This is a genomic window from Intestinibacillus sp. Marseille-P6563 (assembly GCF_900604335.1).
GTDB lineage: Bacteria > Bacillota > Clostridia > Oscillospirales > Butyricicoccaceae > Butyricicoccus_B.
In genome coordinates this window covers 1498310-1551628 of the sequence record NZ_UWOD01000001.1, presented here as the reverse complement: position 1 = coordinate 1551628, position 53319 = coordinate 1498310, and the positions used below count along the sequence as shown (strand labels likewise).

Below are 53319 nucleotides of genomic sequence, written 5' to 3'. Positions count from 1 at the left end.
AAAATACGAAATTTTACAGTTGGCTAAAAAGTTATGAAAATATTAAAAAATGATCGAAAAATACAAAAAAGACCTGCAATCCGTTTGAATCACAGGTCTTTTTCTGGCGGAGAAAGAGGGATTTGAACCCTCGCGACGCTTTCGCGCCCTACTCCCTTAGCAGGGGAGCCCCTTCACCACTTGGGTATTTCTCCGTACCAATGAAGTTTCTTGTTTCCGCCAATGAAAAATTGGCGGAGAGGGTGGGATTCGAACCCACGCGCCCTTTCGGACAAACGGTTTTCAAGACCGCCTCGTTATGACCGCTTCGATACCTCTCCGTATCTCGGCCCGATAAGCAAATATAATTTTAGCAGATGGTTTTTTGTTTGTCAACTGTTTTTTTCGCTCGAAAGAGCATTTGCCGGCAAACCGCAAACCGATTTGCCGGCAGATGCACAAAGCGGCGTTATACTTTGGTCAGCAAATTTTCCATCGGTTCGCGCGCGGCTTCGATGGTGCGGAACATTTCGGGGGACAAAATCGTGCCTGCCTCGCTGGACAGCGCGCGCAGCGCACGGTCATAGCAATCCGGATTGTCCGCATATTTGCATAAATACAGATCGCAACGGAATGCGGCATGGACCAGCTGGGCCCAGAGCGGGACCTCGACCGGTTCGGGGGTCGCCGGATAGCCGGTACCATCAAAATTTTTGTGATGCCAGTATGCAACGTCGGCACAGATCGAAAGGAATGGATGCGGCTTGTTGCTCTGCCATAAGGCGCGTCCGAATTCGGTGTGTCGCATATAGGCGGTGCGGCCGGGTTCGGGCTGCTCGGCTCCGGCGGACGCCGTGCTATCGGGCAGACCAAGCTTGCCCAAATCGCACAAACGCGCCGCCTGCTGGGTGTATGCGGCCTGCAATTCGGTCAGGCTGTTGTCATCGTGCAGGGAGCGCCAGGCATCGGCCAGCAGGCCGGTCAGGCGCGGGATGCGCCGGGAAGGAATGGCGTGCACATCCGGGCGCAGTTGACACAGAACCGAGAATTTTTGCTGCCAGTCATCGGCAAGCTGTGCGGCCTGCTCGGCCGAAAGGGACTCGGGCAGGCGGTCGAGCAGGCAGAAATCGTCCGTGTTTGTCGTTTGAGATGTCGATGTAAGAGCACTGCGGTCCTGCTGGTGGTCCAGAATGGTTTCGCCCTGCGGCCATGCGCCGCGGATGATATCGCATACCCGCTTTTGTACGGTGTGCGGGTCGACCGGCTTGACCAGAAAGTCAGCCGCACCCTGTTCCAGACCATGCAGGACATAATCCCGGTTGGCATCCGACGTGATGAGGATGATCGGCAGTTTGGTGGTCAGCGGATTGGTTTGCAGGCGGTGCAGCAGGGTAAAGCCTGCCCCGCGGCGTCCCAGGCAGATATCGACCAGGGCCGCACAGATCCGATCGGACTCCTTGTGGATGAAGGAGAGCGCTTGTGTGGCTTCCTGGAAACACTCGACGTGGAACAGCCCCTTAAAAATTTCATTTAAAATCGCCAGATCCAGCTCTGAATCGTCAATGATCAGCAGCGTATCTCGTGTCATATGGCTTCCTCCTGTATGCGCGGATCAATGTTCCGCGTCCCATTCGCGCAGCGTCTGGGATAATTTTTCACTTTCGGTTTCGGCTTGCTGAAGCAGGCCTTCCAGCTTCTTTTGGTGCTTGAACCCCGAAGCGCGGTATTCGACCAAAATCGCCTGGGTGCATTCGGCCAGATTTTCGGCCGACAGGTTGGCTGCCGTGCCTTTTAAGGTGTGCACCAACATATAAAATGTTTCATCGTCCTGGGCTTCCAGCGCCCGGCGGATGTCTTCAAACCGCAGCGCCTGGGGCAAACGGCGGACAAATTGCAAAAAGAGCGAAGTGTTGCCCATAAACCGGCCGATGGCCTGGTCGGTATTGATGCCAGCCTTCTGAAGTTTTTGCAGAAAAACGTGTTGCTCCATGATGTTCCTCCCATAAGCCAAAGGTTATTTTTATTATACCGCAGAAAACGACAAGCGGCAACAGGCAAAGCCGGGTGCAAAAGATTGACAAATGGGCGCAGATGTTCCATACTGGCAGTGAGGATTCCGGCCCTTGACAGGCCGGATCAAAGGGGGAAAACCATGAAACGATACGCCAAAGTCCGCAATGCAACGCTGCGGAATCTGTGTTTTCATATTTTGTTTCTGCTGGTGTTTGCTGTACTGACGGTATTCAGTCTTTATGTGATGCGGGAGCAGCTTTTGCAAAACGCCCAGCAGCTGGGCTCATCGCTGACCAAGAACTATGCAGCCGCCGAACAAAGCCAAATCGATACATACAGCACCATGATGGAACTGGGCACCGAATATCTGGACCAGCTGACGGTCGACCAGGTGGATGAGCAGGAGATTCAGTCCTGGAGCCAGGATTTTTTCACCAAAATGGCGCAGGTGCTGCAAGATGAGTCGGTGGACCTGTATGCGATCGTCGAAGGGCACATCGTGGCCGCCAACCCTTGGGAAGGGGATGAGACCTACGATTTCACCGCGACTGAATGGTATCGCATGGCCATGCAGGCTGGCGGCGAAGTGATTTTTACCCCAGCGTACCAGGACGCGATCACCGGTGAGCCGGTGTTTACCATCGCGCAAAAGGCCACGCATTCGGACAATATGCTCATGTTCGATGTCTTTCCGGATGATTTTCATGCGGCCGAGCTGCAATCCCTGCCCGAAGGCAGCTCTTATTTTCTGTGCGACCAGAATGGCACCGTGTTGCAGTCCCATATGGAGGGCTCCAACCACAAGCAGACCCCGCAGGAATACGTCGATGGCCTGCTGGACGGCATCGAAGACGGCTCCCTGGCGCCCTATGATGCGAGCGTGACCGGTCCGGATGGATGGCTGTGCGGCGTGTATTATTATCAGATGAGCAACGGCTGGACCACCGTGCTGACCATCCCGTTCCAGACCGTTTTGCGCGAACTGACCACCATTTATCATCTGTTTTTGGTGCTGTCCGGCCTGTTTTTACTGGCTGCGGTACTGTTGTCCGTGCGCGATTTCCGGCTGAACCGGCGCATGTGGCGCACCCATGATACCGTGCAGGCGCTGGGCAATCTGTATTATGCGCTGTATCGCGTCAACTACAAGACCGGAACCTATGAAACCATCAAATGCGCCCCAGATACCAGAAAACAACTGGGCGCCATGGGGCGGTACGACGATCTTTTGCATACCATTCAGGCAGTGGTCGCCAGCAGCACCTATCAGGAGTTTGCCAGCAGCTTTTCGCTGGACAATATCCAGCAGCTGGTGCACGATCAGGTATCGGAATTCGGCGGGGATTATCTGCGCCGGTTTGAGGGTGGCGAGCGCTGGGTGCATGTCAGCATCCTGTTTGACAAAGCATTTGCCCAGGATGAAGTCGTGCTGGCCTTCCGGGAAGTCAATGAGGAAAAGACCCGCCAGCTCGAGCAGCTCGAGCTGCTGCAAAATGCGCTTGAACTGTCTCGCCGCAGCGAAGCGGATAAAAATGCGTTTTTCAGCAACATGTCGCACGATATGCGCACCCCGCTGCATGCCATCATCGGCCTGTCCGAACTGGCGCAGCACAGTCTGGATGAGCCGGACAAGATGCGCGAAACGCTGGACAAAATCCAGCGCTCCGGCCGGCAGATGCTCGACCTCATCAACGATGTGCTCGAGATCTCCCGCATGGAGCAGGGCAAAATCTCGCTCGATTACCACCCCATGGATTTGCAGAAATGCGTGGAGGACTGCATCGACCTCTTCCGCTATCAGGCCCAGCAGGAGCAAAAGGAGCTGATTTTGGTCAGCGACCTGCACAGCCGCATGGTGCTGGGCGATGCGGCACGCCTGACCCAAATCCTCAACAATCTGCTGTCCAATGCCCTCAAATACAGCGAATCGGGCGCGTCGGTCACCGTGCATCTGACCGAAAAGACGGCGCACAAATACGGCAAATACCAGATCGCGGTCGAGGACACTGGCGTCGGCATGTCGCAGGAATTTTTGGAGCATGTCTTTGAGCCATATGCGCGGGAAACGCGCTTTCACGCGCGGTCGGTGACCGGTACAGGCCTGGGCATGGCCATTGTCCACAGCCTGGTCAAGCGCATGGACGGCGAAATCAGCGTCACAAGCGAACTGGGCAAGGGCAGTGTATTCACTGTCACGCTGCCGCTGCAAGCGGCACAGGAGCCCGAACCGGCCCCGGCTGAGAAGGAGCAAGCCCCGTTTGAACTGACCGGAAAAACGCTGCTGCTCGCCGAGGACAATGAGATCAACATGGAGATCGCCACCGAGATTTTGTCCATGCAGGGGGTCCAGATGGTGCAGGCGTGGGACGGCCAGCAGGCCGTGGATGCGTTCGCCGCGTCCAAGCCGGGCGAGCTGGACGCCATCCTGATGGATATGCAGATGCCGAACCTAAACGGCTGCCAGGCTGCGCGGGCCATCCGCGCCATGGAACGCGCGGATGCGCGCACCATTCCCATCATTGCGGTCACGGCCAATGCCTTCCCCGAGGATATTGCCGAGACTCAGGCGGCCGGGATGAATGCCCACATCGTAAAGCCCATCGATTTTGCTGCGCTGTGCAAACTGTTGCAATCGCTCACATAAAAAAAGCCGTCCGGACTTTGGGGTCCGGACGGCTGCTTGTTTTTATAGGGCATCGGCCGCTGCGGCAAACAGATCGTCTGCCGAAAGGGTGGTATCCTTGGTAAGCAGCTCATAGACAACATCGCCCACCTGCCAGGAAACGTACTGATAGGTATCTTCCTCGCGCTCGGCTACGCCGTAGGAGATGTACAGTTCGTTGTTGTCTGCAAGGGCCTGTTCTTCGGCGGTCGGCTGCATATCTTCGGGCAGGAAGAGATAGCGGTCCGCATGATAGGTGACCGTCACGCCGTCAATCTCCCGGGTCTCGTTCGGCTGGCCCTCATACGACTGGGCCGGGGGGGCGTCCGCGCCGTCCAAATCGTTGTCATAGGCCCGCGCGGTGTAGGTCAAGACCGTGCCGTCGCCGTTGATGCTGGTGCCGTAGTCGGCCTCCAGACTCGGATAGGAGTCCAGCCGGTTGCCGTCGTCATCCAGTTTGTCGGTGTATTGTACACAGCCCTTCTGGAAATCATAGCCCGCCAGCTGTTCGGGAATGGTGATACCATCCGCGATCTGGGCCGTGTCCTTCTGCAAGTCCTCCACCGAAAACTGCATATCCTCGGGGTTCAGGCTGGTTTGCAGAGAGGCAAACTGCCCGCTGGCCAGGGCGCCTGCCATGGTCAGGCACAGTGCTGCCGCCAAGCCGACTGTGACCTTTTTCCATACGCTGCGTGTGTGTTTTTTCTGTACCATAAGATCGATCCTCGCTTTCAGATTGTCGTCCGCCTGGAGATTTTCCACGCTTTCGTGTAACGTTTGACGAAGCTGCGCATCCAGTTCCAAATCTTTCATATCCTCACGCCCTCCCATTCATCGTTTTTTTGTCCCATGGCCTTTTGCAGATTGCGCCGGGCGGAAAACAGACGGGATTTGACCGTCCCTTCCCGGCAGCCGAGCACATGGGCAATGTCGCGCACCGACATGTCGTTGTAATAATACAGCACAACGACCGTACGCTGCTTGTCATCGAGCGCCTGCACGGCGGCGAAAAGTTCCCGGCTCTGTTCGGTGCGTAGCACGGCGCCCAGCGCCGATTCGCCGGCCTTTTCGGCATCGTCGAAAAATTCACTGACCGGCTCTTCCCGGCCGCGTTTGCGGCAGTATTTCCAGGCCGCCCGCGTCAGTAGGGTAAACAACCAGGCCTTGAATTTGCTTCGGTCGCGCAGCTGTCCGATGCGCTGGTAACACTGTACGAAGGCTTCTTGTACCACATCCTCACCGTCGGCGCGGCTGCCCGTGATCAGGCTGGCGGTGCGCAGCGCTTCATCCCGGTACCGGGTGTAGAGCTCATCAAACGCGGTCCGGTCGCCCTGCTGCAATCGCTCGACCCATATTTCATCTTGCATACCGCTTCTCCTTTCTGTCAGGCGACGGGTTGGTCCCAGCCGCCTTTCTTCGATGCATCTGTATATAAGAGCCTTCGGGCGGGGGATCGGTTCACGATCTTTGGAAAAAATCAAGGGCCGCCCAAAGGGCCCGGCCGCATAAGGGTATCATTTAAAACCGTCTAGGGTTCAGTAAGTTGGGACACATGCTACACACCGTGTGGCATGTGTCCTGCTTTTAATTATACTTCAATTACATATCCTTGTTGAAATTAGAATACACTTGCGTTATCATTTTCTTTAGTCAATCACGATTTCCAAGAAAGGGCAAATAAGTATGGCTGATGTTGTTGATATTCCGGAATTCAGAGCATTTTATTATACAGATGATACGCCCCGCCAGTTTTATACCCTCCGGCGATACGAGTATGAGAGCGGGTCTGGGGAAATGCACTGTTATAATATTGCGCCAGGTATTCAACTGTCTTTTAATGATCTAAATCTAAGTTCTTGCTATCAGCCACTAAATGTCCAAAAAGATTTTTTAGAAATAAATTATTGCCTTGAGGGCGGACACGAAGTTGAAATGGTCGGAGGCGGAATTACCTTCTTGGGTGAAAAGGATTTAAGTATATCTGGCCTATACCATGATAAACGGGTTATTGTCAATTCAAGAATCCCTTTCAATAAATATAAAGGTATAACCATTCTCTTGGAGCTAGAAACAGCCCAGACGACTCTCGACAATGAATTCTCTAAGTGGCATATAGACTTGCAAAAAATCCGCACAACTCTATGTCCGGAAGGACGTGTTCTTTTAATAAAATCCAAACAAAAAATCGACCATATTTTTGCAGAGATCTTGAGCGTTGAGAACCAGATAAGATTGCCGTATTACTGGCTGAAAATCCTGGAAATCTTACTTTTATTAAGCCAACTGGATAACAGTTATGTGGAGCCGCCCCAACAGTTTACGGAGAAAGTATCCCGGCGGACTCAACAGGTCTATCAGTATATTATTGAAAATCCTTTTACACAAAAAAATATTTCTGAGATAGCAGAGATTTATGGGGTTTCGGAATCAAGTATGAAACGCTGCTTTAAGTCAATTTCCGGTGCTTCTCTAGGCACGTTTATGAAAAGGAAACGGATGGAGGCTGCTGCGGAATTACTTAGGTCAGAGCCGACATTGAGTGTGGGTGAAATTGCCAGTCTTGCAGGGTATGAAAATCAAGGAAAGTTTTCTGGGGCATTCAAATCAGTATACGAAATGACTCCTATCGCATATCGTTTGAAATACTCGTGACCTAAATGGATTAAGACTTGACCTAAACAGTTATAGACGAATATATGATCTTGTGCTATCATAATTGACGTTAATTAGAGAATGGTGAAAAGAGCCGCGTTCAGCGGTTCTTTTTAAGGGTGTCAGTTAGCGATGTCTAACCGCGAGCGAATGGGGGGCAAATCAGTTGTTCAGTATGGGGATCAGTGCGCGAATTGTAAAACGTATTATAACCTTGCTAATTGTGATTTTGGGAGTCGTTACTCTCAGTTTTTGCTTGCAGATATTTACCGGTACAGATCCGGCAGAAATGCTTGTAAGAAAGACTACATTGTTCGCAACAGAAGAACAAATCCAAGCAATGAGAGTTGAACTTGGCCTGGATGGTACACTCTCTGAGCAATATGCAGATTATTTTATTGGCAAGGAGGACCAGATCAGTGTTTCTTGACGTCAGAGATCTCACTATTACTCTCAAAACGGGTGAAGAAATTGCAAAGGATATTTCTTTTTCAATAGATGGAGGAGAAATGTTGTCCATTGTGGGCAGCTCTGGGGCAGGAAAAACGACGGTATGCAAGGCCGTTATGGGCTTACTTAGTTCTAATTATTCCATTTCAGGTGAGGTGCTTTATAGGGGGGAAAACTTGCTGCACTGTTCAAAGAAACGATTGCAGGCAATCTACGGTAAAGAAATATGCTATATTATGCAAAACCCCATGACAGCATTCCCAAGGAAAAAATTTATATTGAAATGAAATGCCCTCAGTGTCACAACATTGTAAGAATATGGTGTGACAAAGCATCAGTAAAAACCATAAGTTTATAAATTATTGTCTATTCATACCGAGCAACGGAGTCGATTGCGAACTACCAAATGGCCGGATGATTTTGAAACGTAAGGTTTCATAGTCATCTGGCCATTTACGTTTCAAAATCGGCTCTTTGCGTTTGTTCCTGACTCCTCTCGGTCACGCCGAAGGCGAGAAAGGAACAAAAATGTCGAGAAACAACGATTCAAAGAAACGCAAGAGCAACTACAACCGCAACCGTACCTGCTACCTGTCCTCGGACGGAAAATATTACTGTTACGAGGCTTGGGATCCAGACGCTAAACGCATGGTTACGCAAAAACTGGAGGTCGGCAAAGACCTGTCACTGGAACTGACGCTTATCCTCGATTCCTCTGACCATGACATGGATTTGAATGACCGTTACCAGGACGAACTGTGCGATCCCTTGTTTGAGGCAAAGGCCAACAGCTACATATCGGATCCAAATAACGAGGATGCCGTAGATCCCTGGGATGCGATTGCCGACAAGAGCGGCAGCCCGGAAGACGCACTGTTCGCCGGGCCGGAGCCGGAGAATCCTCAGGCAGAACAAGTGCGCCGCATCATTGATGAGAACTGTACCGAAGCACAGCAGGATTTCTTTTTTGAGCATTTCGGCAAGGGTACGCAGCTTGAGGAGATGCGCCAGGCTGAAGCCGAGCAGACGGGCAAGCTGCCGTCCTCTGCGGCAATGACCAACCGCAAAAACAAAATTATTGATAAGGTCGCCAAATCCTTCGGTGTTGAGCGTGTGAAACGCCATGCTTACCCGAAAAAGGACTGAGCCGTGAACGGCGGCAGATACGGCGGTCGGAGTCCTCCCCGGCCGCTCCCCTCTTGGGGGATTGAATTTCTCGGCAGTGAGTGAGGAAGGAAATACATTCATCCTCCTCAGCAAGGCCAATCAGGGACAGGAGGACCAATACATGAAAATGCAAACTATTCTTGACAAGGGCATAATGCCAAGTGAAAAGGTTTTAGATTTTCCAGTGGATTGTAACACTCTCACTGGTAGCGTCAATCTGTGATATGAGTATATCAACCACCTTACGCTTATCGTCAAAGCTCACGGACTCCCAATCATCAAGATAGCCCGTAATGCTATCAATCTGTGAAGCGGAAACAGAATTAGCGGTGAGGTCTGCGACCAGCCGGAGCTGTTTCTGCCGTTCCGCATCCAGTTCCTCAATGCGGGTGTTTGCGTATTGCAGGAGAAGCGGATTAGCGCCGGACAAAGTGTCCAGAAGTTTCTCGATCTCACTTTCCGTCTTTGCAAGGGCGACACGGGCGGCGGTCAGCTTCGGATTATAGCTTTGTTCCTTTCCGCCTTTCAGCGTGTGGAATTTCCGCATCTTCTTAACCATCTCGCCGTAAACAAACGCCTCCATGCTTTGCGCGGTCAGCGTACCGGCTCCCTTGCAGCTCTTATTGTCTGCCCGTTGTTTGCACCGCAGGTAGGTGACACCATTTCTGGCGTTCAGACTTGCCAGGGCATAGCCGCAACGTCCACACTTGATTTTCCCGGCCAGCCATGTGTTATGGCATTTCCGGCCATTCTGGAATGTGGTGTTTTGTGAGAGCTTGCGCTGAACGGTCAGCCAGAGCTGGGAGGGGATGCGCCCCTGGTGGGGAGCAATCACAAGGATCGGCTCCTCGCCCTCGCGCCCTTGATAGAGATAACAGCTATTGTCCCCTGTGAACATTTCCGGGGAACTTTCAATTTTTACGCCCTGGGCCTTGAAGTATTCGTAGATGTCCATATCGGCCTGGACGTAGACGGGGTTTCTCAGCAGTTGAGCAATAAACCCGCGCTTTAGGGACTTGTCATAAACCTTAATGTCGTTCTCGGCAAAGTACCGGGATATGTCGCCGTAGGAGTTGCCCGGCTCCGCATACATTTGATACATCAGCTCGGCAAAATCCATTTCCGCATTTTCCACCAGCTTCTTTGTCTTGATCCCGTCCATGACGATGGGCTCGGTATCAAAACCGTATGGCGTCCGGCCCCGCATATAGTAGCCTTTGGTACACCGGGAATAGAAAGCGTCCTGCACACGCATCTGGATGCTTTCGCGTTCAAGCTGGGCAAAGACAATGCAGATATTGAGCATCGCGCGGCCCATCGGCGTGGAAGTGTCAAACTTTTCTGTGCAGGACACAAACTCCACATCGTACTGCTTGAACAGTTCCATGAGCTTTGCAAAGTCCACGATGGAACGGCTAATCCGATCCAGCTTGTAGACGATCACCCGCTTAATCAGGCCCAGCCGGATGTCCTGCAGAAGCCGCTGGAAGTCGGGGCGCTCAATGTTCTTGCCAGAGTAGCCCTTGTCTTTGTATTCCTTACCCTCACCGCCTTTAAGCTCATAGCGGCAAAATTCAAACTGACTTTCAATGCTGATACTGTCTTTTTTGTCAATCGACTGCCGCCCATAAATTGCATCTATTCTACTATCCATAATTAGCTCCCTTCCGTTAAACGGGAGCCAACCTACAATTATATTGTACCTCTGCCGCCCCCTTACTACAAGGATGACTCTGGCCTACCCCCGCCCGGCATATTTGCGGAACACGTCAAACAGCCGCCGCTCAATCTCGCGGTTGCGCTTGTCCTGTTCCTGCGGGGAAAAAACGGGGGTGAGATTTTTGACGGTGATCGTGCGATCTCCGAGTACAGCAGTTTTGATTTCACTTTCATATTTGACCTGTGCCTGCATAAAATCCCTCCCATGCAATCAAAGAATGTCTTGAAACATGGCAAAGGCCAGCACCGGGAAAGTGCTGGCCTTTGGCCGGATATGTACCTCTGGACAAAGTGTCCGGAAGTTAGTAGGGGCTCCGCTCGTAGTATGCCTCGGCCTCCTGCAAAGTGGTATAGTCGAATACCTCGTAAAGCTCGACCATCACCTGTTCAATGTCGGACGGCTTAAAGCCGCACCGCTCCATCGCGGCGATGACGTACCCCCGGCAGGCATCGTTGCTCCACGGCTGGGAGAGCAAGGCCGCCAGTTCTGGATCATAGTTCATAGAGCGTTCCCCCTCTTTTTTGATAAATTAGGGAGTGCCGCGCCCGTTTCCTTGACCTGTCCAAAGACAACCATACTCGGCGCGGCATCCCCACACAACGGGGAACGGCGGCCCGGAGGGACAGGCGGCCAGCCTGTCCACTCGCGGATCGTGGCCGTGGGGTGGCAAGTCCCCACTTGCGGCGTTGGTGTGGATCGCTCGTCCTCCGTGTTGGAGAAGTCCTGGCGCACCCGCCGCCCGGCTCCTCGCACTATGCCCGGAGCCGCCGCTATTCAGTTGTGGAGAGGATCAACTCCTCTCATATACCAAGGACATTTGGAAGATGTTTTTTAACCCCCTACATCAAACATTTTGCAAATATTTTTTCATGGACTTCAAACCCTGCTGGATAGATTTATGTACGGCGGCCACGCTTACGCCATCGGCCTCGGCAACCTCAGTCATGCTCTTGCCTTCAATGATACAGGCATCAATGCGAAGCCCCTGCGTTTCGGGCAAAGTGTTCAGCGCGTTCCACAGATCGCAGAAACGCTCCATGCGCTCCAGCAGCTCCTGCGGGGTCGGCTCGGAAAGGCAGGCAGAGTATTCGATCCCATCATCACAGTCGAGGGAATACTGTGCCTTATTGCGGATTATCCGCCGCTGGTAGGCAGCCTCATACAGCTTGTCGGCCCGCAGCTCGGCGGCCACTTCATCGGAAACTTCGATATATTCATCATGGGTGTGCCAAGAGTAAAAGTCCTTCAGATTGATAGTAGTCATTATATTTTCCTCCGTTCAGATTTTTGTTGTGGGTGGACGATCTGAACGGGGGATGGCGGGGATCGGCAGCCGGGGCCGCCCCTGCCTACCTCGGGACAACTTGGAGCTGTTGACAAAAGATCCACACGGGGAGAAAAGTATGGTAAAATAAGGACATACGGAGGTGGGGAGATGCAGCTGAAGCTCCATATGGTGACGATAGAAGACCTGGTCCCGGAAGGCCATTTTCTGCGGAAGCTGGATGCGGTTTTGGATCTGGGCTTCGTATATGAGGAGACCGCGCACCTGTACAGCCGGGGGTATGGGCGGCCGCCCATCGATCCGGTGGTGCTGGTAAAATACCTGCTGGTGGGCTTTCTGTACGGTATCCCCTCGGAGCGGCAGATCGAGCAGCGGATCCAGACCGACGTGGCGCTGCGGTGGTATCTTGGGCTGGATCTGTTTGACCGTGTACCGGACCACAGCACGATCTCCCAGCTGCGGCGGCGGAAGCCGTCCTTCCGAAAGGTGTTTCGGCGGCTGTTTGAGGAAGTGGTGCGGCAGTGCATCGGGAAGGGGCTGGCCAGCGGGCGGCTGGCGGCCACGGACTCCACCCATGTGAAGGCCAACGCCTCCCGGGCGTCGGAGGAACTGGTGGAGATGCCGGAGAGCCCCGGCTCGTACTGGGAGCGGCTGGACGCCTACGAGGAGGAAGGGCTGGAGGAGCTGGAGCGCCGGACAGGAAAGCGGCGGCAGAAGCGGGTCAGGCAGATCAGGAAGGACAACCGGAGGACGAAAAAGCGGGTGAGCCGAACGGACCCGGAGGCCGGACACATGAAGCGTCCGGGCAAGCCGGAGGGGCAGTATTACCTGTCCCACCAGACGGTGGACGCCGACCACGGCATCATCCTGGGTGTGACCGTGACGCCTGGGGATGTGCATGATTCCGTCCCCTACCTGGAGCACTTGGAACAGATCCACAAAAACGTCATTCCCCTTCAGGCCGCCACGGCGGACTCCGCCTACGACTTTCCGCTGGCCCACCGTGTGCTGGAGGAACAGGGCATCGATTTCTTTGTCCGTCCCCAGTCGACCCATGACCGTACGCAGACAGAGCTTAAACGGGACGCTTTTCCTTATGATGAGGCGGAAGACGTCTATCTGTGCCCCAACGGAAAGAAGCTGCGGGCCAGACGGCTGTACCGCAGCGCCAGCGGGCTGTTCTGGGAATATTGGGCGGACCGGAAGGATTGTTCCGGCTGTCCTATGCGGGAGAAGTGCCTGAGCGAAATGGACCGGCATGGCGCCCGGAAGCTGACGGACAGCTATTTCAAGCCCTCCGTCCACAGGCATACCGTCGGTTCCGGATACGGACGCAGGGCTCCGCCGGCTCCGGCTACTATTCGGGCTGGACAGTTTCCTCCAATTCCGTGCGGAAAAACACGCCGCCCGAAAAAGCGTCCGTTTTAACGGCGGCTCCCTCGGTTTACAGCGAAGGGCCGATTACCCTGACATGGAGCGGCGCGTCGGGCGGCACCAGCCCCATCAAGGGCTACATGCTGGCAAGCAAGACTTCGACGGACGGCTCGACATGGACATCGTGGAATGTGCTGGAAAACTTTGATCTGTCCGCGTCCTCCGGGGCGCGCACGGCGGCGGCTTCCACCACGCCCGGCACCTACACGAAATACGGCCTGTGGACCATTGACACGCTGGATGTCTATTCCGCCGAGCAGGTGTCCAACACCATTCTCTGCGTGGCGGCCGCCTGCGACGAGCCGGCAATCGCGGCACCGAAGAACGGTTCTGCTACTTACAATCCGAATCCCCGCGTGCTGCTAACCACCGGCGCACAGCCCTCCGAACAGGTGGCGCAGGTGAAAATCGGCACGGGAGACTGGCAGGACGGCGTGAACAATCCGTCCCTCTTTTCTCCCAGCGGCGAAGTCGGCGGCAGTGCGGCGATGATGTTCAAGGCAGAAACGCAGACGGCGGGAGCAAAGACCCTCACGGTACGGTGCGTGAACACGGACTTTGAAGCGCCCAGCGCGGAGGTCTCCCGCTCGTTGACCGTGCTGGCTTCTCCGTTTGAGGAGATTGCGGCCAATGAAACCAAGGTGAAGGCAAGCCACATCACAGCGCTTCGCACTGCCGTCAACACTGTGCGAAACTACTATGACCTTGCGCCGGTTTCATGGAGTGAGGAAATCATGGCGGGCAGAACGGAAGTGAAAAACTGGCCGCTTCACATTCTGGAAATCCGCTCAGCCGTGGAGCCGGTGATTACGCTCATCAATCAGTACAGCACCGACCCGGGCTTTGCCGTTCCGGAACCGGACTGGGAGGAACTCGGCACAGGCAGACCCCGGGCGGCGGTGATGAATCAGCTTGCCGAACTGATTCTGTCGCTGTAACAGCCACACATTCAAGCGTTTCCGCTTTGGCGGGAGCGCTTTTTTCATACATACCAAACAATGAAACGGAGGTTTTACGATGAAGGAAATCTGGGTCTGGATTCAGGCCGCGCTGGCGGCAGTTGGTGGCTTTCTCGGCTGGTTCCTCGGCGGGTGGGACGGCTTTCTCTACGCGCTGCTGGCGTTTGCCGTCCTCGACTATCTGACGGGCGTGCTGTGCGCAATTGCCGATAAAAAGCTCTCCAGCGAAATCGGCTTCAAGGGCATCTCCCGCAAAGTGCTCATTTTCGCGCTGGTGGGTGTTGGAAACATCATCGACAGTCAGGTGCTGGGAGACGGCGGCGCGGTGCGCACGGCGGTCATCTTTTTTTATCTGTCTAACGAGGGTGTGTCCATTCTGGAAAACGCGGGGCATCTGGGGCTTCCCATCCCCGAAAAACTGAAGGCGGTTCTGGAACAGCTCCACGACCGCAACGATGAGGAGGAACAATAAGTATGGCAAGAATCAATGGAATTGACGTATCCCACTGGCAGGGAACGATTGACTGGGACAAGGTCAAAGCGGCAGGCATCGAGTTTGCCATCATCAAAGCCGGAGGCTCTGACGCAGGCTTTTACACCGACAGCAAATGGGAAGAAAACTATATGGGAGCCAAGGCAGCCGGTATTCCCATCGGCGCATACTATTTCGTCGGCAGGGACTGCGTTACTGCCGCTGCAGGAAAAGCTGATGCAGAACGCTTCATCAAAATTTTGAAAGGCAAACAGCTGGAATATCCTGTCTACATGGATAACGAAGCGCAGCCTGCTTCTGCCAAAGCCGGTATTACGGAAGCCGCCATCGCTTTCTGTGAGACAATGGAAGCCGCCGGATACTTTGTCGGTATCTACGGCTCCGCTGTCTCCGGTTTTCAGGAACGCATGGACGACAGCAAGCTCAAGGCCTATTCCCACTGGGTAGCTCAGTACGCCAGTAAATGCACCTACTCCGGCGAATACGGTATCTGGCAGTATTCTTCCACTGGCAAGGTCGATGGCATCAAGGGTAATGTGGATATGGACTATGGATATATCGATTATCCGTCCATCATCAAAAACGGCGGCTTTAACGGCTGGAGTAAAGGGAGTGCCGCCGCAACCTACACGAAATCCGTTGATGAACTTGCCGCCGAGGTCATCAACGGTAAGTGGGGCAACGGAGAGGAGCGTAAGAAAAAACTGACATCGGCAGGCTATGATTATACTGCTGTGCAGGCAAAGGTTAACGAGATTCTTTCCGGGAAAAACGCTTCAACCACGGCAACCTATGAAACCTACACCGTGCTCAAGGGCGACACGCTCTGGGGCATCGCTTCCAAAAAGCTCGGCAGCGGCGCGCGGTATAAGGAAATTAAGACGCTGAACGGACTGTCCTCAGACACCATTTACTCCGGGCAGAAGCTGAAAATGCCAAAAAAGTAAAACACCTGCCAAACAGCCCCTCGCTGTCCACTTTCGGACGGCGAGGGGCTGTTTTTTTACTTTTTTGTATTTGTTATTAAACATTTTATGAAATCCAACGCAAAGCATTGACTTTACCACCGTTTTGGTGTATATTAAAATATAATATTATTTTAGATGGGTTTATTCTGGTTTCTCATGACCGGGTTTTCCTGGACAACTGCATCGACCATATTCTCGTAATCAATAAAACAAACATCGAGGTTCAGAGGGGAAACTTCTCGTCCTGGTGGAGGAACAAAGAGATGCAGGACAGCTTTGAACGGGCAGAAAACGAGAAACACAAAAAAGAAATCAGCCGTTTAACAGCTGCCGCACAAAAGACTTCCGGTTGGTCAGACCGTGTGGAAAAAAGCAAAAACGGTTCGACCAACTCGGGAAGCAAGCTGGACAAAGGCTATGTCGGCCATAAAGCAGCGAAAATGATGAAGCGTTCCAAAGCTATTGAAAATCGTCAGCAGGATTTGATTCATGAGAAATCCAAACTGCTCAAAAACCTGGAAACTGCCGAAAGCCTAAAACTTTCTCCGCTTCCATACCACACCAGCCGACTGCTTGAGCTTTCCGATGTTTCCATTGCCTATGGAAGTCGTGCCGTCTGCTCGAATATCAGTTTTACCATAGAGCAGGGAGACCGGATTGCGCTGCAGGGGAAAAACGGTTCCGGAAAATCTAGCATTCTGAAGCTGATCTGCGGGGAAAACATCCCCTATCAAGGCATTTTGCGAAAAAGCGAACGGCTGAAAATTTCCTATGTCCCCCAAAGCACGGCGGGGCTGAACGGCTTCTTAAGCGAATATATCGAGCGAAATCTTCTCGATGAAAGTCTTTTCAAAGCCATCCTGCGGAAATTTGATTTTCCTCGGGAGCAGTTTGAAAAGCGGTTGGACGAATTCAGCGAGGGGCAGAAAAAGAAAGTCCTGCTCGCCAAAAGCCTGTGTGAGCAGGCGCATCTGTATATCTGGGATGAACCGCTCAACTACATTGACGTCCTTTCCCGCATGCAGATAGAAAACCTGCTGCTCGAATACAAGCCGACCATTCTGTTCGTGGAGCACGACAGTGCTTTCTGTGAAAATATTGCGACCAAAACCGTTGAGTTATAGAAAAAGGGGCGAAATAATGAATAACTGTAAAATAGCCGTCACCCATGACAAACTCCATGCAAAGCCAGGTTGTGCTGGCGGCCTTTGCATGGAGTAGCATAAACTGACCGCCGCTCATGCTGGCTTTGCTTCTTGATGATTTCATTATTCAAGAGGAGAAAAGCCTACATGATTTATTCAAAATATGAGGTTATGAAGCGATGTATATCGGGAATGAATTTTCCGGATTATCGCTATGAGCAATTGATAAAGATGATTTTTGCACAGCATATTCCTGACTTTCATTCCATGTATATGCTGCCGGAAAGACTAAGATCAAATTTGGCGGAAACTTTTGGGACCTCTGTCTGCGGCCTTGTTCCAGTTACACATCGGGCATCGGGCCAGGCAGATAAGGTGCTTTTTCAATTAAAGGATGGAAACTGCGTCGAAACGGTGAACCTGCATTACAAAAAAGGATGGGAATCTTTTTGCGTCTCATCTCAATGCGGCTGTGGGTTTGGCTGCAAATTCTGCGCAACAGGTGCTATCGGACACAAACGCAATATGACCGCTGATGAAATAACAGATCAAATTCTGTATTTTTATCTTGCAGGGCATCAAATCAATAGTGTTTCTTTTATGGGAATGGGCGAGCCGTTTGCGAATCCCAATTTATTTGACGCATTAAAAATCCTGACAAACCCGTCTTTGTTCGGATTAAGCCAGCGACGCATTACCATATCGACGATTGGAATGATTCCCGGGATAAAACGGCTGACCCGTGATTTTCCGCAGGTGAATTTAGCTTTTTCGCTGCACTCGCCTTTTGAAAAGCAACGTTCGGAATTGATGCCGATCAATCAAACTTATCCGCTCCATAAAGTAATGGATGCGTTGGATGCGCACGTTGCAAATACCAAAAGGCGCTTGTTCCTGGCTTATATTATGCTGGGCGGAATAAATGATTCGGCAGAGCATGCGAAAGCGTTAGCGCACCTTATTTTGAGCCGGGGAGCGTTGTCCTATCTATATCATGTTGATCTTATCCCATATAACGCAACAGATAAGACGGCGCGAAAATTTACCGCTTCAAATCACGAAGCCATTAAAAACTTCAGTGATATTTTACATTCCAACCGTATCAGCGTGGCTATCAGAATGCAGTTCGGTTCTGATATCGGCGCCGGGTGCGGGCAGTTGTATGCTGATGAAAGGGATTGAGCGCTTCAAGACGTTTTTATGTACACAGAGATTTCCAAGCAGCATTGGCGTTTGAAAGGAAAGGCACCCGGCATAAATTTAATGCTGGGTGCCTTATTGTTACATCAAAGGTTTTAGGGACTCCACTTAAGTACGATGATTTCTTTACCTAATAGCTGGCTGAAGTCACTGTCTACATAGAAGCAGCAAAGAAGCCGGTTTAAGGGGAACTATTTGCTGTTTTACTCGCGAAACAACCATAAAGTAATCGAAAGAGCGGCAATTATGTTTAATTATTTGCATATATATTTGCAATCTATAAGAGCCGAATATTTGATTTTGCAGGGGGTCTTGACAAAGCACCTATCTTGCATTACAATATAGTTGTTCTATATTGCATTACAAGATAGGTGGTGAACTTATGATCCCGTCACAAATGCTGAAAGGCACGCTGGAGGGCTGCATTCTAAAAGTGATCAGCCAAAAGGAAACCTACGGCTACGAAATATCAGAAAACCTGCGGACGTATGGTTTTACAGATATTTCAGAAGGGACAATCTACCCGCTCTTGCTTCGGCTTGAGAAAAACGGTCTGATCACCGCGCAATATCGCGAATCGCCGGTAGGACCAAAACGAAAGTATTTTTCTCTTTCTTCATCGGGAAAAGAAGAGATAGAGCGGTTCTATTCCAGTTGGCTCGAACTTGAGCAAGCGGTGGGTGCATTATTTCATGAGGGAGGAAAATAAAATGAATCGAAAAACCAAAGAGTTGAACCGAAGCAATAACGCTCTGGATCAACAAATCAGCCCTGAAAATCGGGAAGCTTTTACCGATATGATTTGCTACCTGAGAGGGGCCAAAATCTCAGCATATCATCAGGAGTTAGTGCGCTATGATTTAACAGAAATGGTCCTTTCAGCACAGCAGCGCGGTGAAAAAATCCGTGAAGTCATTGGAGAGGATTATAAGGGGTTTTGTGACAATGTAATTGCCAGCCTGCCTCCCGAAACACGAAGGCAGCGAATTATTGACTTTTTTGATACGCTTTGCTGGGGTTTATCCATATTAGGTTTCATCAACATTGTCATTTCAAACGAAACGATTCCGCTGATCCGCAATGCCGTTACTGGAAAGCCCCTGGATTTTTCTATTTCCATTTCTCTTGGAAGTCTGATTGTAATTGGTATTATTCTTACGGCAGCCTTCGTGATTGTAGAGGTCATTACGAAAAAATCTTTTCAAATTGGCAAAGACAAAAAGGGGCGTAAAACAAAAACCTTTTCAATCATTGCAAGTTTGATTGGATTGGGAATTACAGCGGGAATATTGGCAATCAGTATATGGCTTGGCCGAGTAACGCTGTTCACAATCAACCTTTGGATTGCCTGCTCAATCGTATTAGCCCTCTATGTCGTTCATAAAATTTTAGATAGGATGATAATACCGATCACCCCGCAGTTTCACATCTCACTTTTATGGCAAAAGCAGGAGCAATAACGGCCCTTGTGGGACACTCCGGGTCAGGTAAAAGCACAGCGGCCAGTCTGATCCCTCGGTTCTATGACGTGCAGGATGGCGCAGTAAAAATTGGCGGCGTTGACATCAGGGAAATCCCACAGGGTGATTTAATGAAAATGGTGGCATTTGTGTTCCAAGACCCCAAGTTGTTTAAGGATAGCCTATTAGAAAACATAAGAGCCGGAAGACCATCGGCAACCCGTGAGGAAGTTCTAAAGGCAGCTCATCTGGCGCAGTGCGACGACATACTGAAAAAGCTTCCAAACGGAATAGATACAATTATTGGAAGTCAAGGTATATACCTGTCCGGGGGCGAAACACAGCGCATTTCTATTGCCCGCGCTATTTTAAAAGATGCTCCTATTGTAGTTTTAGATGAGGCGACAGCATATGCTGACCCCGAAAATGAGCATCAAATCCAGAAGGCCTTTGATGGACTTATAAAGAATAAAACGGTTATTATGGTTGCACATCGGCTTTCGACTGTCCAGGATGCAGACCAAATATTGGTGATGAAAAACGGTGCGATAGCGGAAAGCGGAACACATTCTGATTTGATAAAGCATCAGGGCGAGTATGCTAAAATGTGGGACAATTATAACAAAACGGTGCAGTGGCATATAGAAAGTTGAGGTGCTGTCTATGCTAAAACGTGCGTTTGCATTAAGCGATCAAGGCGCAAAAGATTTAGCGAAAGGAATTATAGCAACTGCCTGCGCCAATTTGATACAGATCATTCCAGCAAGTTTGTTGTTGATGGTAGTAATGATGCTTTTAGAAAAAGCGGCGGGGACTCAAGTTAATGTAGGTCGGAATATTCCGTTCTTTGTCGGAATTACCCTGGTGCTTTTTGGCATGATCGCGATTGCCCAATTAGTACAATACAATTTGACATACACTGCTGCATATAAGGAAAGTGCAAACCGAAGAATTGTGCTGGCTGAAAAACTCAGAAAACTTCCACTGTCATTCTTTGAAAAGAAAAATTTAGCCGATCTGACAACTACTATTATGGGGGATTGTACAGCATTAGAAAGGACATTTTCTAATGCGATTCCACAGTTGTTAGGCACAATTCTTATGTTTGTTATTATGTCCGTGGGGCTGGCAGTTTTAGACTGGAGGATGGCTCTTTGTATTATTGTCCCGGTACCAATTGCCTCAATTGTTGTTGTTCTTGCTCGTAAGGCACAGAGTAAGGCGGAACTTGAAAATCTGGAGGCAAAAAGGTGCGCCTATGACGCAGTACAAGAATATATTGATACTATAAAAGAATTAAAAGCATACTCAAAAACGGATGTATACTTGGATGAACTTGATAAAAAGTTAGAGAATGTTATTCGTTGTTCCTTCCGAAATGAGTTAGCCCCCGGAGCATCTACAACAGCTGCTCAGTTCATCCTGCGCTTTGGTTTAGTTGCTGTTTTGCTTATAGGGGGAAACTTGGTGATTGAAGGTATGCTTTCTATTCCCATGCTCATACTGTTCCTTCTTTTCGCTGGTCGAATCTATGATCCATTCACCAACTGTTTCATGCTATTAGCGGAGGTTTTTGCCGCACTTGTAAGCATTGGCCGGATGAAACAGATAGACAATACACAGGAACAAACCGGCTCAGACTGTTGCAATAACATTGGCTGCGATATTGAGTTCAAGGATGTTTACTTTTCTTATAACGAGGAACCAGTTCTGACAGGAGTATCTTTTGTAGCAAAGCAAGGCGAAATAACTGCTTTAGTCGGGCCATCTGGCAGTGGAAAATCAACAGTTTCAAAATTAGCAGCGCGTTTTTGGGACGCCGATTCCGGACTCATAACACTTGGAGGCATAGATGTCAAAACTGTTGAACCAGAAGTATTGTTAAAAAACTATGCAATCGTATTCCAGAATGTCACCCTTTTTGACGAATCGGTAATGGAAAATATACGGCTTGGCCGTAGCGGAGCTTCTGACGAAGATGTTAGAGCCGCAGCAAAGGCCGCCCAATGTGATGAGTTTATTGATCGTTTACCGCAAGGCTATGACACGAATATCGGGGAAAACGGAAGTAAATTATCCGGTGGCGAGCGCCAGCGCATTTCTATTGCCCGTGCCTTGCTAAAAAATGCTCCTGTTATTCTTCTCGATGAAGCAACTGCATCTATGGATGCAGAAAGTGAAACAATGGTACAAACTGCCTTGTCAGCGTTATTAAAAGGTAGGACAGTGATAGTTATTGCGCATCGAATGAGGACCATAGCAAATGCAGACAAGATAGTTGTTTTGGACAAAGGAAAAGTGACTGAAGTGGGGACTCCCAGCGAGTTGGCTAAAAAAGGCGGGTTGTATGCGCATTTGGTTGCACTCCAGCAGAAACAGCAAATGTCTTCCTTACCGACATGAACGTCCTAAGAGGGAAATATGAAAAGAAAACAGCAAGCCACCACATCGGGTGAAGATTATTTAGAGGCAATTTTAGTGCTCCAAATGCAGAAAGGAACAGTGCGCTCTGTTGATGTCGCCCGGCATATGGAGGTGTCAAAGCCCAGCGTGAGCCATGCGGTGGCGACCCTGCGGGATGGAGGTTTTCTGACGATGGACAGCGACTATTTCCTGCACCTGACCGATGTGGGCCGGGAAGTGGCGGAACAGATCTACGAAAAGCACCGTTTCTTTACCGAGTGTCTGATTGCCGCCGGCGTGGATCCGAAAACCGCAGAGGCAGATGCCTGCCGGATTGAGCACGTCATCAGCGACGAGAGTTTCCAAAAATTAAAGAAACAACTCATGTAACCTGTGGAGATCGAACTCATTACACCAAGAGTGTCTTCGAAATTGAGGATGACCAATATGCAAAACGATCCGCGCTCCCGAATTCTCCTATTGCTACAACTTCTCCTGAAGCAGACAGATGAGCACCACTACGCAACTGGCGCGGATATTCTCCGTTTTTGGGAGACTCATGGCATCCAGACCACCCGGAAAAATGTGTACAGCGATATCCAACTGCTCATGGACTTCGGCCTGGACATCATCTGCATCAAAAGTACGCAGAACCGCTACTTCATCGGCTCCCGGCTACTGGAGTTGCCGGAACTGAAACTGCTGGTGGACGCTGTGGAGTCTTCCCACCTCATCACGGAGAAGAAAAGCGCCGCCCTCATCGAGAAGCTGGGCCATCTCACCAGTCGGCACAACGCCGCGATCCTGAACCGTCCTATCTACATGGACGGCACGGCTAAACCGGACAATGAGGCTGTGTATTACGCCATCGACGCCATCCAGACGGCGATCCACGAACAGCGGGCCATCTCTTTCCAGTATTTCGAGTACACGCCGAAAAAGGAAAAGGTCCTAAAACATAAGGGCTACCGCTATGGGTTCAGCCCCTACACCCTCATCTGGAACCGGGACTTCTACTACGCCGTGGGCTGGTCGGAAAAGCACGGCAAACTGGCGCAGTTCCGGGTGGACCGCATGACGGCCATCCAAGAAACCGACGCCCCCTACACAGCAGACCCGTCCTTTGACCCAGCGTCCTACCTTCGGGAAGTCTTTGGGATGTACCACGACGCGCCCCGGCGGGTGATGCTACTGTGTGAGAACCGCACCATGCGAAATGTCATAGACCACTTCGGCGAGGATGTGGCCACGGAGGTGGTGGACACCAAACACTTCCGGGCTACTGTGGATGTGGCACCTACCCCACCATTCTTCTCATGGGTATTCACCTTCGGCGGCGCCATCCGTATCGAAGGGCCTGCGGAGGTTCTGGCGAAAATGAAGAATATGGCCGCGTGGCTGCATACATAAAAGCAAGAGGGATCCGCCCAGGAAACGCTGGGCAGATCCCTCTCACCTTTATAGAGCAGGAGGGCCGCTGCGGGGATACATTCCCGGCAGCGGCCCTTCCTGATTTTAGTCCGAAAAGTATACCGGTCTGCCAATAGATGTAAAGCCTTCGATGCCGGTGATCACCACATTGTTGTATCCGCTGGCGCAGTGGATGATGAGCAGATTACCGCTCTCATCCCTGCCGCCTACGATGCCCACGTGGGAGTCCTCTGGGTAAAATACCAGATCGCCGGGCATCGCCTCATCCCAAGAAATGGCGGTACAGTAACTGTGCTGTGCCGATGCTCCTCCCCCGTGGCCGATGATGTACTCGCCGCCTGTGGCGTTATAGAATACCCAATCGACATACCCCGAGCAATCCATCCCGTAGGGCCGATAGGTACCGGTGGTGGAGCTGCCGGGGGCCGTGACCTGCATGGTGGTCCCCCAGCGGGAGTCCCAGCCGAGGACCAGGCTCTTGCCGCCCCAGAAGTAATTGACCTTGCCCACCAGTTGGCAGGCGGTTTCTATGATCTCCCGGCGCTCGGCGCTCAGATCCGCCGGCAGCGAGGCAAGCAGTTCCTTGGCGTCGGCCTCCGTCACGGCCAGATTCCCAATGGCCCCGCCCAGCAGGTCGAGGTTCTCTAACAGGTCATCCAGCATGTCGTTCTGTTCGTCGGTAAAGGCGTAGTGTTCCCGCATCTCGTCCACAGTCTTGCCTGTGATGGAGATGGTCAGGATGGTTTCCGTCCAGCTGTCGTCCTCGCCGTCGTCCGGGTCGCTGTCCGGGTGGTCTATGGTTTCCACAGCGGAGGAGAGGGATGTCATTTCCCAGAATACCTCCTTCAGCCGTGCTACCCGGTCTGCATCCAGGGTGACTACATCCACACCGTCATTGGTCCCTGCGGTTTTCACCGCAAACACTGCCACGATCTCCCGCCAGTCCGGCGGGGCACCGTCTATGATAATCTGGTCGTAGTCCCCGGCCTGCAGTTCCTCCAGCTTACCAGCGTATTCCACATTGATCTGGGCGATGGCCGTACTGAGCGCCACAGAGGTACTGTCAGCAGGCTCGTTGGCGAACAGGATACCAAAGGGGGAGGCGATTAACAGGCCGACGACACAAATCAGGACCAACAGGGCAAGGACGACAGATCCTCCCGCAGCCGCAGCGGCGATCAGGCTCTTGGCGGCGGCATAGATGGCCCGCAGGGCGTTTCCAGCCTTGGCAGCGGCCTTTTTCGCCGCACTCCCCGCCTGTTTTGCCGCCTGCCGGAACCGGGCCGTTTGCTGTGCCACATGGGCTGCTTTGGCGCTCTGGGCGGCACGGGTGGCCCCACGCCCCGTCTGGGCCGCAGCCCTCCCAGCATGGTCCGCTGTTTTTACCACCCGCCTGGAGGAGCCGGCAACCGGCTTTGCGTGGCGCACGGCCCTGCCACGGCCTGCCTCCTTTATGGCAGGTGTTTTGCGTTTCCCTTTTGGCAGGGGGCCGGCATCTTGGGCAGGCTCCACCTTTGACCGCATGGGCGATACAGTCCCGTCCCGCCTGCCCCCATTCCCATGTACAGTTCTGCCGGAAGACCGGCGATCTCCTACAGGTTGCACAGGCTCTTGCCCGCTGCCTGCCGGCTGACGCATCCGCTCGACTCTGTCCTGCGCGGACTTCTGCGCTGCCTGCCGCCCGCGCTCCCGGATGAAGGGCTGCTGGCCCTGGGTGCGCTCTGGTGACAGGCCGGAAACCTGCGTTTCCGTTTGAGCGCGCAGGTATGCGTCCTTGGTCTTGATCCGCTGCCCGGCTTTTCCGACCGATTCCGCCGGCTGGTCTGCCGCTGCGGCGTTGACACGGCTTTCATGCTCCCGTGTACGGATCTCCGGCGCGGGATCCCCAGCGGTGGAATCCGCGGAACTGCCGTCGCGGGAGGCACGGTTCTTCCGTTTCTCCTTGATGAGCTTTTCCGCACCGCGCTCCATACGGCGCATGCTGTCCGCAGTGGTATCCTCGATTTGGTCGCCGCCGTAGTCATCCCTCCGCCCCTGCTGGGCGGCGTCCCGGAGCTGCGTCCGCAGGCGGTCTGCCCCATCCTCCAGGCCGCGATGGACCAACTCCTTCGGCGCGGCCTTGACCTTCTCCCGAATGGAGGATGTGACCTGCGGTTTTTCCTTGATCTTATCCATCCGCCCGCCTCCCCATGAAAGCGGGCCGCATTACGCGGCCCGCCCCGGCGCATGGCTGCCGTCCGAGTCGGAGGGCTTGGTGGTCATCAGGCGGTACAGCCGGGTGTGTTTGGGGAAGTTGTCCATAAAGGGCACGATGGCGCTGCCGCATTTGATGAGGCCGCGGCCGGAGTCCACGTTGGTGATGTAAGAGAGCTGGTTGTCCGAGATATTCAGCAGCCGGGCCAGTTCCGTCCGGTCCGTCGCCGCCTGGTTGAGCATGACGAGGAACTCGCTGTTGGCCAGCATGGTCCGGGCGGTGTGGGACTGGAGGAGGTCGTCCACATTCTGTGTGATGCCGGTGCAGCAGGCCCGGTATTTGCGGACACGTTTCCAGAGGGTGAACAGGAAGTTTGCGCTGTACTCGTGCTGAAACAGCAAGTAAATTTCGTCGATGTAGATCCAGGTATTTCGTCCCTGCTGCCGGTTGCGGATGATGCGGTTGAAAATGCTGTCCAGCACCACCAGCATGCCCACGGGCAGGAGCTGGCGGCCCAGATCCCGAATGTCATAGCAGAGGATGCGGGAATTGGTGTCCACATTGGTGGGCTTGGCAAAGGTATTCAGGCTGCCCTCGGTAAACAGCTCAATAGCCAGCGCCACATCCCGCGCCTCCGGCTCCGGCTGGCGCAGCAGTTCGGCGTGGAAATCCTGCAGGGTGGGCACCGCGCCGGTGTAGCCCCTGCGGATGTACTCCCGGTAGCACTGTGCGGCGCAGCGGTCGATGATGGACTTCTCCTTGGCGGAGAGTTTCCCAGATCCCATAAGTTGCTCACACAGAGACAGCAGAAACTCGGACTTCAGCACCACCGGGTTCTCCCCGTCACCGTAGCCCTGCTCCATGTCCATGGCATTGATATGGTTGGGCGAGGTGGCGGACACCTCGATGACCTCGCCGCCCAGCCCTTCGATGAGCGGCCGGTATTCAGATTCCGGGTCGATGACGATGATGTCGTCCGGCACCCCGCTATCACCATTCTCCGCCGCCAGGGCCAGCCCCACCATCTCCCGCTTGGCGGTGAAGGACTTGCCGGAGCCGGACACGCCGAGAACAAAGCCGTTGGCGTTGAGCAGTTCCCAGCGGTTGGCGAGGATGAGGTTCTTGCTGATGACATTCTGCCCGTAGTACACACCGCCCTGATGGCGGATCTCCTGAGCCTTGAAGGGCATGAGGACGGCCAGGGCCTCGGTGGTGAGGGTGCGGAGGGCGTCGATGCGGCGCAGGCCCAGGGGCAGCACCGTCACCAAACCCTCCGCCTGCTGCCAGTTGAGGGTGGAGAGCTGGCAGAGGTGCTTGCGGGCGATGGACTGGAGGGTTTCCGTGTCACTGTCCAGTTCCTCTTTGCTGTCCGCCAGATGCACCAGCGTCACCACGGCGAACATCATCCGCTGGTCACGGGTGGTGAGATCGTCCAGCATCTCGCGGGTTTCCTTGCGCTGCTGTTCAAGGTCATACGGGACAACGGCTGAGAAGTTGTTGTTGCTGTTCTGCCGGCGCTGCCAGTTGGTCACATTGGTTTCCACACCCAGCAGCCGGTTCTGCATCTCGCGCACCGCCTCGTCCGTGGGGACGGGGATCACGTCGATGGACAGCATGAGCGTCCGGTTCAGTTCCGTCAGCTCATTGATCATGGAGTCCTTGATGTAGGAGGCGTACTCCTTGAGGAACAGGACCCGCCCGAACTTGTCGCCCATGACAAAGTGGTCCTTCTTGAACTCCATGCTGTCCGGACAGATGGCGTCCTTGTAGGAGGCCCCCTTCCGCATGCTGTCCTTGAAATCGAAATGGAACTCTGTTTCCTCGCCTACCCGGTAAAAGTCGTGGAGGATCCGCAGACGCTCGATGGCGTCCAGTTCCTCGCTGCGGGAGTCCAGCTTGTTGAGCCTACTGGTAATGTCATTGGTGACGCGGTCAAAGAAGGTCCTGGCTTCATCCACATTTTTCTTGTGGGTGGAGACGGTAATGTACCGCTCCTGCACCACGCTGCTCACAGCGTCGGTGACCTTGTCCGTGAGCATGGTGTTGTATTCGGCCCGGTATCCGTCCAGAAAATCCCCACGGGGCGGAAGTAGGATGGTTTCCTCAAAGTTCTGGCGGTTGAGCCGCTTGTTGTTGATGGTGATCTTGGTGGTGGAGCCAGTGTCCAGCGCATTGAGCAATTCGGAATAATTCAGGAACATGGCCGTCTTGTCCTCTTTGGAGGCGATGGCGTAGTTGATATCCGAAAAGCGGATGCACTTGGAGAACTTACTCCCAAACTGAAAAATCCCATCCGGCCAGATGCGGCGGATGGGGATGGTGTCCTGTACAGATCTTGGTACGGTAAATTGTTCCTTGTCCTGCCTCAATGTATTTTGCAGGGTTTTAATCAATCTTCAGGGCCTCCTTCATACTCGAACGCTCCATGAGTTTTGCGTACAGGTTGTCCGATTTGAAGACGAGCCGGTGAGGATATATAAATTCCGTGCGGATATAAGCAAGTAGAAACTGCTCCAGCGTCATGCCGTTGTACTGGAAAAAGCCGCCGAGGGCGAAGGGAAAAGCGCACAGGACGCAGACCCATCCGATCTCGGCGGTCGCCAGCACAGAGCGCAGGCCAAAATACACGCCTACGGCAACGGCGACGGCCAGCAGCGCAAAGATGAGCTGGCGGAGCGACAGTCCGAAAAACAGGCTCTCCTGATAATTTCGGACCTCTTTGTTGATGCGTACCTCGATTGGATTTCACCTCCTTTTCCGTTCCTGGACTTTTGGCAGACAGGAGTTGCCATGTCCGCCGGGGTATGCTAACATCAAAGTGAAAAAATAGCGAGAGGGGTGTACCCATGTTATATGCATATATTTTCCTGGGAGCCGGGATCCTGATCCTGTCCATCCTGTTCCGCCTGGCCGCGGTGTTCCGTCTGACCATCCCGCTGCTGTACGCGCTGGTGGTGCCGACGCTTCTGAGCGATTGGTACTACGCCCACTACACGCTGGCTAATGTGATCTGGTACATCCTACTGGCTGTGACGGCCCTGTCCTGGGTGTACTCTCTGGTGCGGAAGATCTCCGCCATCATGGAGCGGCGCCGGCGCGAGAAAGAAAAAGAGGAAATTTTGATCCAGCGGGTGCGGGAGGCCGGCCGCAACGGCGGCGGTATCGTCCATATTGATGACCTGCAGGATTAACCAAGGCCCATCAGCTCCCGCACCAGACGATCGCTCATCTTGATAGCGCCCACCAGGACCAGCATATTGAAAATCAGCTCCCCAATGTAGTTCCAAACGATGGTAGCGGCAGCCATTGTGTCATCCGCGATGGCCGGCGGCGCCGCGGCAAACTGGGAAAAGATAATACAAGCTAAAACGATCATACAGCCCTCCAGGCAGATGGCGGCGTAGCTCTTGATAAAAGCCACGCCGATGCTGCTGGAGGGCTGTCCTGCGAAACTGGCCAGTGGGATGGGCGCGATGGCCGTCGCCATATAGAGTTTGAAAAAACGGGAATAGACGGTCAAAATCATGACCAGCGACAAAACCCAGATAAACAGGGATCCCAGGAGTGTCACCGCCCACAGCGGGATACTCTCCAGAAAGCCAACGTCCTCGATGATGGTCACCATCTCGTCTGGCAGGGCCGTGTCGGACATGGCCGTGAGGCCGGAGGCGTCCATAATGGTGGACACCGCGCCCTGGGCGATGCTGAACAGGGCCATCATCAGCTCCAGACCGTAGGTGACGGCTCCCTGCGCCAGCGCAAACCGGACAAAGGTTTTGACCGCCACTTCCGGGCGCTTGAGTTCCGTAAAACTGCCGCAGGTCTTGACCACGCCGGCGACGAAAAACAGTACCAACAGAGCGTAGCCGATGGCTCTCAGCGCGTCATGGATGTTGAGAATGACGTCCCAGATCCCGCCGCCTTTGAATTCTTCCGGCGACGTGGAGATGAGCGTCCAAATCTCGGTGAGTTTTTCATTCCAGGTAGCAAGGGCTGAGTTCAGGTTGTCAACGATCCAGTTTCCACTTCCCATTGTGCATCACCTCCGTGTGGGAAGGGAGCGGGAGGACGCTGTGTGCGCCCTCCCGCTTTGCCCACTCAGCCGGTGATGAGGGTGAGGATCTCCTTGGTAAACGTGATAACAATGCCGCCCGCGATGGTGAGCATGCCGTTGGCGCGCTGGGAGGGGTCGTGGCTCTTGAGGGACAGGCCCAGCTGGAGGACGCCGAAGCCCAGCAGGATGAGGCCGATGGCCCGGATGAGGGAAAAAATGAAGTCGCTCAGATTTGTCACAACCGCCAGCGGATCGTCCGCCGCGAAGGCAGGACAGACGGTCATGACCGCGACCATCACAAAGCAGGAAAGCATGGCGTAAATGCGCTTTGCCCGCTTTTCAAATTTATGATTCATGCTGCATTCTCCTTATCTTTATTGGTGTCATCGGTGGAAAATGCCGCAAAAAGTTCATGTCCAGAAATCACCGGTGCTTGATGCTGCCTGTGATGAATATAGGGCGGCCCACCAGCCAGTGAGGTTTGGCGGACCGCGGGGTGTTTCATTAAATCGTATTTCAGATCCATCACTGGCCCAGCGCCGCGGATGAGCAGGATGGCGTACCGGTTGTCTAGCCGCCGCACCTCGTCCGGCGTCAGCAGTTCCCGGCCGCTGATCTGCATGTTGGTGGACCATGAGCCGGACTTACCTTTGGTTTCCCCATGGGTCTTGGTATCGATGGTGGATTTGCCGAGGGCCTCGGAAATGTACTTGTGGGTGCTGGACTCGTTGCCGCCGAGGTACAGCAGGGTGTCCGAGTTGCCGGGGATGGTTTCCCAGGAGTCCTTGAACTGCTCCTTGATCTGCGCCATGTTTTGGATGATGGTGCTGCAGGAGATGTTTCTGGACCTCATGGTTGCCAGTTCGCGGGGCAGCCCCGGCAAATTGACCGAGGGAGCCTCATCCAGGATGAAGTGGACATGCTGGGGCAGCGGCCCGTGGTGGATCTGGTCCGCGCAGTAGTAGAGGGTATGGAACACTTGGGAATAAAGCAGACTTACCAAGAAGTTATAGGTATTGTCATTGTCCGGGATAACAGCGTACAGGGCACATTTCTTCTCTCCCAGCGTGTACAGATCCATATCGTCGTGGTCCGTGATGGCCCGGATCTGGGGCAGATTGAACGGTGCCAAGCGTACGGCTGTGGACACAAGAATACTCTTGGAAGTCTTGCCCGCCGCCATCTTAAAGACCTTATATTGCCGGACGGCGACGCTGTCCGGCTTCTCCCGTTCAATGGCGCTGAACAGCAGATCCAGCGGCGAGACGTGGTCCTCGTCGTCCTCTTTTACCTCCGCGTATTCCAGCACCCGCATGACCATGGAAAAGTTCTGCTCGGACTCCGGCGCCTCCTGAAACAGCATGAGAATGATGGCCTGCAGCAGCGCCGTTTCGGCCTTGGTCCAGAACGGATCCGACTCATGGCTGTTCTTGGGTGTTGTGGCTTGAATGAGGTTATTGACAAGCCGCAGGGCGTCTTTCTCATCCCGAATGTAACGGAAAGGGTTGTATCCGTCCGACTGCTCCAGATTGACAAGATTCAGCACCCGCACATCGTAGCCCTGGCTTTTGAGGTAGCCGCCGGTGGCAGTCAGCACCTCCATTTTGGGATCGGTGATCACATAGTTGGTGTTGGCCTCCAGAATGTTAGGCAGGACATAGCTGCGGGTCTTGGCCGCGCCGCTGCCGCCGATGACCAGTACGTTGAGGGACCTGCGGTGCTTGTGGGTATCCAGCCCCAAACGGACATTTTGTGTCAGGGGCTTATTCTGCTTTTGACAGAACATAGCGTTGACCTGTTTGGGAGACGCCCACTGTGCCGAGCCGTGTTCCTCGCCGTCACGGGTGCGGCCCTGTGTGGTGCAATACAGGCAGATGCCTATGATGTACGCGCCGGTGCAGGCGAGGATGCTCATCAGGCTGTGTTCCGTCCAGCGGATCTTCAAAGGAGTCTGCAGGGCCGCGGTCAGGTTCGTCAGCAGCTCCGGCAGGCCGTTCCCGAGGGACTGGGCAATCAGGAGAGCGGCCCAGACCACGGGGATGTAGAGAAACAGATACGGGAGGATCCCTCCCGATCTGCCCGGTTTATTCAGCGGCATTCACCTCCAACTGAAAAACAGGGGCGCACCGCATTGGTACGCCCCATAGGCTGATTGGATGTATGCCTGTTTGCTTAGTCCTGTTCGAAGGGATACAGGATGTCCACACCGAGGGCGTGCATGTGATCCTCATACTGCAGGAGGCCCCGCAGGTCGTGGCCCCGGTAGATCCGATCCTGTTTACAGGACAGGATGTAATCCATTTTCTTTTCGGCAGCCTCCCGCGCCAGGAACCGGAGGCTGGGCCTCCGGAGGTCCCATCCGCACATATAATCTTTGTATACGCCGACGATCTGCATGCTGTTTACTTCCGCAAATTGGCGCAGGTAAGTGTCCTGTCCGCTGATACCGATCTCGTCTGCTGCCGGATTGTTCGTGTTCACCCGGAGATACAGCCAGCAGCGTTTCCCTCGCAGCTGCGCTTTGGGCGGCAGGCTCCCGTGCGCAAACAGCCTTTTCAGCAGTGCCATATCCTCCGGGAGCAGGAATCCTGCGCTGCCGGTGCGTCCTCTGTAGTAGTAAACGACCTTCATGGTATCTGGCCTCCTTCACTTTTTCTGTAACGCAACCATACCTGAACCGGCCCGGAATATCCAGCACTTTCCCCAAACAGCACTCAATTATCTGGTCTTGGTCCGCGTCTTGGTTTTCTGCCTGGCCGGGGCGCGCCGCCGCTGTTCCTCCAACTGTGCGCGATAGTCCTGCAGGCGGCCCTCAACGGAGGGCCGCTCATCACTCGTCGTCCTCGCCGCGCTCCCGGCGTGCATAGGAGAGCTGGTGCTGGTATCGCGCGAGGCGCGTCCCGACCGGGAATCTTTTTTTGGCGTTCCAGGTTCCTTCTCCGGTTGCCGCTCCCGTTCCGGCTGCTCCTTCTGGGGGGCCTCCGGCTGCTGGTACATCATCTTCTGGAACACCAAGTTGGCCCGTTCCACCTCTGTGGCCGGCATGACAACATCTACCATGCTTTGGGGGTCATTGGGATCTCTGGAGTTTTGGATGGCCGCATAGAGCAATTTCGGTTCCCGCGCCTTGTGCCTGAACTCCCGGTATTCCTCCTGCGTCATGGGGAATACCCGCAGATCCCGTGTCTGCTGCAGCATTTTGCCCATGCGGACCTTGCCGCTGATCTTCTTGTGGCTTTTCGCCAGCGCCAGCGATATGGCCAAAAGATTTTTCACTGCCGAACCGGTCAGCCGAACTGCGACCTCACCACCAGAGAGCATCATGCGGACCAGTTGGTCCGCAGCTTCACCGCCTCCGATATTCATCTCGTTCCACCTCCTTTGCCTTGGCCTCGGCCACATGGATGTCGTGTTCCATCTGAGGCCGGTTCCGCTCAATGGTATCGCACATGGAAATCTCCTTCCGCGCCCGCCGGATCTCACGGTTGACGTCCGCCAACTGCCGGTACAACTCCGCCTTTTCCGCCATGAGCTGCTCCCTATGGATCCCACACTGCTCCAGCGCGGAGACGGCGTCCATGTAGCGGGCGAAGGGTTCCTCCATGCCGGGCATGCCGGACTCATAGCAGTCCTTTGCCGGGGCGAGGGCCTCCGCGTCGGAGAGGGCGTCGTAGAGTGCCCGCCGTTTCTTCTTCCGCACGTTGAGGATGGTGCGCTGCTTGTTGAGGCTGGCCAGCGTTTCCTCTGCGCGGGCGCGGACGGCCTGCAGGTCCTCTGCCGTGGAGACGCCATGCGCCCGCAGGAAGGCGAATTGTTCCTTGTAGCTCTCAAACTTCATGATCTCCCGCCTGAGATGGGGCGTCATCTTCGGCGGGTACTGCCGCTGCCCGGCCTTGCCCAGCAGATAGAGGTAGTGGACGTACAGGGCCATAAATCCGGTGTACTTGGGATGCCTGCGGTACGGCTGGTACCGCGGCCGGTAAATGATGGCGGGGCGCGTACCTGCGGCAATGGCATCCAGATTCCCTCCAATGGCGGCGCGGATGCCGTCCTCGGTGAACAGCGGGTCCTTTCGGCCCGGTATCATGAACCGTTCCTGGCCCGGCACCTTCCCGCCGGGTCTGCCGAGGCCCGTTCCGCTGGGCCGAGGCTGGCCGCGAAGGCGGAAGCCCAGCCGGGAACCATGCTTGATCTCATAGCCCTTATGCTCCATGATGAGGAAGAAGTGGCCGATATCGTTGGCGTCCTCTATGGCCTCCCGCAGATCCGCCTCCAGCATGGAGCGGAAGGTGGGCTGGCCCTTGCTCTGCCGCAGCCACTCGATGTAACTGACTGCCTTTTCTGCTTTGCTCTCCATGACAACAGAGAGGCCGTGTTCCCGGCACAGGCGGTCCGAGGTGGCCCGGATCTGGCTGTAGTAACTGCGGGCGTTGCTGTGATACTTCTCACCGGTATCCGCATTTACGGAATTGAAAATCGTGTGGGCGTGGATATGCTCCTTGTCCACATGGACGCCGATGACCGCCTGGTAGCCGGGCAGATGCTCTGCAGCAAACGCCTTTGCGATCTCCAGCGCCAGTTCCGGGGTGACCTCGCCGGGCTTGAAGGACTGGATAATGTGATAATACTGGACGCCATCTGTCTGACGATAGTGCTGCTTGGTTTTCATCATACGGCTGACGGCATGTTCGGTAGAGCAGCCTTGGCTGGCAGTCAGGATCTGTTCATTTGTTTTGTCCCCATTGAGGACATACCGGACTCCCACGTCCAGCCGGCCCTTGCGGGCGAGGATTTTCGTAACCGCCATTACAGATCCGCGACCCTTTCCATGAGCAGGTACACCTGCCGCAGCAGGAACAGCGCCTCTTTTACGTCTTGTCGGGTAGCGATGCCGGCGTTGACGCTCCGGGCGATCTGATTGATATTCACGCCGATTCGGTTGATCTCCCGATATAAGTCGTTGATTTCCGCCGGCTGGCGCTGGCGGATCTCCGTGCGGTTGATACAGGAGCGGATGACGTTACTCAGGGACAGGCCGGACTCTTTGGCCAGCCGGTCAAGGTGTTCCCGTTCCTCCGCGGTCAGCCGCACGGAGAGAAATTTGCTTTTTTCCTGCACGTTTCAACTCCTTTTTCCGCCAACAGGCGGCATTGGGGCCAGGGGGAGATCCCCCTGCAAGCGCATTTGTCATACAAATGCTATGCTTGCGCCATCGCCGCCGAAGGCGGCGGTGGCCTCGCCGCGCAGGGCGCGGCCATTTTCAAGCGGTAGGTGGATTTCAATTCCCTCTCCTGCGGAAAAGAAAAATGCTCACCGCTCATGGGCCTTGAAGTCCAGGTTATCCTGCGGGACGCCGGCCAGATCCAGTTCGCGCTTGTCCCGCACATACGCCGCATAGCGGGCGTAGGTGTAACCTTCGCTGTCAACGAGGATGCCGTCCTGCCGCCTGCGGGCGGTGACCAGCAGGCAGCGGAAGCGGCCGAACTTCTCGCTGTACCCGGTGAGCTGGGTCCTTGCGGCGATGAAAGGGGCCTCGGCCAGCAGGTCCGCTTGAAAGCGGCGGTATTTGGATTCCGGCAGGATGATCTCCCGCACCACCGTAAAAGGCGCGGTCTTGATGATCGGGGTGTCGTTTTGCAAATCAGCAACAGAAGCCGCCTTTCTGAAAAATCGTGCTTGCTGCTCTTTTGCTATGGTGCAGACCTCCCTTCAATGGCAGGGCGTGTCATTGGACGTCCTTGCCGTCCACGGTTGAAAAGCAAGGGCGTGTCATTGGACGTCCTCCAGCGCCTGGCGGATCCGGCCTCTGGCCAGTGCGGCATAGGCGTCCGTGACTTCGATGCCGGTGGCGGAGTAGCCCTCCAGCACAGCGGCCAGCACCGTGGTGCCGCTGCCGGCAAAGGGGTCCAGGATCCGTCCGCCCGGCTCGGTGATCTTCACGATGTCCCGCATAAGTTGCAGGGGCTTTTCCGTCAGGTGGATGCGGTTCTGGGGGTTGCCGTACTTGAACACGCCGGGCAGGCAGGGCACAGGCCGGCTGATGGGCATGTCCCCGTTGGATCCCCAGACGATGTACTCCGCCTGCTGGCGGAAGCGTCCCTTCTGGGGCCGGCTGTTGCCCTTGTCCCAGACGGCGGTGCCGCGCCAGATCCAGCCAGCCCACTGGAGGGCGTCCGTAGCTGCGGGAAGCTGCCGCCAGTCGATGAACATACACACCGGGGCGCCGGGCTTACAGATTTTTCTGGCGTCGTACAGCCACTCCGCCGCCCAGCGCGTCCATGACCGCTGGTCCTTGGCGTCCCCGTCAAAGGGCGGCGGAGCATGGTCGCCCATGTTGGAGTATTTCTTGGCCGTGGACTTGTTCTTTTCCGCCTGGGTGCGCCCGCCGGATGCGTAGGGCGGGTCTGTGATCACCGCGTCGAAGGTCCCAGGCGCAAAGCCGGACAGCACCTTCAGCGCGTCGCCTTGGATGATTTCCCACTGGGGGTTATCGCTCATAGGCAGGTTTCTCCTTCTTCTTATTCTTTTTGGGTGTTTGCAGTACAGGTTCCTGATATTCTTCCAAATGCACTGTTCCGTCTTTTTCCGTTATGATTGCAGGCCGGTGGACCCGCTGGCCGAGATCCAGCAGTGTTCCTTCGATGGCATCCGCTACTTCGCCTATATAATGCATATCCCAGGGAAATTCATCTTCCGTCTTGTTGAGGAAGGTGAGGATCGTTTGGTAAACGGCATTGTCAATCGCATCTAACTGCTCGATCTGCCTGCCTGATAATTCGATCTCCAGTTCTTCTGGCGGAATGTTGTCCACCATCACATCATCGCTCCTTCCCTTGCTTGGTTCGCCGGCGCGGGGGCTTTCCCAGCTCCTTTTGGTCTGTCAGGACAGGGATCCCCAGCCTCTCGGCGTGGTTGATCTCCGCCCACATGCCCTCCGTCCAGACGGGGCCGTAGACGTTGACCTGCTGGCAGGACTCCACCAACCGCAGGCCCATCTCCCGTGCCGCCTGATCCTGTGCCGGGTTTTCCGGGTCGGCAATGGGCGGAAACATCAAATGGGGGCAGATGGGCACGTTGCCCTCCACGAACACCTCCCGCGCTCTATCTCTGGCAAAGGCGATATTTTTCTCTACCTCGCCACGGAGCGGGGCGCAGATGTAGACGAGTCTTGGGCCATCCTGCCGGCGCTCCGTCACACGATCCCGGAACACTCCCAGGTACTCGCTCACAGCCTGCCGCATGGCGGAATAGTCCGCCGCGGATGGGCGGAAGGCGTACCACTCCGCTTTCCCGCTATCTTCCCAGATATGCGGCGCTACGCCATTACGGAAGTTGGGGTTGCCTGGCACCTGCTTGACGCCGAGGATATCCTTCAGCCGGAGGCGGAGCTTATCTACTACGCCGTCTGTGCGGTTCAGCACCGTAACGCTGATGGCGTCATAGTGATCCGCGTGGCCTGATGTCACAAACTGCACACGGGCACGGAGATCCTTTCCCAGCGTTCCCAAACAGGCCCGGCCCGCAAAAGTGGGGCTGCCGATCACCGTGCCGTCCGCAAACAGTTTCCGAAGTTCCTGTTCGTAAAACGTCATCTCGCCGGCCCATCCTTGGTGCGTTTTGTTTTGGGTGGGTCCTCATGGTACTCATAGGTGCTTTTATCCGCAGAGAGATAGAGGTCAAAGTCTGCAAGGTCGATCCCCATGATATCCGACGCCAGTTCATACGCCTCTCTGGATCCGGGTTCCGGGATGTTTGCATCGATCATTTCTCCGTTTTTGTATACAGCCTCTCCCACATTGCTCCCGATGTCCTCGTCTGCCCAGCGGTAGGAGATAGTCTGGTCCGGGTACTTTCTCGAAAGGGCCTCCAAAATTGTCGGGACACTGCTCCAGGCAGTAAAGAACTCCAGGGTATCATCATCCTTACCCAGTTCCACACAGGAATACGCATTCCATTTGGTTCCCCAATTTTTATTACACCACTCGTACCAGGTGGGGGAACCGTACTGCTGAATATTCTCATACGCCTGTTTCCCAAGCGCCCGTTCCTCCGGATGTTCTTTTTGGAAAGCCTCCGCACCGGCTTTGTCACCAGTTATAAACCGGCGATATGCGTCAAGGCCGTTGGTTGTCCTGGTTCCGGATTCAATGCCTAAGGCTTTTGGCATAGGGATGAGTTTGTTAAAATCGATGCTCCCGTAAACACCATCCTTCTGGCGCAGATCCCGCAGCATTTGATGGAAAGCGGCGACCTGCTCCGGCTGATCTCCAAATGAGATCAAATTTGTGATATGATTTGGCATGAAACCTCCTTTCACCGCTATGCGGCGTTTTTCCATAGGCTGAGTTGTTCATCTTCACGCCGAAAACCTGCGTCAATTTCCGAAAATGTCATGGTCCGGTTGAATTTTTCGCTGACTTTCCCCGGCAGTGCCTGCAGTTCCAGCATTCTGGCCCACAGATCCGGGTGATGGTCATAGAGGTGGCGCAGTTCCCGCCGCCTGGCGTTGGGGCAGAACCAGCAGCCGCCCCTGTTGGTAAATTCATAGACAGGCGAAAGCAGCCCCGCCTCCCGGCAGAGCTGCTTTGCGTCCTGTTCCGTATAGCCATACTTGTCCAACAGGGAAACACGGCGTCCGTCCAGACGGAGCAGCCGCTCCTGCTCATCCCTGGCGATGCCGATGTACTGCACCGTGTCTGGCGGGAGTCTTTTCTGATACCGCAAAATCGGTTTCAGTTTGCAGTCCCGCTGGACGGCACATCGCCCACAGATAGGAAAGGAGCGGAGCAGGCCCCTTTTCGGCCCGCGGGTGATCCTCCCGGTGAACAGCCCCACATAGGTCTGCGGCCCACGGAGAACGCGGATCTTTACGCCCATGCGCTCCAGCGCGGGGATGGCTGTGCCATAGATGAAGTCCCGGTGCTCCGGCACCTCGCCGGAGATATGGCTGTCAAACATCACTTCGCAGTACACCGCCTCATCCAGCGGTTCCCTATAACGGAGCGCCAGCAGGATGGTGGCGATGCTGTCCTTGCCAAAGGAACAGGATGCTATATGTTTCAGCCGCCATCATCTCCGCGCTCCAGTTCTGCACACAACTCCGCAAACTTCCCGGCCTGCCCGGTCTGCTCCCACGGCAGGCTTGCCCTGGTAAAGTGGCCATAGTTGCAGGCGTCTGCGAAAATCGGCTGGTCCAGCTGCAGGGTGCGGATCATACCCGCGGGCGTGAGGCCAAAGAAACAGCGGACTGCCTGTTCCAGCAGCTCGTCCGGGTATGTGCCGGTGAGGTGGGTATCCACATCCACAGCCACCGGATCAGCCCGTCCGATGGCATAGGCCAGGGCGACCGTGCATTTCTCCGCGAGGCCGGCGGCCACAATATTCTTGGCGATGCAGCGGGCCATGTAGGCGCCGCTGCGGTCCATCTTGGTCCCGTCCTTGCCGGACAGCGCACCGCCGCCGTGGGGCACCAGCCCTCCGTAGGTGTCCACCATCAGCTTGCGGCCGGTCAGGCCGGTATCCGCCTCGATCCCGCCCTGCACAAAGCGGCCGGAGGGGTTGATGAGGATCTCTGTATCTTCATCCGCGGGGAAGATGCGGAGAGCGGGCTGGATGACAAATTCCAACAATTCCTCCCGCAGCCGGGGCAGGTCCTTATCCTCCGCATGCTGGCAGGAGAGGACAATAGCGGAGATCCGCCGGGGTGCGCCGAAGACATACTCCACAGACACCTGCGCCTTTCCGTCAGGCCGCAGGCCGCTGATCCTGCCCATCGTCCGCGCACAGGTGAGCAGGGCGGTCAGGCGGTGCGCCAATACCACCGGCAGGGGCAGGAGGTTTTCCGTTTCGCTGCAGGCGTAGCCATACACGATCCCCTGATCACCGGCTGCGGTCTGTTCCCCGTGCTGTACTGCCCCTGCGATGTCCGGGCTTTGGGGCCGGATGAGGACCTCCACGTCGAAGTTCCTGCAGTTGTATCCGGCCCGGCGCACCGTGTCGCGCACGATGGAAGGGATATCTGGGATCGTCAGTGCGGTAATCTCGCCGGCCACCACGAATTTGCCCGCTGTCGCCAGAACTTCACAGGCGACGCGGGCGTTGGGGTCATGTTCCAGACAGCAGTCCACCACCGTGTCCGCTATGGTGTCGCACAGTTTGTCCGGGTGGCCCGCTGTGACGGACTCCGCTGTCAGAATGGTCTTATCTTTCATGCTCATTCCTTCTCTCTTTCTTTTTGGGGAGTGGGAACAACATCTCCCGGCTGTACAGGGATTCATATTTTCGAAGCTGTTCCGGCGTCAAAGACACAAAGGTTTCCCCGCCGAGGCCGGCGAGGAAAAAGGTGCCGCACACAACATCATACGGATCCCCGTTTTCCAGCCGGAGGAGGCGGTTTGGCTGCAGGCCGGCAAACTTGCCGCTGCTGTTAAATATAAGCGCCACGGGATCCTCATAGGGGTATGTGGCGTCGATGTCCCCGCCGACAATCTCCTGCATGGCCTGCAGGGTGTCTGGGATCTGCCGGGGATATGGCGGTTTCCCCGGCTCTACAACGAGGATTGTCAGATGGTTATCGCTCATGGCAATCCTTCCTCTTGGCGGGAGCGCCCTGTTGACTGCTGCGGCCTGTATCCCGTTGCACAACTTCGCGCTCCCGTTCTATCTGTTGGAACATTTTTAGCGTTTCCCGAAATGCCACATATTGCCGGATCCGTTCCGGGTCATCTGTAATGGTACGCACGGTTTCCCAAAAGGGACTTCCATGCAGGCTGACATCTTCCTGAACAACCAGTGCCGGCCGCTCACCATTCTCCAGTGTGACACGGCAATCCCGCAGATCTTCCGCATGGTCATAAACACCATATGCGATACCAACGATTTTCAATGTTTCCAGTGCATCTACGGTTACGGAAAATCCTGTGGCATTCATGTGTAGTTCTCCCGTCAGAGAGATGGTTTTTCTTGCCATACCGCGCCTCTCTTTCCTTTATCGCTCATGGTGGCCCTTCTTCCTGCCTGGCTTTTCGCCGAAAAACAGGTCCATTTCCTGCATGCGCTCAAAGTGCCGGGCCTGCCGCACCTCGTCGTGCACATTTTTCAGCGCGGCCTCCAGTTCCGGCACCGGCAGGCCGTTCTGGCGGTATCCCTCCAGAATGCCGCCATAGTAGGCGGGAGAAGGGATGGCAGGATCCCGCCACAGTTCCCCTGTCATGATGTAGGCCATGACGGTCACGTCTTTGCCGTCCCCGGTGCGGACCGTGATATCCTCTTTCTCATACAACCGCGGGTATCCCTCATAGACGTCCAGAGATTGCTCACACTCCGGCGTCAGCTTCCACAGCAGGCCGTGGACCTGGCTGCCGGGCAGAGGCTCGATGGTGGCGACGCCGGCCCCGCGCCGGTTGCCGCGGAACAGCAGTTCATAGCCGTCCAGCACCGCAGGCCCAACCACCTGGGCGGCAGGACAGCGGACCGCCATCTGCTCCAGATTGATGTTGCTGCCATAGGCAAAATACAGACGCTTTGCCATATCAGTCCTCCAAAATCGTGAGAGCGCCCACTTTCGCCAACTGGGTGAACATCATCCGGGCCTGCTGCTCCACATCCCCCTCTGGCAGCGGGAAGTCCAGGCCGGTGGTACGCACCACATTGTTTCGCAGGAACCAGATGTAGCTCTCCGTGTCAGGGAACTCCGTGGGGTCAAATACACGGGCGCGCAGATGGTCCATGATCTCTGCCCCGGTACCGGACAGGATATCTTCTTCCATGCGGATCTTCATCTCGTCACCTCTCCATCTCTCGGTTCTTTTTCTTCTTTTTATTGACTTCGTAACTGTCCTTGTCGTAGCGCCAAGCCCGGTCGCCGTCCAGATTGGCCAGCAGATGGTCACGGGTGTTCTTAAACTCCGGCCCGTTGAGGCCCAGGCGCACCAGCCAGACCCGGAAGGTGAACAGCTCATTGTCGCTGTGGGTTTTCCGCATGACGGTGCTGCGCTGGGCGATGGCCTGGGCAGACATGGCGAGGCACAGGTCGATGTAGGCTTTCGCGCGTCCTGCATGGAGGGTGGAGTTGAAACAGCGCCACTCAACGGTGCCGCGATAGAACACCGAATGCAGGTTCAAGGCATAGTAGCGTGTCCAGTTGTAATGCTCTCCTGAGTTGATATCACCTTCATACCAAATGCTCTCCAGCTGTGTCAGATCCTTGGTTTCCTCAGCGGGGAGGGTGCGGGCCTGCCGCAGCATGGGTTCCCGCACCTTTTGGCACCAGCGGGCGGCACGGGCCTCATTCACCTGCAGGGCCTTGAACAAAATGTCCTCTTTGGCGTACATGATGCTCAGGAGGTTTTTCAGGCTCTGGCGGTTGTGGTTGGCCGCGTCCACATGGATGTGCAGGCCGCAGGAACTGTTGACCTTTGCCCCCGCATGCCGGATCTGCCGCACACACTCTTGGAACTTTGGCAGCTCCGCATAGGTCAGTTTGGGCGAAACCATCTCCACTTTATATTGCCTGTTATTTGTTTGTTCGTAGCCATGCAATGTCTTTCGCTCTGCATGGATGCTTCCGTCACTCATCAGTTTCCACTCTTTGTTTTCTGTGTCTTTGACGACCCATGCATCATAAACCCCACCTTTGTACTGTGGGATCGTTCCGAAATAATCTGCCAGCGCCTGCGCGGCCTGTTCACGGGTGATGCCGGTCATCTCCACCTCGACGCCGAAATACTGGTCCTTCATCCCGGTCACGCAGCCGCCTCCTTTCGCAAAGCCTCGTCCACGGCCCGGATGCGCCGGCCAATGGCCTCGATCACTGTGACGGTGACGCTGTTGCCTGCCTGCTTGTAGGCTTGGGCGTCCGAGTTGATGGCGAGGATCTTGTCGATTTGCTCATCGTCAAAGCCCTGCAGGCGCAGGCACTCCCTGGGCATCAGGCGGCGGATGCGTCCGCCGCGCTCCACAATGCCCTGCACACTGGCGGCGTCATGGGCGACACCGACCCCGACCCGACCGGCGCGTGTGGCGCTGCCCGGATAGCCCAAGTCCACGCTGTCGCCAGGCGCCGCCTCCTGATAGCCTTTTCGGGTGGCTTCCTTGATCAGCAGCGCCCCGGAGCGTTCCGCCTTATGATTGGACAGCGTCGTCTGCCCATAGCGGGCAGTGATGCATCGGGATTGCCGCGTCCGTTTCGGATGCCCCGCACACAGATCCACAAAGGGCGCGTCCGGCGGCAGCAGGTATAACCCGGTTTTCACACCGAGGCCGCCACCACCGGCTGTCTGGGTACAGGCTACTCCTTCTGGGTCATAGACCCGGTGTCCTTGCGCCCCGCCGATGAGTTGTATAAGAGCTTTTGCACCATTTCCGAAGACAGGTAATATTTTTCCAGCGCATCGGGGATCAAGATAGCAGATAAGGAACACCCTCCTCCTTGACTGCGGGACTCCAAAATGTTTGCTGTTAAGCACAGCCCATTCGACATGGTACCCCAGGTCAGAAAGCGCGGAGAGGATGGCCGCAAACGTCCGGCCGCCGTCATGGTTAAGCAGTCCTGGCACGTTCTCGAGCAGAAGATACGAAGGCCGTCTGGTTTCAGCCAGGCGGGCAATTTCAAAGAAGAGAGTACCTCTTGCATCGTCAAATCCTTTTCTGCGGCCAGCGAGAGAAAACGCCTGGCAGGGGAATCCCCCACACAAAAGGTCGAAGTCGGGCAGGTCGTTGGGGTCAATGGCTCGGGCGTCTGGATAGTATCGCTCCTCCTTCCTGATGTCGTGGATCGCGCGGTAACTGGCTTCGGCATATTTGTCGATCTCGCAGTGTCCGACGCACTGGAAGCCGCCGGCGCGGGTCAGCCCCGCCCGAAAGCCGCCGATCCCGGCGAACATATCAAAATATCGAATCAGATGGTATCATCTCCCTCCTGCAGCGCACGGAGAAAGCCGAGGACGTCCTCATCGACGGTCCCGGCCTGCTCCTGCTGCGTAGTGGTCTTTGGGAAGGAAACGCCTGCCAGTTCCTCCCGGATAGCGCCGCGAATGGCCTCCAGCAGTTCCTGTTGTTCCATATAGCCGTTGATCATCCTGCACACGGCGTCCATGCGCTGTCCGGGCGCAACGGCGGACAGGCGCTCCCATGCGTTCCGCTGCTCCCGCTGAGTCAGGGAGAAGGAAAGACTGAGCCGTCGCTTTTCAGGCATGGGCGCCGCTCCCCGACATCTGCCGTACAAGCCGTTCATAGCCCTTGGCGTTCAGGGATACATCATCGAGGATCACGGGCCGACACAGGCCGTTTGTGGCCGAAACACGCCGCTTCATGAGCGCCGCTCCGCCGCCTATAAAAATAGTAGGCATGGCGCGGGTGTCCAGGCCGCACTCCGTGATGGTGGAGAGCAGGTTCTGCACATACAGGTCCGCCTGGGCATGGATGATGCCTTTCGCCTCGTCCGGGAGGCTGCTGGCATCACCCCGCAGGACGCACTCGATCTGCGCCGTTGTCAGAGAAAGACCCAGGACGCGTCGCACCTGTTCGCTGATCTCATCGATGCAGCGGATTATGCCCCACTCCAAGCTGCGGCAGGTGGCGGCATTGGGGAGGCGGTTGTCCAAGCGCATCAGGTCCACTGTCCAGCCACCGATGTCCGCCACGATGACGGACGGTTCATCCAGCAGCTCCGTCTGGGTCAGCACAGCGGCATAGCCCTGGGGGAACAGTTTCACATCCCGGACGGTGACGGTATAGTCCCGGCCCTCATAGCGGAAGGGCACCGGTTTGCCGTCCCGCAGCAGATAGGCACGGAACTTCTTCTTGTCCCGGCCAAAACTGGTCAGGGGCAGGCCGGCAGCCAGAATGACGGAGCAGGTGCGCTCGGCATTGCGGCAGTCCAGTTCCCTGGCGATGGCTGCCAGGGTCAGCAGATAGTAGTCCTCCGTCCGGGTCTTGTCTTTCTGCAGAGGCTGCCTGCCGCTGCCTACCACATAGTACGTACCGCCGTATTCCAACACATTCTTCTGGGTGTACGGCTCATGCTCATAGGCCACCAGCCCCGAGGGGAAGGAACCGTGGACAGTTTTCATGGCTGCGTAACCGTGGTCCACGCCGATGACGTATCCCTCGCTCACCGAGCGCCGCCCCCTTTCTCTTTTTTGGTAGCCATGTCCTGGACCTTGCCCTCGTCCAGCAGCCGGCGGATCTCATGGAGGTCGTAATTCCATGTGGATGGCGCCGCCAGGAAACGCTCCGGCCCGCCGTATTTTTCGCACAGCCGGGGTAGGAACCGTGGCAGGTCCTTCGGCTCCCTGGGGTATTGGATGCCGTCTTTGTAGACGATATCCTTTTTTAGCTCGTCCCGCATCTTCTCGATCCTGTCTGGTTCCATCTCGTCGTAGGCGCTGCGGCCGGTGAGCTGCTCATAGGCGTAATCGCCCACATAGGACAGGCACTCGAAACAGCAATCGCCGTATGGCTCTATATCTGCCAGCGTGTCGGGATCCCGCAGCGCATTCATGTACACCTCTTTGCCCTGAGCAATCAGCCAGGCGCGGAAGTCGATAAAACCGTCATCCGAACAGCCATACTCCTTGATCACGCTGACGGCGTCCCACAGGCCGTATTGGTCCGCCAGATCCTCATAGGTTTGCAGAATGTCATGGAAATTTTTCGCCGCGGCAGGCCCCATAGACACAAGCTGCTCCTGCAGGTAGTACTCCATAGCGTTCAGATCCTGGCCGCAGGCGGTTTTTGCCTCCTGAATCAGCGCCCAGAAGGCATCCTTGCTCATCCCATTGTCAGGTTTCTGTTCTATCGCTCAGCACCTTCCTTCCGTTTTTCTTTTTGCTTGCCGATCCGCCGTTCCTGCTCCTGGGGCAGAAGGCCCTGAAAACCTAAGTCACGCAGGGCCTGCGTATAGAGCTGCTTTTCAAAGGCCCGGTACTCCGGGGTGGCGGTATCCACATCCAACAGGACAGCCTTTTCATAAGGTGTCCCCGGCACGGCCTCCCACCGAACGGCATGGAAGTGCAGGGCGGTCAGGTACTTCAGCAGTTGATGACCGTCCGCCTCATCAAAGACACCGCGGTTGTCCTCATAGGGGAACTCGCCGGGGAGATTGGGATAGCCGGAGATCGCCAGGGCGGCGTCGTAGAGGCGGAAACCACCATCATCAAAATCCGGGGCGATGGTGTCATAGAACCGCCGGAGCTGCTCCGTGCTGTCCAGGGCCGGGCAAAAGGACGCAAGGGCTTTCTTCAGTGTTTCCACTTTCTGGCGCTCCTGATTGGCGGCATATTCCTTACCGCAGCTCTCCTGGTAGTATTCATCGACGAGCGGTTCCAGTTCATTGATCTTGCTCTGCAGTTGCGCGCATTCCATCCGACTGAGGTCCAATTCGGTGTTGGATTCCTCCAACGCCTGCCGCAGAGCGGGGTAGTCCCGGACCGCGGCGATCAGATCCTTGATCTTCATGTCACGCCGCCTTTCTGAGACAGGCGATCAGGCGATCCAGCACAGCGATGCGAGATCTCACCTTGCCGGCGGAAGCGTTCAGGCCATGCGCCTGATTTTGAATGCGGCGGCGGATGGCCGCAAGCTGTTGGCGATCCCGGCAGCACTCCAGCACAACATACCGCCCCCTCCCATTGGACAGGACCTCGCGCTCACCGGAGGCGTCCCGGAGGCTGGCCATGAGGCGCTGGCCCAGTTGCCTGCGGTAGCGGTCCTGCAGGACGTCGGCGTCGCAGGAGACATGGTGCTTTTTCAAAATGGCCGCGATCTCATCGCCGCTGATCTCCATGTTGGCGAACAGCACCTCCAGGATCTCGGCCTTGGCTTTGGGCGGCAGCGCGGGGCGGTCGTGGGATCTCCTGGTCATCGCGTCTGCTCCTTCCTGCGCTGTGCGCGCTGCACCATGTCGGCCCTGTCCAGAGCGGGCGCCTCGCTTGGAAAAACATAGAGCATGCCGTGCTGCTCGGACTGCTCCGCGGGAAAGCCCTGGGGGACATTCTCCAGAGAGTCCGAAACCGCGACAGTCCGGTACTTCCAGTCACGGGGGGACTGGTAGGCGAACAGGTGATCCCCCGCCCGCCGGATGCTGTAGCTGCTTTTCCCCTCGTGCTGCCGGACATATTCGCCCACAGCCGCTTTCTCCTGCACGAAGCGAGGCTGGATCCCCCGCGCCAGCTCCGGCGCGATGGCGTTGATGTATTTCACCATGTCACGGACATTGCCGCATTCAAATTCCGGTGCGTCGTAGCCATACCGCTCTGTAACGAGCGCCCACTTCATATGCTCATGGGGGCTGTCCAAAGAAACGACAAAGTATTTCCCGTCGCGCTCCCCGGTGAGAGGCTCAAACCGGACGTCGTCATAGAGCGGCCCATCCAGCGGGCAGTTGTTCTTGAACCACACATAGTAGTTGTCCAGAATGAAGGGATCCGTGATTCCCAGCACAACGCCGGAGATTTTCTTCAGGCGTCCGGCCAGGGCGTCGTCCCGGCAGAACCAGTCGTACCAGCCGGCCTCGCACTGCACGGCCCGGTCCCGGCTGCTGAAATCCCCGGCACGGAACCGCTCCTGCCACTCCCGCACACTCATCTCATTCATAGCGTCCCCCTCTCCGGCAGGAGGCGTTCCATGAGGCCGGCAATGGCGGTAAACACATCGGCCAGTTCACGGGACTCCTTAATGGTATCCTCCATTTCCTCCCTGGTCATGCGGGTGCATTTGACCCAGATCCGCACATTTTCCTCTGTGGGCGTCAGCAGGACAGCCTTTTCATACGCTTTGCAGAACACGCCGGCGATCTTGCTCTGGCGGTCGATCTCGGCATCCTTCTCCCGGATCTCCTTTTTCGCTTTTTCCAGCTCCACCAGTTCCAATGCCGCCTGCCCCTGCTCACTCTCCGGCAGATCCTGTACCTGCCGGGTGATCTGATACCCCTGGTTGACAGACAGTTCCTTTTTATCCAGGGCCTCCTTCACGGCGGCGGGGGCATGCTCGTCGATCTGCATGATTTTCCCCATCGTGACTTCTCCAATGCCGACAGAGTCAGCCAACTCTCTGCGTGTATTAACGGGAGGAAGGTTTGACAATATTGTCAAACCTTCCTCGCTGGGTTTATATGCCTGTCCGCCCAGAGACATGTTTTCTTTTGCCCTGGCCTCGATCTCCGGCCGCAGTTTCAGGGCGATCTTGCCCAACTCCCATTTGTCCAGGTTGCGGCGGCCCTTCTGGGTATCCAGCGCCCACTGCTTGGCCTCCAGCAGATCGTCAAAGGCAAACACCGCCATCTTGTAGGGCAGGTCGTGCCGGGTGCAAATCTGTTGGCGGTTGTGGCCATCTACGACAACGAGATCCTCATTGACGATGATGGGCGCATAGCAGCCGTTTTGCAGGATGTCCTTCTCCAGCGCGGCAAGCTGCTCCCCGCTGAGAGGAGGGAGCAGCTCCGCCAGATCCGGTAGAATGGTGGGGGTGCGTTCCGCACTGGTGTATTCAATGCCTGTATTCCGCATGGCGCTCAGGCCGCAGCCTCATCCATACCGTCCGCGGGCATGGACACGGCGCTTTCCTCCACGCGGCGGGGAGACAGGAACTCCACCTCCGTGGCTTTGATGAGGAAGCCGGGCTGCCGCTCCGGCTCGTCCGCGAAAGTGATGGTTTCAAAGTCGCCGGAGGCGGCCAACTTGCAGCCCTTCCAGGCAAACTCCGCGCAGCGTTCCGCCAGCGGGCCGCGGACCTTGATGGAGATGAAATCCGTCAGGCGGTTGCCCTCCTTGTCCCGGTAGCGGCGGTCCGAGGCAATCCGCAGGATGGCGTAGGGCTTGCCGGTGGCCTCATGGACCTTCAGTTCCACGTCGTTGGTCAGGTTTCCGATTGCTACGATCTTCAGCATAGGTGCATTCTCCTTTTTATTTGTAATGTATCGTGGGTTGTGGTGTAAAAACTCCGCGGCCCACAGCGGGGCCGCGGAGTCGTAGATTACTTGTCCCAGGTTTCGGGGTCAGTGAGGACGGCGGTGTGGGCGTTGGCGGCCTCCAGCACCTGATAATAGGCCCAATGGCGGGAGGACACGTCAGGGAACGTCACCAGACGGCGGTAGTTGTCCGCAATATAGTCCTCGTCGGCCTCACGCCCCAGCAGGCGGTTGACGATGGTGACGACTTCCGCCCGGTCGATGGGATCGTCGGCCCGGAAGGTGCCATCGCCGTAGCCCTCCACCCAGCCGTGGATGGCGGCGTCCTTGATATACTCAGCAGCCCAATAGCCATCGTTTACATCGTCAAAGCCCTGGTACTGCTCCATGATGGCCTCGTCGCCGTCGCCAAACACATCAAAAAATCTGGCGGCCATAGCGGTGAACTCGGCGCGGGTAATGGCCTTATCGCCCCGGTAGGTGCGGTCATTGTAGCCCACGGCCACGCCATAGCCGGTCAGGTACTCCACATAGCCCGCATACCAGGAATCCGGGTCCACATCCGTAAACTTCACATTGGCCCCGCTGGGGATGCGCTCATCCAACTTGTCAGAGAGCAGGCGGGCAAAGATGGCCGCCGCCTCGCTCCGGCTCATGCTGCGCTCCGGGCCGAAGGTGCCGTCTGTGTAGCCGACAATATAGGCCCCGTGATATTCGGTTTCGGTGACGGCGGGAACCGTGAGTTTCCCGTCCTCGTCTGTTTCGCCGGTTTCCCGCTGGCCGAGGTCGCCCTTGACGATGACGGTCACGTCCTCCTGCGGGTCGCGCTCATTGTCTGTGACCGTGACGGTGATGCGGTTGTCCTCGTCCATATCGGTGCCGTCCGGCAGGGTGACGGTAATATTGCCGCCCTTACCGATGGACACCTCTGCGTCCTCGATGGGGCGTCCGGTTTCGTAGTCCTCTACAGTGACGGTCAGTGTCCAGCGGTCGCCGTCCTCGTCCTCCCAGCCAACGGTGGTATTGCCGTCCTCATTGGTCTTGCCGCTGGTGCCGGGAACAGTGACCTGCCCATTGCTGTCAGTGTTACCGGCACAGTAGTTATCGTGCTTGTCAGTCATAGTAACGGACATACCCTCCACGGCGCTCTTATCCTTGGTGAGCAGGACAGTCACGGTAGTCTGGTCGGCATAGTCCAGCAGGCGGGAATTGGGGAGACGGATGGACAGGGTATCGTCCGCATGGAGAGTGACAATAGCATTGGAAACGGGGTCTTTAGTGTCGGTATCCGTGACAATTACCAGATAGCCGCCCACAACGGCCTCGCCCTTACTGTCCGTAGTGGCCTGATTGTAGATCTTCTCAATGGTTTCTTCCTCTAACTTCTCACCGCAGGCCTCGCACTCCTTATGCTTGCTGCCCTCGCTGTCGGTGGTAGGCTCCTTGTCGATGATCCAGTCGCCGGGCTTATGGCCTGCGGCCTCGGTGTAGTCGCCCTTGTAGGCGTCGCCGCAGCGGGTGCAGGTATAGGTGGTGTAGCCCATCTCGGTGCAGGTCGGCTCGGTCACTTCCTCGGCATAATCATGCCCCAAAGCGTTCTCAATGACGGCGCCGCAGCGGATGCAGAGTTGAGGATCGGTGCAGGTGGCCGGATCGCCGGGGATATGACCCGCGGCCTCGTCACCCTCCAGCCGGGTGGCTCCACAGCGGATGCAGGTGTACTCGGTCATGCCCTCGCCGGTGCAGGTGGCCCCGGTGATCTCCTTGCCCTCATCCCAACTATGCCCCAGCGGGTCGGTGTAGTCGGTGATGAACGAACTGCCGCAGCCCTCGCAGATATGGAGGGTGCGCCCGCCGCCCTCACAGGTGGCCGGGGTGGTCTTGCTTACATAGTTGTGAGGCAGCGCGGCGGTGATGTCCTCGATGTGGCGCTCCCCACAGACGGTACACTCCCGCAGGGTGTAGCCGGGGCTGGTGCAGGTGGCCGGAATGACGGTGGTGGAGAACTCATGCTCGGTCTGGGGCAGGTCGGTTTCTTTCACATTGCCGCACCGCTCACAAATATCAATGGTCTTGCCGGGGACTTCACAGGTGGCGTCCCGGATGACCACACTCTGATAGGCGTGGCCCAGTTGGGCCTCATAGTCCCGCTTTTCAATCATGCCGCAGTCCACGCACAGATAGCGGTCATAGCCGAGGGTCAGGCAGGTGGGGTCTACGCTGTCCAGCAGCGTCCAGTTGTGGTTCTCGCCGCAGCCCTTGTCGGAGCAGCAGTCGCCACCGCAGTCCGGGTCCTGACAGCCGCAGTCGGGATTGCCGCAGCCGCAGGTGCAGGAACCGTCCTCGGTGGTGGTTTCATCCCTGAGATGGACATACGCCACGCTATTCTCCACCATGTCCGTGTCGTGGTAGGTGTAGGTAATCTTGTAGTAAACCGGGTAGTCCCCGGCCTTGCTGTAATTGGGGGCGCTGGTCAGAGTGCAGGCATCCGCGCTGTAGCCGTAGCGGATGGCGGTGGTGACGCCGACCTCGCTCAAGTCGGATACTGTGACTGTGTGGGGCTGGCCGTCTACCACGCCGAAGTAATCCGCAATGACAGCCTTGGCGGCGGTGTAGGCAGTTTCGGAATAGCCGCAGTCGGCGCAGGTATCCATCTTCACAAAGCGATCATGGGCCAGCTCGGGCCGGATGCTGCTCTCCATGTGGTGCCGTTCCAGCGTGGAATTTTCCTCTTTGAATGTGCCGTAGCAGAACCCACAGTATTCGCCACTCTCGGTAATAACACGGTGGTACTCGCTGTCTACCTGCTCAATGGTCTGTGTTTCCGGCAGTTCCTCAAAGAAATTGTTGGCGCAATCGTACAGCCAGTAGACGTTGCGGAGATACCCGTAATCGTCAGAGGGGGATGCGCCCATGTTGGTGTTGATCCCACCGCAGGTCTGACAGATGGCTTTGGTCCAGTGATAGCCGGTGTAGTAGGCGTCCTGCCCCGGCACACCGTCCAGAACAGAGCCTTTTCCCTCGCCGTCTACCATTGTTCCATCGGAATACTTGACGTTGCGGGTCAGGGCAGTCTGGCCGTCCCGAGTGTACTCAGGCGTCCTGAGCACCTCAAAGGATGTGGCCTTGCCGCACTCGCCGCAGGTGAAGGTTTCAATCGTCACCACAGCATTTGCATCCAGCTCGTTGGTGCGGTTGTTGGCCTCCTGCCAGTGTTCCGCCGGGTCGTGGTAACTGTCCTGCTGAGCGGCAAAGGCGCTGGGCATCATGCCGATGCACAGCACCACGGCCAGCAGCAGGGCCGTCATGCGCTTCAGGCCGTGCCTGCTTGTCTTGCTTTTCAAGTGGTCTTTCCTCCTTTTTTGTGTAGAATTGCTGGTTTATATCTCTTTGCTTGTGTTTACTTGGTCACCGCCCCCTTTCCCGGAACTGCTGCACAAAGGTCAGATAGGCGTTCCAGTCCTTCCGGGAGGGAGGGGACAGCGTCTGCACGGCATATCCCTCCGCTGAGTATTTCCGTCCTATGCGCTCCGCGGCCTCCATGCCGGGGCGGTCGTGATCCAGACACAGGACGACCTTCCGCACCGCAGGGTGCTCCCGGAGAAACACCGACAGGGCACGGTCATCCAGGCAGCACAGGGCCAGCGCATTGCTGTGAAATCCCCGGTGCAGGGTGCAGTAACTCATGAGGTCGATGGGGGCCTCGAACACATACACGGTCCTGCTGTCCGGGTCATACGGCAGACGGAAACCGATGGATTTGTCGCTGCCGGCGGCGTCGCCCTTGAAGCCGCTGCCGTCCCGGTCGTAGGTGCCCCGCAGACTGGCGAAGGCCGCCTTGCCGTCCCCACCGTAGCCGACGAACACGCAGTTGTGATGCTCGGCATCCTCATACAGCAGACCAGCGTTGATAAAGCCCCGGATTACTTGGGGCGCAATGCTCCGCTTTTTCAGGTAGGCGTACACCCGGCGGGCATCGGTGTGCCTCGGCGGCAATGCAAACGGTTTCGGCGGTTCCGGCGCCTGCTCAGTTTGCCTGTTCCGCTCCGCGGGGGCATCTCTGGCGCGGCCGTGGAATGCCAGCAGATCCTCCACCGCCTGGGGGAAACTCCTGCCGCAAAAATGCTGCAGAAAGGTGATGGCGTCCCCGCCCACTCTCTCGGAGTAGCGGTACCAGGTGCGGCGGTTCTTGATCCGCAGGCTGTCCATCTCCTTGGTGGAGTGGTAACGGCCCACCCGCGTCACGGTGTAGCCGAGAGACGTCAGCAGGTCCGGCAGGTCCGTTTCGCGGGCGATCTCCAGCTCCTGTTCTGTGAAACGATTGGATCTCGGTTCCGACGTTTTCTCACCTCCAGTCCTCTCTTGTGAAACAGATCGCCCGGGGCGTCCCTGTCGGGCGCTCCGGGCGGTTCTGGTGTCCTGATTTACTTGGTCGTTCTCTTTCCGGGCGGCCGCTCCACATACTCGGAAACGTCGCAGTCGCAGCTGATGAGCTGCCCTCCGCACACGGGGCACCGCTCCACGTCACATCCCACATGGTGGTAATGGCCCGGCTTGGCGCCGCAGTCGTGGCAGCGGGCGTCGTCATACGCCATGCCGTCCGCGCCGTACTTGATGCGGCGGTAGTACCGGCTGCCGCATTTCACATGGGTCCAGGTGCAGCCGTCCGCTTTCAGCATCCGCTGGCCGCAGGCTTTGCAGGGCGCGCCGCCGGCGGCGATGTAGGCAGCGAGTTCACTCTGC

General features: G+C 56.0%; 59 protein-coding genes, 2 tRNA genes and 2 pseudogenes (2 of these 63 only partly in view). 18 read left to right on the top strand and 45 right to left on the bottom strand.

The features are described from left to right. Positions 1 to 104: 104 nt before the first annotated feature. The 4 genes from EFB11_RS08100 to EFB11_RS08085 all read right to left on the bottom strand — a co-directional run bounded on the left by EFB11_RS08100 (position 105) and on the right by EFB11_RS08085 (position 1969). Positions 105 to 194, bottom strand: a tRNA-Ser gene (locus tag EFB11_RS08100). 37 nt (positions 195 to 231) lie between these two features. Beyond that, positions 232 to 320 (bottom strand) — tRNA-Ser (locus tag EFB11_RS08095). Positions 321 to 448: 128 nt separating this feature from the next. Next, a complete protein-coding gene (locus EFB11_RS08090; protein ID WP_122789687.1) occupies positions 449 to 1567 on the bottom strand; it encodes a response regulator in 1119 nt (372 codons plus the stop codon). 24 nt (positions 1568 to 1591) lie between these two features. After that, entirely contained in the window at positions 1592 to 1969 is a 378-nt protein-coding gene (locus EFB11_RS08085) for an Hpt domain-containing protein (protein WP_122789686.1), read from the bottom strand. A gap of 162 nt (positions 1970 to 2131) precedes the next feature. Here EFB11_RS08085 and EFB11_RS08080 point away from each other — a divergent pair, with 162 nt between their 5' ends. Then, a complete protein-coding gene (locus EFB11_RS08080; protein ID WP_122789685.1) occupies positions 2132 to 4636 on the top strand; it encodes a hybrid sensor histidine kinase/response regulator in 2505 nt (834 codons plus the stop codon). A gap of 42 nt (positions 4637 to 4678) precedes the next feature. Here EFB11_RS08080 and EFB11_RS08075 read toward each other — a convergent pair whose 3' ends face one another. Together EFB11_RS08075 and EFB11_RS08070 are read right to left on the bottom strand one after the other, a co-directional pair. Next, a complete protein-coding gene (locus tag EFB11_RS08075; RefSeq protein WP_122789684.1) occupies positions 4679 to 5467 on the bottom strand; it encodes a hypothetical protein in 789 nt (262 codons plus the stop codon). Continuing rightward, complete coding sequence (locus EFB11_RS08070; protein ID WP_122789683.1) at positions 5464 to 6021, bottom strand: RNA polymerase sigma factor; 558 nt, start codon at positions 6019 to 6021, stop codon at positions 5464 to 5466. Before EFB11_RS08070 ends, EFB11_RS08075 begins: the two co-directional genes overlap by 4 nt. A gap of 316 nt (positions 6022 to 6337) precedes the next feature. Between EFB11_RS08070 and EFB11_RS08065 the strand changes: the two genes are divergently transcribed. The 4 genes from EFB11_RS08065 (at position 6338) to EFB11_RS08050 (ending at position 8902) form a co-directional block, all read left to right on the top strand. Then, the gene (locus EFB11_RS08065) at positions 6338 to 7306 is read left to right on the top strand and encodes a helix-turn-helix domain-containing protein (protein WP_122789682.1); all 969 of its coding nucleotides are present in this window, start codon (positions 6338 to 6340) and stop codon (positions 7304 to 7306) included. 175 nt (positions 7307 to 7481) lie between these two features. Next, on the top strand, positions 7482 to 7736 hold the full coding sequence (locus EFB11_RS08060; protein WP_442906850.1) for a hypothetical protein: 255 nt from the start codon (positions 7482 to 7484) through the stop codon (positions 7734 to 7736). After that, entirely contained in the window at positions 7726 to 8043 is a 318-nt protein-coding gene (locus EFB11_RS08055) for an ATP-binding cassette domain-containing protein (protein WP_122789681.1), read from the top strand. The genes EFB11_RS08060 and EFB11_RS08055 overlap by 11 nt, the downstream gene beginning before the upstream one ends. Positions 8044 to 8284: 241 nt before the next feature. Then, positions 8285 to 8902 (top strand): hypothetical protein, encoded by a 618-nt coding sequence (locus tag EFB11_RS08050; RefSeq protein ID WP_122789680.1) that lies wholly within the window; start codon positions 8285 to 8287, stop codon positions 8900 to 8902. A 193-nt stretch (positions 8903 to 9095) separates the two neighbouring features. Here EFB11_RS08050 and EFB11_RS08045 read toward each other — a convergent pair whose 3' ends face one another. From EFB11_RS08045 to EFB11_RS08035, 4 genes are all read right to left on the bottom strand, one after another. Further along, on the bottom strand, positions 9096 to 10577 hold the full coding sequence (locus EFB11_RS08045) for a recombinase family protein (protein WP_102268808.1): 1482 nt from the start codon (positions 10575 to 10577) through the stop codon (positions 9096 to 9098). An 84-nt stretch (positions 10578 to 10661) separates the two neighbouring features. Continuing rightward, complete coding sequence (locus EFB11_RS16835; RefSeq protein WP_022200308.1) at positions 10662 to 10835, bottom strand: hypothetical protein; 174 nt, start codon at positions 10833 to 10835, stop codon at positions 10662 to 10664. A gap of 109 nt (positions 10836 to 10944) precedes the next feature. Beyond that, on the bottom strand, positions 10945 to 11145 hold the full coding sequence (locus EFB11_RS08040) for a hypothetical protein (RefSeq protein WP_021903912.1): 201 nt from the start codon (positions 11143 to 11145) through the stop codon (positions 10945 to 10947). 342 nt (positions 11146 to 11487) lie between these two features. Next, on the bottom strand, positions 11488 to 11907 hold the full coding sequence (locus tag EFB11_RS08035) for a sigma-70 family RNA polymerase sigma factor (RefSeq protein ID WP_015574136.1): 420 nt from the start codon (positions 11905 to 11907) through the stop codon (positions 11488 to 11490). A 171-nt stretch (positions 11908 to 12078) separates the two neighbouring features. Between EFB11_RS08035 and EFB11_RS08030 the strand changes: the two genes are divergently transcribed. From EFB11_RS08030 to EFB11_RS07975, 12 genes and pseudogenes are all read left to right on the top strand, one after another. Further along, positions 12079 to 13356, top strand: coding sequence for an IS1182 family transposase (locus EFB11_RS08030; RefSeq protein ID WP_122789679.1), 1278 nt, complete (start codon positions 12079 to 12081; stop codon positions 13354 to 13356). Next, positions 13317 to 14300, top strand: coding sequence for a hypothetical protein (locus EFB11_RS08025; protein WP_122789678.1), 984 nt, complete (start codon positions 13317 to 13319; stop codon positions 14298 to 14300). Before EFB11_RS08030 ends, EFB11_RS08025 begins: the two co-directional genes overlap by 40 nt. 79 nt (positions 14301 to 14379) lie before the next feature. Further along, positions 14380 to 14793, top strand: coding sequence for a phage holin family protein (locus EFB11_RS08020; RefSeq protein ID WP_122789677.1), 414 nt, complete (start codon positions 14380 to 14382; stop codon positions 14791 to 14793). 2 nt (positions 14794 to 14795) lie between these two features. Continuing rightward, positions 14796 to 15761: a GH25 family lysozyme gene (locus EFB11_RS08015; RefSeq protein ID WP_122789676.1), complete on the top strand. Its 966-nt coding sequence runs from the start codon at positions 14796 to 14798 to the stop codon at positions 15759 to 15761. Between the two features lie 158 nt (positions 15762 to 15919). After that, positions 15920 to 16906, top strand: a pseudogene (locus tag EFB11_RS08010) (ATP-binding cassette domain-containing protein); the annotation flags it as partial. 168 nt (positions 16907 to 17074) lie between these two features. After that, positions 17075 to 18109, top strand: a complete 1035-nt coding sequence (gene cfr(E) / locus EFB11_RS08005) for a 23S rRNA (adenine(2503)-C(8))-methyltransferase Cfr(E) (RefSeq protein ID WP_105119688.1) — start codon at positions 17075 to 17077, stop codon at positions 18107 to 18109. A 400-nt stretch (positions 18110 to 18509) separates the two neighbouring features. After that, on the top strand, positions 18510 to 18836 hold the full coding sequence (locus tag EFB11_RS08000; RefSeq protein WP_122789674.1) for a PadR family transcriptional regulator: 327 nt from the start codon (positions 18510 to 18512) through the stop codon (positions 18834 to 18836). Between the two features lies 1 nt (position 18837). Beyond that, entirely contained in the window at positions 18838 to 19587 is a 750-nt protein-coding gene (locus EFB11_RS07995; protein WP_122789673.1) for a hypothetical protein, read from the top strand. Further along, positions 19527 to 20240 (top strand): annotated as a pseudogene (locus tag EFB11_RS07990) (ABC transporter ATP-binding protein); the annotation flags it as partial. The gene EFB11_RS07995 and the pseudogene EFB11_RS07990, both read left to right, overlap by 61 nt. A gap of 10 nt (positions 20241 to 20250) precedes the next feature. Continuing rightward, positions 20251 to 21990 carry an ABC transporter ATP-binding protein gene (locus tag EFB11_RS07985; RefSeq protein WP_122789672.1) on the top strand — a complete coding sequence of 580 codons (1740 nt, stop codon included), beginning with the start codon at positions 20251 to 20253 and terminating at the stop codon, positions 21988 to 21990. Between the two features lie 18 nt (positions 21991 to 22008). Then, positions 22009 to 22380: a metal-dependent transcriptional regulator gene (locus tag EFB11_RS07980; protein ID WP_122789671.1), complete on the top strand. Its 372-nt coding sequence runs from the start codon at positions 22009 to 22011 to the stop codon at positions 22378 to 22380. Between the two features lie 90 nt (positions 22381 to 22470). Beyond that, on the top strand, positions 22471 to 23400 hold the full coding sequence (locus tag EFB11_RS07975) for a helix-turn-helix transcriptional regulator (protein ID WP_243115182.1): 930 nt from the start codon (positions 22471 to 22473) through the stop codon (positions 23398 to 23400). Between the two features lie 105 nt (positions 23401 to 23505). Here EFB11_RS07975 and EFB11_RS07970 read toward each other — a convergent pair whose 3' ends face one another. Genes EFB11_RS07970 through EFB11_RS07960 form a run of 3 tightly spaced genes read right to left on the bottom strand, consistent with a single transcriptional unit; the run spans position 23506 to position 28354 of the window. After that, entirely contained in the window at positions 23506 to 25596 is a 2091-nt protein-coding gene (locus EFB11_RS07970) for a C40 family peptidase (RefSeq protein ID WP_227151967.1), read from the bottom strand. A gap of 30 nt (positions 25597 to 25626) precedes the next feature. After that, positions 25627 to 28008 (bottom strand): VirB4-like conjugal transfer ATPase, CD1110 family, encoded by a 2382-nt coding sequence (locus tag EFB11_RS07965; RefSeq protein ID WP_122789669.1) that lies wholly within the window; start codon positions 28006 to 28008, stop codon positions 25627 to 25629. Then, positions 28001 to 28354 (bottom strand): PrgI family mobile element protein, encoded by a 354-nt coding sequence (locus EFB11_RS07960; protein ID WP_122789668.1) that lies wholly within the window; start codon positions 28352 to 28354, stop codon positions 28001 to 28003. Before EFB11_RS07960 ends, EFB11_RS07965 begins: the two co-directional genes overlap by 8 nt. Before the next feature lie 107 nt (positions 28355 to 28461). On the opposite strand from EFB11_RS07960, the gene EFB11_RS07955 reads away from it, so the two are divergent. Further along, positions 28462 to 28806 carry a molecular chaperone GrpE gene (locus tag EFB11_RS07955; RefSeq protein ID WP_122789667.1) on the top strand — a complete coding sequence of 115 codons (345 nt, stop codon included), beginning with the start codon at positions 28462 to 28464 and terminating at the stop codon, positions 28804 to 28806. Here EFB11_RS07955 and EFB11_RS07950 read toward each other — a convergent pair. Continuing rightward, complete coding sequence (locus tag EFB11_RS07950; RefSeq protein ID WP_122789666.1) at positions 28803 to 29648, bottom strand: hypothetical protein; 846 nt, start codon at positions 29646 to 29648, stop codon at positions 28803 to 28805. The genes EFB11_RS07955 and EFB11_RS07950 overlap by 4 nt on opposite strands. A 65-nt stretch (positions 29649 to 29713) precedes the next feature. Continuing rightward, positions 29714 to 30025, bottom strand: a complete 312-nt coding sequence (locus EFB11_RS07945; protein ID WP_122789665.1) for a formate hydrogenlyase — start codon at positions 30023 to 30025, stop codon at positions 29714 to 29716. Further along, complete coding sequence (locus tag EFB11_RS07940; protein ID WP_122789664.1) at positions 30022 to 31767, bottom strand: VirD4-like conjugal transfer protein, CD1115 family; 1746 nt, start codon at positions 31765 to 31767, stop codon at positions 30022 to 30024. Before EFB11_RS07940 ends, EFB11_RS07945 begins: the two co-directional genes overlap by 4 nt. 74 nt (positions 31768 to 31841) lie before the next feature. Then, the gene (locus EFB11_RS07935; RefSeq protein WP_009258926.1) at positions 31842 to 32300 is read right to left on the bottom strand and encodes a recombinase family protein; all 459 of its coding nucleotides are present in this window, start codon (positions 32298 to 32300) and stop codon (positions 31842 to 31844) included. 87 nt (positions 32301 to 32387) lie between these two features. Then, on the bottom strand, positions 32388 to 33035 hold the full coding sequence (locus EFB11_RS07930; protein ID WP_122789663.1) for a DUF3801 domain-containing protein: 648 nt from the start codon (positions 33033 to 33035) through the stop codon (positions 32388 to 32390). Next, positions 33016 to 34476 carry a relaxase/mobilization nuclease domain-containing protein gene (locus tag EFB11_RS07925; RefSeq protein WP_122789662.1) on the bottom strand — a complete coding sequence of 487 codons (1461 nt, stop codon included), beginning with the start codon at positions 34474 to 34476 and terminating at the stop codon, positions 33016 to 33018. The genes EFB11_RS07930 and EFB11_RS07925 overlap by 20 nt, the downstream gene beginning before the upstream one ends. After that, positions 34476 to 34787: a plasmid mobilization protein gene (locus EFB11_RS07920; RefSeq protein ID WP_122789661.1), complete on the bottom strand. Its 312-nt coding sequence runs from the start codon at positions 34785 to 34787 to the stop codon at positions 34476 to 34478. Before EFB11_RS07920 ends, EFB11_RS07925 begins: the two co-directional genes overlap by 1 nt. A gap of 192 nt (positions 34788 to 34979) precedes the next feature. Beyond that, positions 34980 to 35309: a DUF6329 domain-containing protein gene (locus EFB11_RS07915; RefSeq protein ID WP_122789660.1), complete on the bottom strand. Its 330-nt coding sequence runs from the start codon at positions 35307 to 35309 to the stop codon at positions 34980 to 34982. Between the two features lie 129 nt (positions 35310 to 35438). After that, positions 35439 to 36167, bottom strand: a complete 729-nt coding sequence (locus EFB11_RS07910) for a DNA-methyltransferase (RefSeq protein ID WP_009258921.1) — start codon at positions 36165 to 36167, stop codon at positions 35439 to 35441. After that, complete coding sequence (locus EFB11_RS07905; RefSeq protein ID WP_164706658.1) at positions 36157 to 36486, bottom strand: hypothetical protein; 330 nt, start codon at positions 36484 to 36486, stop codon at positions 36157 to 36159. Before EFB11_RS07905 ends, EFB11_RS07910 begins: the two co-directional genes overlap by 11 nt. 1 nt (position 36487) lies before the next feature. Beyond that, positions 36488 to 37261, bottom strand: a complete 774-nt coding sequence (locus EFB11_RS07900) for a DUF7768 domain-containing protein (RefSeq protein WP_122789659.1) — start codon at positions 37259 to 37261, stop codon at positions 36488 to 36490. Next, complete coding sequence (locus tag EFB11_RS07895; protein ID WP_164706657.1) at positions 37258 to 38007, bottom strand: hypothetical protein; 750 nt, start codon at positions 38005 to 38007, stop codon at positions 37258 to 37260. Before EFB11_RS07895 ends, EFB11_RS07900 begins: the two co-directional genes overlap by 4 nt. Beyond that, positions 37989 to 38732 carry a phosphoadenosine phosphosulfate reductase gene (locus EFB11_RS07890; RefSeq protein WP_122789657.1) on the bottom strand — a complete coding sequence of 248 codons (744 nt, stop codon included), beginning with the start codon at positions 38730 to 38732 and terminating at the stop codon, positions 37989 to 37991. Before EFB11_RS07890 ends, EFB11_RS07895 begins: the two co-directional genes overlap by 19 nt. Continuing rightward, positions 38729 to 39880, bottom strand: a complete 1152-nt coding sequence (metK, locus tag EFB11_RS07885) for a methionine adenosyltransferase (protein ID WP_122789656.1) — start codon at positions 39878 to 39880, stop codon at positions 38729 to 38731. The genes EFB11_RS07890 and metK overlap by 4 nt, the downstream gene beginning before the upstream one ends. Beyond that, positions 39870 to 40250, bottom strand: a complete 381-nt coding sequence (locus EFB11_RS07880) for a DUF3846 domain-containing protein (protein ID WP_009258915.1) — start codon at positions 40248 to 40250, stop codon at positions 39870 to 39872. The genes metK and EFB11_RS07880 overlap by 11 nt, the downstream gene beginning before the upstream one ends. Beyond that, positions 40240 to 40638, bottom strand: coding sequence for a hypothetical protein (locus EFB11_RS07875; RefSeq protein ID WP_009258914.1), 399 nt, complete (start codon positions 40636 to 40638; stop codon positions 40240 to 40242). Before EFB11_RS07875 ends, EFB11_RS07880 begins: the two co-directional genes overlap by 11 nt. 18 nt (positions 40639 to 40656) lie before the next feature. Further along, positions 40657 to 41199 (bottom strand): gamma-glutamylcyclotransferase family protein, encoded by a 543-nt coding sequence (locus EFB11_RS07870; RefSeq protein WP_122789655.1) that lies wholly within the window; start codon positions 41197 to 41199, stop codon positions 40657 to 40659. A 1-nt stretch (position 41200) separates the two neighbouring features. Then, positions 41201 to 41449, bottom strand: coding sequence for a hypothetical protein (locus EFB11_RS07865; RefSeq protein WP_122789654.1), 249 nt, complete (start codon positions 41447 to 41449; stop codon positions 41201 to 41203). Positions 41450 to 41453: 4 nt separating this feature from the next. After that, the gene (locus EFB11_RS07860) at positions 41454 to 42416 is read right to left on the bottom strand and encodes an amidoligase family protein (RefSeq protein ID WP_367277390.1); all 963 of its coding nucleotides are present in this window, start codon (positions 42414 to 42416) and stop codon (positions 41454 to 41456) included. Further along, positions 42413 to 43552, bottom strand: a complete 1140-nt coding sequence (gene dcm / locus EFB11_RS07855) for a DNA (cytosine-5-)-methyltransferase (RefSeq protein ID WP_122789653.1) — start codon at positions 43550 to 43552, stop codon at positions 42413 to 42415. The genes EFB11_RS07860 and dcm overlap by 4 nt, the downstream gene beginning before the upstream one ends. Before the next feature lie 14 nt (positions 43553 to 43566). Next, positions 43567 to 43863, bottom strand: coding sequence for a hypothetical protein (locus EFB11_RS17025; protein WP_122789652.1), 297 nt, complete (start codon positions 43861 to 43863; stop codon positions 43567 to 43569). Continuing rightward, positions 43856 to 44785, bottom strand: a complete 930-nt coding sequence (locus tag EFB11_RS07845; protein ID WP_122789651.1) for a ParM/StbA family protein — start codon at positions 44783 to 44785, stop codon at positions 43856 to 43858. Before EFB11_RS07845 ends, EFB11_RS17025 begins: the two co-directional genes overlap by 8 nt. After that, a complete protein-coding gene (locus EFB11_RS07840; protein ID WP_122789650.1) occupies positions 44782 to 45444 on the bottom strand; it encodes a DUF4240 domain-containing protein in 663 nt (220 codons plus the stop codon). Before EFB11_RS07840 ends, EFB11_RS07845 begins: the two co-directional genes overlap by 4 nt. Before the next feature lie 20 nt (positions 45445 to 45464). Further along, on the bottom strand, positions 45465 to 46127 hold the full coding sequence (locus EFB11_RS17020) for a hypothetical protein (RefSeq protein ID WP_195324739.1): 663 nt from the start codon (positions 46125 to 46127) through the stop codon (positions 45465 to 45467). A gap of 1 nt (position 46128) precedes the next feature. Next, entirely contained in the window at positions 46129 to 46533 is a 405-nt protein-coding gene (locus EFB11_RS07830) for a synapsin-1 (Synapsin I) (RefSeq protein ID WP_122789649.1), read from the bottom strand. Further along, complete coding sequence (locus EFB11_RS07825; RefSeq protein WP_122789648.1) at positions 46530 to 47264, bottom strand: hypothetical protein; 735 nt, start codon at positions 47262 to 47264, stop codon at positions 46530 to 46532. Before EFB11_RS07825 ends, EFB11_RS07830 begins: the two co-directional genes overlap by 4 nt. Then, a complete protein-coding gene (locus EFB11_RS07820) occupies positions 47261 to 48175 on the bottom strand; it encodes a hypothetical protein (RefSeq protein WP_122789647.1) in 915 nt (304 codons plus the stop codon). Before EFB11_RS07820 ends, EFB11_RS07825 begins: the two co-directional genes overlap by 4 nt. Before the next feature lie 5 nt (positions 48176 to 48180). Next, positions 48181 to 48555, bottom strand: coding sequence for a single-stranded DNA-binding protein (locus EFB11_RS07815; RefSeq protein ID WP_087265977.1), 375 nt, complete (start codon positions 48553 to 48555; stop codon positions 48181 to 48183). A gap of 86 nt (positions 48556 to 48641) precedes the next feature. Next, on the bottom strand, positions 48642 to 51920 hold the full coding sequence (locus tag EFB11_RS07810) for an S-layer homology domain-containing protein (protein WP_243115180.1): 3279 nt from the start codon (positions 51918 to 51920) through the stop codon (positions 48642 to 48644). Between the two features lie 64 nt (positions 51921 to 51984). After that, positions 51985 to 52812, bottom strand: a complete 828-nt coding sequence (locus EFB11_RS07805; protein WP_243115179.1) for a DUF3991 and toprim domain-containing protein — start codon at positions 52810 to 52812, stop codon at positions 51985 to 51987. A gap of 188 nt (positions 52813 to 53000) precedes the next feature. After that, positions 53001 to 53319: the 3' portion of a hypothetical protein gene (locus EFB11_RS07800; protein ID WP_122789646.1), read on the bottom strand. The gene runs 5 nt beyond the window's last position; only the last 319 of its 324 coding nucleotides appear in the window; its start codon lies beyond the right edge, outside the window; its stop codon occupies positions 53001 to 53003. After that, positions 53311 to 53319, bottom strand: the final stretch of a protein-coding gene (locus EFB11_RS07795; protein WP_206424152.1) for a translation initiation factor 2. 429 nt of this gene lie beyond the right edge of the window; the window shows 9 of its 438 coding nt (coding positions 430-438); its start codon lies beyond the right edge, outside the window — the gene reads right to left on this strand; its stop codon occupies positions 53311 to 53313. The genes EFB11_RS07800 and EFB11_RS07795 overlap by 14 nt, the downstream gene beginning before the upstream one ends.

Bases quoted from the DNA above. Each gene is read 5' to 3' on its own strand.
- EFB11_RS07865 (WP_122789654.1), bottom strand. From the start codon at position 41,449: ATGAAGATCCGCATGGAAGAAGATATCCTGTCCGGTACCGGGGCAGAG.
- EFB11_RS07895 (WP_164706657.1), bottom strand. From the start codon at position 38,007: ATGGAAAAACGCCGCATAGCGGTGAAAGGAGGTTTCATGCCAAATCAT.
- EFB11_RS07830 (WP_122789649.1), bottom strand. From the start codon at position 46,533: ATGACCAGGAGATCCCACGACCGCCCCGCGCTGCCGCCCAAAGCCAAG.
- EFB11_RS07820 (WP_122789647.1), bottom strand. From the start codon at position 48,175: ATGCGGAATACAGGCATTGAATACACCAGTGCGGAACGCACCCCCACC.
- EFB11_RS08000 (WP_122789674.1), top strand. From the start codon at position 18,510: ATGATCCCGTCACAAATGCTGAAAGGCACGCTGGAGGGCTGCATTCTA.
- EFB11_RS07840 (WP_122789650.1), bottom strand. From the start codon at position 45,444: ATGAGCAAGGATGCCTTCTGGGCGCTGATTCAGGAGGCAAAAACCGCC.
- EFB11_RS08080 (WP_122789685.1), top strand. From the start codon at position 2,132: ATGAAACGATACGCCAAAGTCCGCAATGCAACGCTGCGGAATCTGTGT.
- EFB11_RS17025 (WP_122789652.1), bottom strand. From the start codon at position 43,863: ATGCCTGAAAAGCGACGGCTCAGTCTTTCCTTCTCCCTGACTCAGCGG.
- EFB11_RS08085 (WP_122789686.1), bottom strand. From the start codon at position 1,969: ATGGAGCAACACGTTTTTCTGCAAAAACTTCAGAAGGCTGGCATCAAT.
- EFB11_RS08030 (WP_122789679.1), top strand. From the start codon at position 12,079: ATGCAGCTGAAGCTCCATATGGTGACGATAGAAGACCTGGTCCCGGAA.
- EFB11_RS08060 (WP_442906850.1), top strand. From the start codon at position 7,482: ATGGGGATCAGTGCGCGAATTGTAAAACGTATTATAACCTTGCTAATT.
- EFB11_RS08090 (WP_122789687.1), bottom strand. From the start codon at position 1,567: ATGACACGAGATACGCTGCTGATCATTGACGATTCAGAGCTGGATCTG.
- EFB11_RS07955 (WP_122789667.1), top strand. From the start codon at position 28,462: ATGTTATATGCATATATTTTCCTGGGAGCCGGGATCCTGATCCTGTCC.
- EFB11_RS07815 (WP_087265977.1), bottom strand. From the start codon at position 48,555: ATGCTGAAGATCGTAGCAATCGGAAACCTGACCAACGACGTGGAACTG.
- EFB11_RS16835 (WP_022200308.1), bottom strand. From the start codon at position 10,835: ATGCAGGCACAGGTCAAATATGAAAGTGAAATCAAAACTGCTGTACTC.
- EFB11_RS07930 (WP_122789663.1), bottom strand. From the start codon at position 33,035: ATGAATATCGGAGGCGGTGAAGCTGCGGACCAACTGGTCCGCATGATG.
- EFB11_RS07940 (WP_122789664.1), bottom strand. From the start codon at position 31,767: ATGCCGCTGAATAAACCGGGCAGATCGGGAGGGATCCTCCCGTATCTG.
- EFB11_RS07970 (WP_227151967.1), bottom strand. From the start codon at position 25,596: ATGGATAAGATCAAGGAAAAACCGCAGGTCACATCCTCCATTCGGGAG.
- EFB11_RS08035 (WP_015574136.1), bottom strand. From the start codon at position 11,907: ATGACTACTATCAATCTGAAGGACTTTTACTCTTGGCACACCCATGAT.
- EFB11_RS07825 (WP_122789648.1), bottom strand. From the start codon at position 47,264: ATGAATGAGATGAGTGTGCGGGAGTGGCAGGAGCGGTTCCGTGCCGGG.
- EFB11_RS08015 (WP_122789676.1), top strand. From the start codon at position 14,796: ATGGCAAGAATCAATGGAATTGACGTATCCCACTGGCAGGGAACGATT.
- EFB11_RS08050 (WP_122789680.1), top strand. From the start codon at position 8,285: ATGTCGAGAAACAACGATTCAAAGAAACGCAAGAGCAACTACAACCGC.
- EFB11_RS07925 (WP_122789662.1), bottom strand. From the start codon at position 34,476: ATGGCGGTTACGAAAATCCTCGCCCGCAAGGGCCGGCTGGACGTGGGA.
- EFB11_RS07985 (WP_122789672.1), top strand. From the start codon at position 20,251: ATGCTAAAACGTGCGTTTGCATTAAGCGATCAAGGCGCAAAAGATTTA.
- EFB11_RS08065 (WP_122789682.1), top strand. From the start codon at position 6,338: ATGGCTGATGTTGTTGATATTCCGGAATTCAGAGCATTTTATTATACA.
- EFB11_RS07995 (WP_122789673.1), top strand. From the start codon at position 18,838: ATGAATCGAAAAACCAAAGAGTTGAACCGAAGCAATAACGCTCTGGAT.
- dcm (WP_122789653.1), bottom strand. From the start codon at position 43,552: ATGTTCGCCGGGATCGGCGGCTTTCGGGCGGGGCTGACCCGCGCCGGC.
- EFB11_RS07900 (WP_122789659.1), bottom strand. From the start codon at position 37,261: ATGACGTTTTACGAACAGGAACTTCGGAAACTGTTTGCGGACGGCACG.
- EFB11_RS07875 (WP_009258914.1), bottom strand. From the start codon at position 40,638: ATGGCAAGAAAAACCATCTCTCTGACGGGAGAACTACACATGAATGCC.
- EFB11_RS17020 (WP_195324739.1), bottom strand. From the start codon at position 46,127: ATGAAGATCAAGGATCTGATCGCCGCGGTCCGGGACTACCCCGCTCTG.
- EFB11_RS08070 (WP_122789683.1), bottom strand. From the start codon at position 6,021: ATGCAAGATGAAATATGGGTCGAGCGATTGCAGCAGGGCGACCGGACC.
- EFB11_RS08075 (WP_122789684.1), bottom strand. From the start codon at position 5,467: ATGAAAGATTTGGAACTGGATGCGCAGCTTCGTCAAACGTTACACGAA.
- EFB11_RS08045 (WP_102268808.1), bottom strand. From the start codon at position 10,577: ATGGATAGTAGAATAGATGCAATTTATGGGCGGCAGTCGATTGACAAA.
- EFB11_RS07945 (WP_122789665.1), bottom strand. From the start codon at position 30,025: ATGAATCATAAATTTGAAAAGCGGGCAAAGCGCATTTACGCCATGCTT.
- EFB11_RS07880 (WP_009258915.1), bottom strand. From the start codon at position 40,250: ATGAGCGATAACCATCTGACAATCCTCGTTGTAGAGCCGGGGAAACCG.
- EFB11_RS07935 (WP_009258926.1), bottom strand. From the start codon at position 32,300: ATGAAGGTCGTTTACTACTACAGAGGACGCACCGGCAGCGCAGGATTC.
- metK (WP_122789656.1), bottom strand. From the start codon at position 39,880: ATGAAAGATAAGACCATTCTGACAGCGGAGTCCGTCACAGCGGGCCAC.
- EFB11_RS07870 (WP_122789655.1), bottom strand. From the start codon at position 41,199: ATGGCAAAGCGTCTGTATTTTGCCTATGGCAGCAACATCAATCTGGAG.
- EFB11_RS08040 (WP_021903912.1), bottom strand. From the start codon at position 11,145: ATGAACTATGATCCAGAACTGGCGGCCTTGCTCTCCCAGCCGTGGAGC.
- EFB11_RS07980 (WP_122789671.1), top strand. From the start codon at position 22,009: ATGAAAAGAAAACAGCAAGCCACCACATCGGGTGAAGATTATTTAGAG.
- EFB11_RS07950 (WP_122789666.1), bottom strand. From the start codon at position 29,648: ATGGGAAGTGGAAACTGGATCGTTGACAACCTGAACTCAGCCCTTGCT.
- EFB11_RS07910 (WP_009258921.1), bottom strand. From the start codon at position 36,167: ATGAGCGATAACCCCCAGTGGGAAATCATCCAAGGCGACGCGCTGAAG.
- EFB11_RS08020 (WP_122789677.1), top strand. From the start codon at position 14,380: ATGAAGGAAATCTGGGTCTGGATTCAGGCCGCGCTGGCGGCAGTTGGT.